Annotated in this window: 56 protein-coding genes (2 of these 56 only partly in view); 26 read left to right on the top strand and 30 right to left on the bottom strand. The window is 61.3% G+C overall.

Annotation, left to right across the window (positions count from 1 at the left end):
* From CO671_RS19400 to CO671_RS19360, 9 genes are all read right to left on the bottom strand, one after another.
* On the bottom strand, nt 1–857 hold the 5' portion of the coding sequence (locus CO671_RS19400) for a thiamine pyrophosphate-dependent enzyme (RefSeq protein WP_097607264.1). The gene continues 799 nt to the left of window position 1, outside the view; 857 of the gene's 1656 nt are visible here — the first part of the coding sequence; it begins with the start codon at nt 855–857; the stop codon falls past the left edge of the window.
* A gap of 38 nt (nt 858–895) precedes the next feature.
* Nucleotides 896–1720, bottom strand: coding sequence for an MBL fold metallo-hydrolase (locus CO671_RS19395; RefSeq protein WP_097607263.1), 825 nt, complete (start codon nt 1718–1720; stop codon nt 896–898).
* A 114-nt stretch (nt 1721–1834) separates the two neighbouring features.
* On the bottom strand, nt 1835–2863 hold the full coding sequence (locus tag CO671_RS19390) for a TIM barrel protein (RefSeq protein WP_170965011.1): 1029 nt from the start codon (nt 2861–2863) through the stop codon (nt 1835–1837).
* Nucleotides 2864–2991: 128 nt separating this feature from the next.
* Entirely contained in the window at nt 2992–3930 is a 939-nt protein-coding gene (gene iolE / locus CO671_RS19385; RefSeq protein WP_097607262.1) for a myo-inosose-2 dehydratase, read from the bottom strand.
* Nucleotides 3931–3969: 39 nt separating this feature from the next.
* On the bottom strand, nt 3970–4458 hold the full coding sequence (locus tag CO671_RS19380; protein WP_097607261.1) for a hypothetical protein: 489 nt from the start codon (nt 4456–4458) through the stop codon (nt 3970–3972).
* Nucleotides 4455–5570, bottom strand: a complete 1116-nt coding sequence (locus CO671_RS19375) for a ferritin-like protein (protein WP_097607260.1) — start codon at nt 5568–5570, stop codon at nt 4455–4457. Before CO671_RS19375 ends, CO671_RS19380 begins: the two co-directional genes overlap by 4 nt.
* An 87-nt stretch (nt 5571–5657) precedes the next feature.
* On the bottom strand, nt 5658–7529 hold the full coding sequence (locus CO671_RS19370) for a GMC family oxidoreductase (RefSeq protein WP_097607259.1): 1872 nt from the start codon (nt 7527–7529) through the stop codon (nt 5658–5660).
* Nucleotides 7530–7623: 94 nt separating this feature from the next.
* Entirely contained in the window at nt 7624–9054 is a 1431-nt protein-coding gene (locus CO671_RS19365) for a glycoside hydrolase family 15 protein (protein ID WP_097607258.1), read from the bottom strand.
* Nucleotides 9055–9316: 262 nt separating this feature from the next.
* Nucleotides 9317–9661: a helix-turn-helix domain-containing protein gene (locus CO671_RS19360; protein WP_020919472.1), complete on the bottom strand. Its 345-nt coding sequence runs from the start codon at nt 9659–9661 to the stop codon at nt 9317–9319.
* Between the two features lie 182 nt (nt 9662–9843).
* On the opposite strand from CO671_RS19360, the gene CO671_RS19355 reads away from it, so the two are divergent.
* Both CO671_RS19355 and CO671_RS19350 read left to right on the top strand, forming a co-directional pair.
* Complete coding sequence (locus CO671_RS19355) at nt 9844–10482, top strand: acyl-homoserine-lactone synthase (protein ID WP_010033377.1); 639 nt, start codon at nt 9844–9846, stop codon at nt 10480–10482.
* 162 nt (nt 10483–10644) lie between these two features.
* On the top strand, nt 10645–11370 hold the full coding sequence (locus CO671_RS19350; RefSeq protein ID WP_010033374.1) for a LuxR family transcriptional regulator: 726 nt from the start codon (nt 10645–10647) through the stop codon (nt 11368–11370).
* Nucleotides 11371–11386: 16 nt separating this feature from the next.
* On the opposite strand, the gene CO671_RS19345 is transcribed toward CO671_RS19350, so the two are convergent.
* Nucleotides 11387–11851 (bottom strand): Lrp/AsnC family transcriptional regulator, encoded by a 465-nt coding sequence (locus CO671_RS19345; RefSeq protein ID WP_010033371.1) that lies wholly within the window; start codon nt 11849–11851, stop codon nt 11387–11389.
* A 125-nt stretch (nt 11852–11976) separates the two neighbouring features.
* On the opposite strand from CO671_RS19345, the gene alr reads away from it, so the two are divergent.
* The 3 genes from alr (at nt 11977) to CO671_RS19330 (ending at nt 15501) form a co-directional block, all read left to right on the top strand.
* Nucleotides 11977–13110 carry an alanine racemase gene (gene alr, locus CO671_RS19340; protein ID WP_097607257.1) on the top strand — a complete coding sequence of 378 codons (1134 nt, stop codon included), beginning with the start codon at nt 11977–11979 and terminating at the stop codon, nt 13108–13110.
* 30 nt (nt 13111–13140) lie between these two features.
* A complete protein-coding gene (locus CO671_RS19335; protein ID WP_097607256.1) occupies nt 13141–14397 on the top strand; it encodes a D-amino acid dehydrogenase in 1257 nt (418 codons plus the stop codon).
* 84 nt (nt 14398–14481) lie between these two features.
* A complete protein-coding gene (locus CO671_RS19330) occupies nt 14482–15501 on the top strand; it encodes an AraC family transcriptional regulator (RefSeq protein ID WP_097607255.1) in 1020 nt (339 codons plus the stop codon).
* Nucleotides 15502–15617: 116 nt separating this feature from the next.
* Here CO671_RS19330 and CO671_RS19325 read toward each other — a convergent pair whose 3' ends face one another.
* The 3 genes from CO671_RS19325 to CO671_RS19315 all read right to left on the bottom strand — a co-directional run bounded on the left by CO671_RS19325 (nt 15618) and on the right by CO671_RS19315 (nt 19812).
* Entirely contained in the window at nt 15618–17288 is a 1671-nt protein-coding gene (locus CO671_RS19325) for a globin-coupled sensor protein (protein ID WP_097607254.1), read from the bottom strand.
* 301 nt (nt 17289–17589) lie between these two features.
* Nucleotides 17590–18309, bottom strand: coding sequence for a LuxR family transcriptional regulator (locus tag CO671_RS19320; protein ID WP_097607253.1), 720 nt, complete (start codon nt 18307–18309; stop codon nt 17590–17592).
* 168 nt (nt 18310–18477) lie between these two features.
* Nucleotides 18478–19812, bottom strand: coding sequence for an aspartate aminotransferase family protein (locus CO671_RS19315; RefSeq protein ID WP_097607252.1), 1335 nt, complete (start codon nt 19810–19812; stop codon nt 18478–18480).
* 142 nt (nt 19813–19954) lie between these two features.
* Between CO671_RS19315 and CO671_RS19310 the strand changes: the two genes are divergently transcribed.
* Nucleotides 19955–20503 carry a cupin domain-containing protein gene (locus CO671_RS19310; RefSeq protein WP_097607251.1) on the top strand — a complete coding sequence of 183 codons (549 nt, stop codon included), beginning with the start codon at nt 19955–19957 and terminating at the stop codon, nt 20501–20503.
* Between the two features lie 89 nt (nt 20504–20592).
* Here the strand turns inward: CO671_RS19310 and CO671_RS19305 are convergent, their stop codons facing one another.
* The 4 genes from CO671_RS19305 to CO671_RS19290 all read right to left on the bottom strand — a co-directional run bounded on the left by CO671_RS19305 (nt 20593) and on the right by CO671_RS19290 (nt 24028).
* Entirely contained in the window at nt 20593–21780 is a 1188-nt protein-coding gene (locus CO671_RS19305) for a hypothetical protein (RefSeq protein WP_097607250.1), read from the bottom strand.
* A gap of 286 nt (nt 21781–22066) precedes the next feature.
* Nucleotides 22067–22513 (bottom strand): DUF5086 family protein, encoded by a 447-nt coding sequence (locus CO671_RS19300; RefSeq protein ID WP_097607249.1) that lies wholly within the window; start codon nt 22511–22513, stop codon nt 22067–22069.
* A gap of 5 nt (nt 22514–22518) precedes the next feature.
* Entirely contained in the window at nt 22519–23304 is a 786-nt protein-coding gene (locus tag CO671_RS19295) for a pyrroline-5-carboxylate reductase (RefSeq protein ID WP_097607248.1), read from the bottom strand.
* Between the two features lie 4 nt (nt 23305–23308).
* Nucleotides 23309–24028: a GntR family transcriptional regulator gene (locus tag CO671_RS19290; protein ID WP_010031835.1), complete on the bottom strand. Its 720-nt coding sequence runs from the start codon at nt 24026–24028 to the stop codon at nt 23309–23311.
* Between the two features lie 200 nt (nt 24029–24228).
* On the opposite strand from CO671_RS19290, the gene CO671_RS19285 reads away from it, so the two are divergent.
* The 11 genes from CO671_RS19285 (at nt 24229) to CO671_RS19235 (ending at nt 34383) form a co-directional block, all read left to right on the top strand.
* Complete coding sequence (locus tag CO671_RS19285) at nt 24229–25059, top strand: transporter substrate-binding domain-containing protein (protein WP_097607247.1); 831 nt, start codon at nt 24229–24231, stop codon at nt 25057–25059.
* Between the two features lie 64 nt (nt 25060–25123).
* Nucleotides 25124–25906 carry an amino acid ABC transporter ATP-binding protein gene (locus CO671_RS19280; RefSeq protein ID WP_097581121.1) on the top strand — a complete coding sequence of 261 codons (783 nt, stop codon included), beginning with the start codon at nt 25124–25126 and terminating at the stop codon, nt 25904–25906.
* Between the two features lie 9 nt (nt 25907–25915).
* Nucleotides 25916–26578, top strand: a complete 663-nt coding sequence (locus tag CO671_RS19275; RefSeq protein WP_097581120.1) for an amino acid ABC transporter permease — start codon at nt 25916–25918, stop codon at nt 26576–26578.
* A 9-nt stretch (nt 26579–26587) separates the two neighbouring features.
* Nucleotides 26588–27256, top strand: a complete 669-nt coding sequence (locus CO671_RS19270; protein WP_170965009.1) for an amino acid ABC transporter permease — start codon at nt 26588–26590, stop codon at nt 27254–27256.
* Between the two features lie 31 nt (nt 27257–27287).
* A complete protein-coding gene (locus CO671_RS19265; RefSeq protein ID WP_097607246.1) occupies nt 27288–28166 on the top strand; it encodes a dihydrodipicolinate synthase family protein in 879 nt (292 codons plus the stop codon).
* A gap of 58 nt (nt 28167–28224) precedes the next feature.
* Nucleotides 28225–29463: an FAD-dependent oxidoreductase gene (locus CO671_RS19260; RefSeq protein ID WP_097607245.1), complete on the top strand. Its 1239-nt coding sequence runs from the start codon at nt 28225–28227 to the stop codon at nt 29461–29463.
* A 34-nt stretch (nt 29464–29497) separates the two neighbouring features.
* A complete protein-coding gene (locus CO671_RS19255) occupies nt 29498–30988 on the top strand; it encodes an aldehyde dehydrogenase family protein (RefSeq protein ID WP_097607244.1) in 1491 nt (496 codons plus the stop codon).
* The gene (locus CO671_RS19250; RefSeq protein WP_097607243.1) at nt 30985–32019 is read left to right on the top strand and encodes a proline racemase family protein; all 1035 of its coding nucleotides are present in this window, start codon (nt 30985–30987) and stop codon (nt 32017–32019) included. Before CO671_RS19255 ends, CO671_RS19250 begins: the two co-directional genes overlap by 4 nt.
* Nucleotides 32020–32028: 9 nt before the next feature.
* The gene (locus CO671_RS19245; protein WP_097607242.1) at nt 32029–32793 is read left to right on the top strand and encodes an SDR family oxidoreductase; all 765 of its coding nucleotides are present in this window, start codon (nt 32029–32031) and stop codon (nt 32791–32793) included.
* Between the two features lie 71 nt (nt 32794–32864).
* Nucleotides 32865–33620, top strand: a complete 756-nt coding sequence (locus CO671_RS19240; RefSeq protein WP_097607241.1) for an SDR family oxidoreductase — start codon at nt 32865–32867, stop codon at nt 33618–33620.
* A gap of 85 nt (nt 33621–33705) precedes the next feature.
* Entirely contained in the window at nt 33706–34383 is a 678-nt protein-coding gene (locus CO671_RS19235) for a GntR family transcriptional regulator (RefSeq protein WP_097607240.1), read from the top strand.
* A gap of 28 nt (nt 34384–34411) precedes the next feature.
* On the opposite strand, the gene CO671_RS19230 is transcribed toward CO671_RS19235, so the two are convergent.
* On the bottom strand, nt 34412–35413 hold the full coding sequence (locus CO671_RS19230; protein WP_097607239.1) for an Ldh family oxidoreductase: 1002 nt from the start codon (nt 35411–35413) through the stop codon (nt 34412–34414).
* 288 nt (nt 35414–35701) lie between these two features.
* Between CO671_RS19230 and CO671_RS19225 the strand changes: the two genes are divergently transcribed.
* Both CO671_RS19225 and CO671_RS19220 read left to right on the top strand, forming a co-directional pair.
* A complete protein-coding gene (locus CO671_RS19225) occupies nt 35702–36754 on the top strand; it encodes a proline racemase family protein (RefSeq protein WP_097607238.1) in 1053 nt (350 codons plus the stop codon).
* A 109-nt stretch (nt 36755–36863) separates the two neighbouring features.
* Complete coding sequence (locus tag CO671_RS19220) at nt 36864–37703, top strand: hypothetical protein (protein ID WP_097607237.1); 840 nt, start codon at nt 36864–36866, stop codon at nt 37701–37703.
* A 12-nt stretch (nt 37704–37715) separates the two neighbouring features.
* On the opposite strand, the gene CO671_RS19215 is transcribed toward CO671_RS19220, so the two are convergent.
* From CO671_RS19215 to CO671_RS19185, 8 genes are all read right to left on the bottom strand, one after another.
* On the bottom strand, nt 37716–38483 hold the full coding sequence (locus tag CO671_RS19215; RefSeq protein ID WP_210201916.1) for a hypothetical protein: 768 nt from the start codon (nt 38481–38483) through the stop codon (nt 37716–37718).
* Nucleotides 38429–38746: a hypothetical protein gene (locus CO671_RS34010; protein WP_210201915.1), complete on the bottom strand. Its 318-nt coding sequence runs from the start codon at nt 38744–38746 to the stop codon at nt 38429–38431. Before CO671_RS34010 ends, CO671_RS19215 begins: the two co-directional genes overlap by 55 nt.
* A gap of 3 nt (nt 38747–38749) precedes the next feature.
* Nucleotides 38750–38884, bottom strand: a complete 135-nt coding sequence (locus tag CO671_RS34515; protein WP_280953342.1) for a hypothetical protein — start codon at nt 38882–38884, stop codon at nt 38750–38752.
* 85 nt (nt 38885–38969) lie between these two features.
* Complete coding sequence (locus CO671_RS19205; protein ID WP_097607236.1) at nt 38970–39554, bottom strand: TadE/TadG family type IV pilus assembly protein; 585 nt, start codon at nt 39552–39554, stop codon at nt 38970–38972.
* Between the two features lies 1 nt (nt 39555).
* Nucleotides 39556–40086 (bottom strand): TadE/TadG family type IV pilus assembly protein, encoded by a 531-nt coding sequence (locus CO671_RS19200; RefSeq protein WP_010030766.1) that lies wholly within the window; start codon nt 40084–40086, stop codon nt 39556–39558.
* Entirely contained in the window at nt 40083–41426 is a 1344-nt protein-coding gene (locus CO671_RS19195; protein ID WP_097607235.1) for a TadE/TadG family type IV pilus assembly protein, read from the bottom strand. Before CO671_RS19195 ends, CO671_RS19200 begins: the two co-directional genes overlap by 4 nt.
* A gap of 211 nt (nt 41427–41637) precedes the next feature.
* Nucleotides 41638–42888 carry an ABC transporter substrate-binding protein gene (locus CO671_RS19190; RefSeq protein ID WP_097607234.1) on the bottom strand — a complete coding sequence of 417 codons (1251 nt, stop codon included), beginning with the start codon at nt 42886–42888 and terminating at the stop codon, nt 41638–41640.
* A 42-nt stretch (nt 42889–42930) separates the two neighbouring features.
* Nucleotides 42931–45009, bottom strand: coding sequence for an EAL domain-containing protein (locus tag CO671_RS19185; protein ID WP_097607233.1), 2079 nt, complete (start codon nt 45007–45009; stop codon nt 42931–42933).
* Between the two features lie 899 nt (nt 45010–45908).
* Here CO671_RS19185 and CO671_RS19180 point away from each other — a divergent pair.
* Complete coding sequence (locus tag CO671_RS19180) at nt 45909–48461, top strand: bifunctional diguanylate cyclase/phosphodiesterase (RefSeq protein ID WP_097607232.1); 2553 nt, start codon at nt 45909–45911, stop codon at nt 48459–48461.
* Nucleotides 48462–48508: 47 nt separating this feature from the next.
* Here CO671_RS19180 and CO671_RS19175 read toward each other — a convergent pair whose 3' ends face one another.
* Complete coding sequence (locus CO671_RS19175) at nt 48509–49465, bottom strand: LysR family transcriptional regulator (RefSeq protein WP_097607231.1); 957 nt, start codon at nt 49463–49465, stop codon at nt 48509–48511.
* Nucleotides 49466–49590: 125 nt separating this feature from the next.
* Between CO671_RS19175 and CO671_RS19170 the strand changes: the two genes are divergently transcribed.
* Nucleotides 49591–50022, top strand: a complete 432-nt coding sequence (locus tag CO671_RS19170) for a DoxX family protein (protein ID WP_097607230.1) — start codon at nt 49591–49593, stop codon at nt 50020–50022.
* Nucleotides 50023–50371: 349 nt separating this feature from the next.
* Nucleotides 50372–50566, top strand: coding sequence for a hypothetical protein (locus tag CO671_RS33785; RefSeq protein WP_170965008.1), 195 nt, complete (start codon nt 50372–50374; stop codon nt 50564–50566).
* 43 nt (nt 50567–50609) lie between these two features.
* Here the strand turns inward: CO671_RS33785 and CO671_RS19155 are convergent, their stop codons facing one another.
* The 3 genes from CO671_RS19155 to CO671_RS19145 are packed head-to-tail and all read right to left on the bottom strand — an operon-like array spanning nt 50610 to nt 53456.
* Nucleotides 50610–51428 (bottom strand): ABC transporter ATP-binding protein, encoded by an 819-nt coding sequence (locus CO671_RS19155; protein WP_097607228.1) that lies wholly within the window; start codon nt 51426–51428, stop codon nt 50610–50612.
* Nucleotides 51421–52452 carry an iron ABC transporter permease gene (locus CO671_RS19150; RefSeq protein ID WP_097607227.1) on the bottom strand — a complete coding sequence of 344 codons (1032 nt, stop codon included), beginning with the start codon at nt 52450–52452 and terminating at the stop codon, nt 51421–51423. The genes CO671_RS19155 and CO671_RS19150 overlap by 8 nt, the downstream gene beginning before the upstream one ends.
* Nucleotides 52449–53456, bottom strand: coding sequence for an iron ABC transporter permease (locus CO671_RS19145; protein WP_245423778.1), 1008 nt, complete (start codon nt 53454–53456; stop codon nt 52449–52451). The genes CO671_RS19150 and CO671_RS19145 overlap by 4 nt, the downstream gene beginning before the upstream one ends.
* Before the next feature lie 94 nt (nt 53457–53550).
* Here CO671_RS19145 and CO671_RS19140 point away from each other — a divergent pair, with 94 nt between their 5' ends.
* The 4 genes from CO671_RS19140 to CO671_RS19125 form a co-directional block, all read left to right on the top strand.
* Nucleotides 53551–54471: an iron-siderophore ABC transporter substrate-binding protein gene (locus CO671_RS19140; RefSeq protein ID WP_245425002.1), complete on the top strand. Its 921-nt coding sequence runs from the start codon at nt 53551–53553 to the stop codon at nt 54469–54471.
* A gap of 420 nt (nt 54472–54891) precedes the next feature.
* Complete coding sequence (locus CO671_RS19135) at nt 54892–56085, top strand: ABC transporter substrate-binding protein (protein ID WP_097607224.1); 1194 nt, start codon at nt 54892–54894, stop codon at nt 56083–56085.
* Nucleotides 56086–56106: 21 nt separating this feature from the next.
* On the top strand, nt 56107–56979 hold the full coding sequence (locus CO671_RS19130) for a branched-chain amino acid ABC transporter permease (RefSeq protein WP_097607223.1): 873 nt from the start codon (nt 56107–56109) through the stop codon (nt 56977–56979).
* A 40-nt stretch (nt 56980–57019) separates the two neighbouring features.
* Nucleotides 57020–57092, top strand: the beginning of a protein-coding gene (locus CO671_RS19125; RefSeq protein WP_097607222.1) for a branched-chain amino acid ABC transporter permease. 914 nt of this gene lie beyond the right edge of the window; 73 of the gene's 987 nt are visible here — the first part of the coding sequence; its start codon is at nt 57020–57022; the stop codon falls past the right edge of the window.

Here is a 57092-nt window from a genome sequence, read left to right as displayed (position 1 = left end):
AGCGCCAATACGAAGTCGGAGTCTTCGACCAACGACTGGACATAAGGTGACGACGATTTGCCGTCAAACACGCCGGCAAATTGGACATCGTCTTCCGACAGGATGGCCTTGCTCAAAAGCTCGGTCACGTAGGGGATTTTGAGGTCCCGAATGAGCCGCTCCGCCTGGTCGTGAAGGCCAAACCGGTCGATCTCGACGCCGATCCAGAGCAGAGGTTTGGCGGCATTCTGCAATCGTTCGCTGATTTGCGCGATCGACTGATTGAGACTGTCCTCGTCGGATATATCAGGCGCCGCCTTTAATGCATTCGACGGACGCGTGCATTGCAGGTCGACCATATCCTCCAGCAACTCGATATAAACAGGACGTCTTTCCGTGATGCACTGCGTCAGCGCATAATCTATGAGCATTGGCGCAAGATGAGGGCTGTCGATGCGGACGGCAGCGGCGGTTATGTATTCGAACACCTGACGATCCGTTTCCCGTCCGCTGATGAAGTGATGCGAACTGTAGCCGGTTTGTTCGAATGTGAGCGTTTTCTGGATGCTTGGCGTACCGTTGATCAGAACGACCGGCACCTTCTCGACATAAGATCCGGCGATCGCATTTGTTGCGCAAAGCGAGCCTGCGGAATAGGTGACGCACAGCGCGCCAATTCCCTTCACTCTCGCATAGCCGTCGGCCGCATAACCGGCATTCAGTTCATTCACCTCTTCGATGACCTGAATACCGCTTTTTTCGACATAGCTGTTCACCCATTCGATCGAATAATCGCCCGCCACGGAAAACAGGTGCCCCAGGCCCAGTTCGCGAAGTCTGTCGACCAGATATTGCCCAACCGTGTATGTATCGCCCATGTTCCAACGGCTCCCCTGTTGACGAGAATTGACGAATCTTAGAACTCGCTCGCGTTATCGAATAAGCGCGGTATGTATATGTCGAATATTCCGGGGCATTTTCGTTCGGGAAATCTTTCCAGCAGGAAGCGCGTGAAAGCATCATTGGTGAGTCCGTTGCCTGCGGCCTCCATGGCGACGGACAAATACTCTATATTTTTGGCAACCTCGTTTTTGTCAGCGGGAAAGCCGTGACCGGGAAGGAACAGGTCATAGTCGGACAGCAGCATGCCCTGCAAAATCCCGATCCAATGCTCCATGTATTTCGTCAGATAAAGGTGCGTTCCGCTGTAGATCAGGTCTTGCGCAATAAAAACGCCCACATCAGGAAGACCTATGGTGAGGAGAAAATCGATCTCCGTATCAACGACTTCCTCAAATACGTATTTGACTCCGTCGATGATCTCGTGGCCGGCGCGGACGGTATGTTCGGGAATGACCAAGCTGGTCGGAGCGAGGTTGCCCAGTTTCCAATGGTCATTCAGGGAATCCTGCCCATGCTGCCTCAGGAACTCCTTTGTTTCCGACAATGCATGAATCGGAATGTCGCTGAATGCGGCTCCCAGGCCGAACCAATGGTCGGGGTGCCTGTGCGACAGGTAAATCCGGTCGATCTTCTTGCCGAGACTGTCGGCATAGGCCCTGAATTGCAGCGCATAGGGAACGAGGAATTGCCCATCGACAAGAACAAGCTTGTTCCTGCTTTCGATGATGTGCGTTGCATTGGCGATATTGTCATCCGTGAAAGCTGAAATGAACGTATGAATACGGACATCGCCTGCTCGCCTGACGATTTTAATGGGTTCCGGCAATTGCGTCACCATCGGTATCTCCCTGTTTAAAGGTCGTTTGCTGAGGTTTGACGTTCACCTGGGGATGGCGGAGATATGGTTCCCCAGCATTCCCGGGCTGTTTCCAACATGTGCGCCGGAGCGCCATCACGGATGAGATCGACGGCCGTGGGACGCGATCTCTTCCTCCAATGTCCTCAGGGCGGCGAGCGCAACGTCGTAGGCGCTGTCGACATCAGCCTCCGGCGCATCCTCGCCGGGCCGCCAGAAGCGTCTGCGCGTCATTCTCATCGAGCTCTCGAAAGGGGGAATCGCGTTGAAGACTTCGACGAGATAAGGGCCGGAATAGACCGGCTCGATTTCGTCCAGCATGATCTCCCAGGGAATCCAGCTATCTCTAACAGCGCCCCGGTCCGGCGCTGAGATATGAACGTAATTCAGCCGGCTTTGCTGTACTGCCCGGGCGACATTTTTCCTGAAGATTGCCGGCCCCTGGCTTTCCATCACGACCTGGGCTGTATCGATCGTGACGCCACAGACCGGAATGTCGGCGCTTTCGAGAAAATCCAGCGCTTCCGAGACCATGGTCGGCCCGGGCGTTTCCCAATTCTTGACGGGTTCGATGGCGAGCTTCACCCGCTTCTCGGCAGAATATTGCGCCAATTCCCGGAAGATGGAAGCCGCCGCCGCGTATCGTGGCTTCATCCAATCCTGAAGCGCGTCGCTCCATATCCCTTCACCGTCATCCGTCAACGGAAAGATGCCATAGGGGTAGAGGAACGGCCCCGACATGATCGTATTCTCCCCGCCCAGCACCGAGGTGATGTCGACGCGGGATTTGAGATAGGACAGAGCCTGCTTGCGCTGTTCCTCGTAGGGCGAGGTCGGATCGAAGGTCCGCGTGGTCCCCACATTGGTTGTGAACTTCACATCCCGGAAGCCGGCCTGATCGAAGGCTCGTCTGAGGCTGATATAGCTTTCGACCTCAGCATGATGACCGACATGGGCCGATCCTGGGGCGATATGCACATCGAAGCCGGTGTAGCCAATCTCGGTAAGAGCTTTCAGATGTCTGACGAGAACCTGGGTATAGGCCGCGTCATTCGGCCTCAAGTCCGCTGTAAACATAAAGAAGCTGAAATATATATCTCGCCTGCGTGCCTCTTCCATCTTCATCACTCCAGCTGTGGCTATCCAGGAATGCGTGGTTCAGGATGATGTCTCGCCCGGCATTGTGATGAGGCGAGATCCGTCCCCGCCTCCTTCACATTGCCATCGGGCTGAAACAAACGGTCCGCGCCGGGCTACCATCCAAGCAGCTTGCGCAGATATTCGCGGCCCATTTTTGCGTATTGCAGCGGATTGGCCTTGGCCGGGTCCTGCTCTGCCTCGATGCAGATCCAGCCGGCGAAATCCGCCTCGGCCAACGCATCGAGGATTTCCGGAAAGGTCTCTATGGAGCCGTCGCCCGGCACGGTGAAGATCCCCGCCTCGATCCCTTGCTGGAAGGACAATTCTCCGGTGTGAATCTTCGTAACCACCTCGGCGCGAATGTCTTTCAGGTGAACATGCTTGATGCGGTGGGCGTATTTTCTCGCCAGCGCCAGCGGATCGACACCGGCGGCCGCCTGGTGCGCGGTATCGAGAAGCATGTTGACCAGGCGAGGATCCGTCTCGTCCATGAGCCGGTGGATCGCTTCCGTCTTCATCACCCCGGTTCCGAGATGCGGGTGATAGCAGAGCCGGCGGTTGCGGGCCCTGGCTTTCTCTCCGGCCGCATGCAGGCCTTCGATCAGCTGTTTCCACTGGTCCTCGGAGAATTCGGGGCAATTGGGAAACAGGGCGACCGGAAGCGGATTGACCGCCCCGCCAAACTCGGCGACGACAAGATCGGCCCTGCGCGGATCGTCGCTGCCGCCTTCCATGGCTTCGAGGAAGTCGAGCTGAGCATCGACGTCTTCAAGCGTATGACGATTCATCGCCTTGATGGTGAAGTAGGTGCTCACCCAAGGCTCGGAAATCCGCAAGCCCCTGAGTTCGAGGACAGGGCGCAAGATTTTCGGATCCGTCGGATATTTATGGCCGACGCCGCACCCGACATAGCCGGCGAGCGCCATTTCACTCAGAGCCTGCTCATAGGGGATGCCGATGTCGATGTTGATGAAATCGTCATTCCACCAGAGCGTGGGGATGACACCGAGCCAGACCTTGTCGGGCGTCAGTCGATGCAGATGTGTCGTCATGGCAATGATCCAGTTCTGTGAAGACAAACGGAAGCGGCGTCAGGTCAGGTTGTGGAATCGAGAGCCGGAGAAAGCCGGAATTTTCGGCGGAGAGGCCCAGGAGCCGAAACCAGGCCCCTTGGCGCCTGCAGGGTGGGCTCCGATCGCCTTCCAGAGCAGACCCTCGATATAGGCGTCGGGAGAAACGACGAAGGTGGTATTCGCAGGCCTGGGGCCAAAGCGCTCCGTCCAGGCGGTGGGCAACTCGAACCAGGTGCCGGAATACCAGAGCTTGATTAGCGCGCGGGCCACGTCTCCCAGCAATTCATTGCCGAGAATGGTCGTGCGCACGGCGTGGATACGGGCCTCACTTTCCGGCGGTGGCAGGGCGGTGAAAGCGGCCAGCAGCGCGTCGGTGATCTCGCTGCCGACCACCGTGTCGAGCGTCGCGAGATAGCGTTCTGCCAGGCCGGTTCCCAGAAGATCGAAGTAGGAGAAGGCCGTCAATTCGACGGAAAGACCCAGAAATGGCTCGAAACGGCTGCTCATGCGTTCACCTCCGCCTGCCGGGTGATGACTGGCTGTTTGATGCCGCCGGGGATCTCATAGGTGGGGCTGCCGTTCTTACCGGGATGCCCCGGTAGCGGATTGCGGATGAGTTCGAGGATCATGTTGCGGAATTCGAACATCATCGGAACGGCTTCCAGCAGCAGGTTTGGCTGGCCGTTATAGGCACGCGTCAAAAGCTGGAGAAATTCGCCATAGCGTGTGTTGAAGGCGATCGCCGCCTCACGCAGTTCCGAACCTTCGAGTATATCTTTTACTTTCAGGTTCTCTTTTATGGGATAGGCGCCCTCCCAATCGACCTGCAAGTGCGGACCTGTGGGCTGGCCGGGCTGGTCGCCCTTCTGGTAGTAGCGGCCTTTGACCAGCTCCTCGAAACGATAGTAATGGGCCAGTTCGTGGTCGTCGTCGTAGATACCGCCGCCGTCGCCCTCGCCCTGTTCGATGATGAGCTCGATGGCTTCCTGGGCGCTTTTCAGATCGGTCACGGGAAACAGTTCGCCGCCGCCGGAGTAATAATATTCCGAGGTGATCTGGCGCGACCTGTCGCCGGTAAAGATGGTTGTGCCCGCCCCATGCGCTTCGGCTTCCAGATATTTGATGCCTTCCGCAATGGCCGAGTAAAACTCGCCGATACTGTAGAAATGGAGGTCCTCATGCCTCGGATGGCTGGCAAGCGCGGTGATATCGGCGGGAGTTTTGCGGTACATCAGGCCCTTGCCGACGAGATGTTCAGGACGCTGGGCCGGCCGCTCGATTTTCAGGAAAGTCGCCAGCGCCTCACGGCCGAATGCCTGGATGCCGACCTTGAAATCGGTCTCGCCGTCCGGCAGGGCGGCCGGATAGCTGGCTACGAAATCCGGCCTGACAAGATCCGGCTTGCCGCCGATGGCATTGAGAATATTGGCCGCGATCGTCAGATGCAGCATTTCTTCCACGACGATCACGCGCAGAATCTGGGTCGCATCCTGGTTGACGCCGGGCTTGATCGAGTAAAGCGCCGTCAGATACGGCGGAATCGTCGCATGTTCGAGCTGCATCGCCCGGTAGAGAAACTCTTTCAGCTCATCGAGCGTCTTGATACTGTAGGAATCCATGCTCATGCTCCATGAAAGATAAGTTGGGTGCACCGGCCGGCTTCGTGTCGCATCGGTTCCTTCCGCGCAGCGGATGCCGGTCTTCGTTCAATGCAGAGACTTCAGAATGTCGCGACCGCTTCGGAAGCACATGGCGGCCAGCGTCAAGGTGACATTGGCCGTGCCGATCGTCGGCATGCTGCCGCCGCCCACGAGATAGAGGTTTTCGTGGTCCCAGCTGCGCTGGTTCTTGTCCACGACGGAATTGGTCTTCGTCGTTCCCATGATATGGGTGCCGGCGAGATGATTGCCGCCGCGGATCGCATAGCCATGTCCCTCATAGGCCACATAGCCGAAATCGCTGGGGTCGTAGCGGGTATGGTCCTGCGCGCCCAGGCGGGTAAAGACGGTGCGCGCAAACTGGCGGCCATAGGCGGCGCCCTTCATGGTATATTCCGGAACCGTGAAGGACAGGATGGGCCGCATGTTGCCCAGAGCATCGGTATATTGCGGATCCACCGTAATGCGGTTGCTGTCGACGGGCATGACCTCGATCATGAACGCCAGCAGCAACTGCCGCGAAATCTGGTCGACCATGCCGCGCCGAAGATCCGCGCCGTAGAGGTTGCGATCATCCACCAGTTCCAGAAGGTCGGAGGTCGGCGCACCCGTGGCCCAACCCCAGCCGTCGTTATGGATATCGATGGCGAAGGCGGCCTGCTTTTCCCGGAAGGGGCCGTCCCGCAGGTCGACGATACCGCCCGTCGAGCTGGTCCCGCGCATCGTGCCGCAGATCTCAGGCATCAGCGCCCAGTTCAGCAGATAGGCGTGGTCCATCAGATTGCGTCCGACAAGACCGCTGGTGCTGCGCAGGCCGGAGGCCAGCATAAGACGCGCGGTTTCGATGGCGCCTGCCGCAAGCACGAAAACCTTGCCCTTGACGGTGATGGTCTCGTGAGCCGGTGAGGCCGGGTCCTTGTAAATCTTGACCTCGAGAGAGCGGACTTTCCCGCTATCCGGATCGACGTTGACCTTCGATGCGACCGCCTGCGGCAGCAGTTCGACAAGCCGCTCGCCGCTTTTCCCGTTTGCCGCGAACGCCTTGGCAAGCGTTTTGCCGGAGTGGTAGCGCGCTTGCACGGGACAGAGCGGTACGCAGTTGGTGTTGCCCTGGCACCGGCCGCCCTCTTCGACCTGATGCGTATCAACGGCGCCGATTGGACGGTAGCCCTTCCCACCGTCATAGGCCGGGTTGGGTATGCTGTTACGACCCTGCGGATAAGGCCTGACCTTCAGGGGATAGGTCTTGTCGTAAAGTTCGACACTGGTGCCTTCGATGCCCTTGTTGACCTGCTGATCCAGATAGGAAAGCGGCAGGCCGTGCATGGGAAAGACATAGTCGTCCGGGAAGGTCTGCCCGAGATATTGCTGATCTTCGACATTCGCCGATACGCCGATTTCCCGCTCGGCCAGGCGGTAATCCTCCTCGACTTCCTCAAAGCTCAGCGGCCAGTCCAGCCCGTGGCCGAAAATGGTGCGCGTCTTGAAATCGGAGCGAAGCAGGCGGGGCGTTTTCGCCTCCCAGTGCATGGTCGTTCCGCCGAAAATACGGGTATATACCGTATCACTGACATAAGGGCCGGATTGAACGATATAGGTCGAGCTATCGGTTTCCCCCGCCTGCAGCTTGCGAAGCTGCGGACTGCGGGGAATGGCCGCGTTCGCATTCAGCGGAAAGGGCGACTGGTTGTCCTTGGAGGCTGCCGAATAGAAAGTCGTCAGCAGATTGTTATAGCCTGCCAGAGTGACATTGGAACCGGTTCCGGCTTCAAGGATAAGGACACGTTTGCCCGCTTCCGCAGCCTGCTTGGCAATGATTGCTCCGGAAATGCCGCTGCCGACGATCACGATATCGTAATCGCCAGACTCTGCGACGGTCTTGGCATCGGCTCTTATCGCCGATTCGAGGGGAAAAAGCACTTTGGTCCTCCATTAATCCGGGAAGCTGCACCAGCTTTGCGAACCATGCCGTTCTGGACTCGATCGAGATTTCAGGCCCTGCGGCCTTCAATCGTCATGATTTCGGGCCGCGAGAGTTTCGGGGTTTGGACTTGGCGGCCGGGGCGGCGGCGCGGGCTCTGACTGCCGAGAGAAAGGAGGCATAGCTCCAGGTCAGATTCCGGACGCTTTTCTCGTAGCCAACGGTTCCATCGAACTGTTCGCTCAGCTCATAGTGATCGCTGTGATAGACGATGGCGCGCAGCATGGCGTCGGACGAAGCCCGCAAGACAGCCGACGCGTCGGCGGCGCTGCTGGATGCGCCAAGTCCCAGTTCCGCGAAGAAGGATTCGGAGAACTGATCGAGGGGGATAGCGCCGCTGGAATCGATGGCATTGGCAAGCCGATATTGAAACTCGGCGAAGTTGGCGGTGCACAGAGCCCAGGGATGCCCGCCGGCAACCGGCGCCGCCACATCGCCATCGTAATGGTCGCCTGGATAGCGCCCGAAGAGTGGTCCGAGCCCGTTGGCCGCGTCGGCGCCATTGACCGGGTAATAGTTCGAAGACGAAGGATCGGCCCACTGGCGCCGCAGGATGGCCGCCGTTGCCAGAAGCTTGGTATCGGTCGGCTCGATGCCGCCATAGCAGACCGAAGAGACGATATCGATGTTCGCGTCGTAACCGGCTTGCTCCGCCGCGGCATCCAGAATGCTCACATAGAGCTGCCCGTTCCAGTGGCTGGCCAGCTGGCTTTCCAGCCAGGAGATGGCATCGGCCACCCCGGCAGGCACGGCAATGCCGATCGTGTTTGTGGAAATTTCCCGGAAAAAGCGCAGCTGTACCGCTCTTGCGAAAAACGAATAGCCCTCATATTCCTCCCAGAGATTTGTGGTCTTGTTCTGGTAAACTTCGAGAAGATAAGAGAGGTTGGTCTGGACCAGTTGTTTGGCGATCGTCTGCGTGGCGCCATCCAGCTGATCGAACAGGGTCAGGATCGCAATCGACTGAATGGCCGGCCCGTCATTCTGCTCCGACCACGGACGAACCTCGCCGGTGATGGTGAAGCAGGCGTGGCCAAGTGTGACGGTCGCGGAATTCTTCGCATTCGCCTGGCAGAGCGCGGCGAAGTTCACGTAGTCGACAAGGCTCGGCAAAACTCCGCCCGGAACAGGCAGCAAGCCGGCAAGCGCGATCTCGATGGCCGTAATCGCCCCGTCGCGGACCCAGTTGAAAACATAGTCCTGGTCGACACCAGGCGTGTTCGCTGGATAGGAGGGTGCGGCGATGACGCAGCCGGGGGCAGAGAAGACGCCGGGCGATGTGGGATCCTCGATGACATAGCCATCGCTGGTGATGTTGCGCATCATCAGAAGAGAAAAATAGCGCGACAAAGCGACCAGATCGGTCTGCGCGAAGGCAGGCCTCGGTTTGACTGTCGGCGCATTGGCGCCGATATGGGCCGGGTTCGCACCCGTCATTGACTGACTCCACAGCGCAACTGTCATCGACTGACTCCAAAATCGGTTGAGACTTGCCGGGACCAGATCGAGAAAATATTCCGGACCCGGATGGGAGAAATATTGCGGCCGAATGGGCGTTGAGAGTGAACACAAGGTCTCTGCGGCGAGGGGCAGGGTGGCTGGCCGCCCGCCGCCCCGCCCTCGCCGCCGCTGAACCTTTAACTAGAAAGATCGTCGAGGATCTGCTTTTTATCAACCTAAACGTGTTGATCTCAGGTCAAAAAATCCCGGAGAATTGCGCTTGGCGTTACGGGTGCTCCGGCGGGATGGATTCGACCAGCCCGACGAGATTGGAGCGTGTTGCCGCAGACCGGTTGCGCAACGCCAGTACCATTTGCAATTCCGTGGCGGAGATCGCGCTGTTCCTATGCCAGTCCATCGTGCCGCGCCCGAGCAGCAGCCAGTCGAGGGAGACATCCAGCAGGTCGGCGAGCGCGCAGGCGCTTTCCAGCGAGGTATGACCGCCATTCTGCCAGCGTGAGACGGCGGCGACGGACACGTCCAGTTCGGCCGCCAGGGCGTGAACTTTCCGGAACTTGCCGCGGGATATCGCCTCTCGAATACGTCTGCCGCGTGCCATGTCGTGGGTCATCAACAATCCTCCCCGTTGTTGCGTTAAAATTGGCAATTACCAAGAGCTTTCGATCGACGAACATCAGAAACTTCTTATGGAAGGGGACGGCAAAGCCAAGCACCGGTCAACCTGGTGAAATATCCAGATTGCGCCCGCTCGGCCTCCTGTTGTGAAACGTCAGAACATCAGGAGGGACGGATATGTTGCGGATACTCACCAAAGACATGCTCGAGACCGATCGACGTGCTTTCGATGAAATGTTTCGGGCTCGTGCCGCCGTTTTTCGCGATCGGCTGGGATGGCAGGTCGATGTCCGGGATCAATGGGAGAGGGACCGATACGACGAGGCCGAAGATCCCGTTTATCTCGTCACGCAGCGACCTTCCGGCACGCTGACCGGTTCGTTGCGCCTGCTGCCGACCACGGGAGCGACGATGCTCAAAAGCGAGTTCCGGCATTTCTTCGATCAGCCTATCGACGTCGATAGCCCGACGACCTGGGAATGTACCCGCTTTTGCCTTCATCCGCATGCCGGACACATGGAGCAATCGCGCGCAGTCGCCACGGAGCTGCTCTCAGGGCTTTGCGATCTTGCGCTCGACACCGGTATCGAGAGCATTGTCGGCGTCTATGACGTCGCGATGGTCGCCGTATACCGCAGGATCGGCTGGAGGCCGACGCCGCTTGCCCGATCCCGGCCCGAGATCGGCAAGCTGTATGTCGGACTATGGGATGTGACGGCGGAGAATTGTCGAACACTTCGGGCCAACCTGTCCCGATTTCTGGAGCAAGCCTCTCCCTATCCTGCCGGAGCCCTTGTCGATGGCGGCATGCGGTAAGCGCAGTCACTGTCCCGCCGCCCGGCATGGGATAGGGTCTCGTCGGTCTTTAATCTGTTCTTCACGTCGCGCCATGGTTGCCAAAAAATATGCTGTTCTCGGTAGTCGCGAAATGTTACCATTACGAGCAGTCATGAAATCACGCAACCACGAGTCCATCTCATGCTGAGCAGTTCTCGTTTTTTCTACTGTCTGGACCGGATCTCCGCATCGCCGACATTGCAGGATCTGGAAACGACGCTGGACGAAGTCCGCCACATCTATGCGATATCGCACATGGTTCTGCATGTGACCCGCTCCTCGGGGATGGCGGACAGCAATCCATTGCTGATGCTGACCTACCCGCCCGAGTGGGTGAAGCAATATCGTGACCGGGACTACTTCAGTATCGATCCCGTCGTGCGTCTCGGCCGGCGCGGCTTCCTGCCCGTGGAATGGTCCGCATCAAAATGGGATTCAGGCCGAGCCTATGGCTTCTTCAAGGAGGCGATGGCCTTCGGTGTCGGCCGGCAAGGCGTTACCCTGCCGGTGCGGGGACCTCAGGGGGAGCGATCGCTGTTTACCGTGACCTCCAATCATCCCGACGCCTACTGGCGGCAGTTCCGCATGGACAGCATGCGCGACCTCCAGTTTCTCGCCCACCATCTCCATGACAGGGTCATGGTGCTGTCGGGCATGAGGGAGATTGCGGATTTTCCGCAATTGTCGCGCCGTGAACTGCAATGTCTTGAAATGACGGCCAGCGGCCTAATGGCAAAGCAGATCTGTGCCCGCCTGTCCATTTCGGTGAGTGCGGTGCAACTCTATCTCGCCTCGGCACGCCGGAAGCTGACTGTCGCCACGACGAGCGAAGCGGTTGCCAAGGCCACGGCGCTTGAATTGATATGAGCGTGGGGATCGCGGTTCAGCGCCTGCCTCGGGTGCGCGTCGCCAGAACGTTGCGGATCGAGAAGCTGGAATGGATCCTGAGAACGCCGGGCAAGGTCGACAGGATCTCCTTGTGGATCCGTTCGAACTCGCCGGCACTGGCAACCTCGACGCGCAGCAGGTAGTCGGAGCCGCCCGTCATCAAAAAACATTCGCGGATCTCGGGATGCCGGCGGACCGCCGCCTCGAAGCGGTCGAGATGGTCCTCCGTCTGCCGCTCGAGGGTAATGTTGATGATCACGGCGATCATCTCATCGGCATTGCCGGTGTCCACCAGCGCCGTATAGCCACGGATCACGCCTGATTTTTCCATGATCTTGATGCGTCTGAGACAGGCCGACGGCGAAAGGCCGATCTCGGCGGCGAGCTTGGCGTTGCTCATACGCGCGTCAAGACGCAACAGCCTGAGGATATTGCGGTCGACCGTGTCGAGGGCGGGCATGACGGTATCCTTCACATCTTGGCTGATTATGCGAATAATATCCAATACGTGCAATAATCAACGACAAAATCATCGGCAATTTCGCTCATTATTTCATAAGCTGCTGATATCGAGATGGGGTGGACATGGATAGCGATATTTTGGTTTCCCGCGCACGCACCGCGACGATCACGCAGGGAGCCACGGGCTATCTGACGATCGATCTTGCAGCACTCGGCCGCAATTATTCGAAGCTTGCATCGATGCTGGCGCCGGTGCGCGCGGGAGCCGTCGTCAAGGCCGACGCTTATGGCCTCGGTGCCGAACGGGTCGCCCAAACGCTCTATGATCAAGGCTGCAGGCATTTCTTCGTCGCCCAGTTCGTCGAGGCCGTGAGGCTGCGGCCGGCCCTTGCCGAGAGTGCCCAAATATTCGTGCTGAATGGCTTGCAGCCCGGCAATGAGGTCGCCTGCGCCGAAAGCGGCATCGTTCCGGTTCTCAATTCGCTCGCGCAGTGGCGGCAGTGGTCGGCGACCGCGCGCCGGCTGAAGCGCTGCCTTCCGGCCGTTCTGCAATTTGATACCGGCATGTCGCGGCTCGGCTTTCCCGAGGAGGAGCGACCCGAATTGGCCGCGGCCCTTCGCGACGGCGCCAATGTCGAAATCCTGTTCATCATGAGCCACCTGGCCTGCGCCGACGACCTGGAGAGCAGCCAGAACGGCGAACAGTTTGCCGAGATGGCGCGCATTGCCGATGAATTTCCGGGCTTCGACATCTCCTTCGCCAATTCCGGCGGTGTCTTTCTCGGCGATGCCTATCATGGCGTGCTCGCCCGCCCGGGCATCGCCCTTTATGGCGGCGCACCGAACGCCGGCGGCACGAACCCGATGGAACCGGTCGTCAGGCTGGACGTCGCCGTCGTGCAGACGCGCACCGTACCTTCCGGCGCCAAGATCGGTTATGGCGGCGCGCATGTGACGCGCAGCGAAACCCGCCTTGCCACCATCGCCGCCGGCTACGCCGACGGCCTGCCGCGCAGTCTCGGCGACTGCGGCGCCGTTTATCACAAGGGCATCCGTCTGCCGATCGTGGGGCGCGTGTCGATGGACAGCGCGACCGTCGATATCACGGCCTTGCCCGAAGGGGCGCTGAGCCTCGGCAGCCTTGTCGAAGTGCTTGGCCCCAACCAGACGCTTGAAGACGTGGCTGGCGACGCCGGAACGATATCTTACGAAATACTAACCGGTCTGGGCGATCGTTACGACAGGCACTATTGCTGAGAGCCGGCCGGCTTTGTTCTTGAGGAAATCATGAAAGTCATCGTTCTGGGTGCCGGTATCGTCGGCGTCACATCCGCCTATCAGCTGGCCAAATCAGGTCATGAGGTTACCGTCGTCGACCGGCAATCGGGGCCGGCGCTGGAGACGAGCTTTGCCAATGCCGGCGAGGTCTCCTTCGGTTATTGCTCGCCCTGGGCAGCCCCCGGCATTCCTGCCAAGGCCATGAAATGGCTGTTCATGAAACATGCGCCGCTCATCCTGCGCCCGAAATTCGACATGGCCATGCTCGCCTGGATGACGAGGATGCTGTCCAACTGCACCTCCGAGCGTTACGCAATCAACAAGAGCCGCATGCTGCGCCTTGCCGATTACAGCCGCATCGCGCTCGCCGAGCTTCGCACGGAGACCGGCATTGCCTACGACGAACGCATGCAGGGGACCCTTCAGCTGTTCCGCACGCCGCAGCAGCTCGAGGCCTCGGCCAAGGACGTCAAGGCGCTGGCCGCCGACGGCATCCCCTATGAGGTGCTGGACCAGGACGGCTGCATTCGTGTCGAGCCGGCGCTGAGGCACGTGCGCGACAAGATCGTCGGCGGCCTTCTGACGCCGAAGGACGAGACCGGCGACTGTTTCAAATTCACCAATGCGCTGGCCGCCAAAGCCGAGGCGCTCGGCGTCCGCTTCGCCTATGGCACGACGATCAAGGCCCTGGACGTCGAAGCCGGCCGGGTGCGCGGGATCATCACCGATCGCGAGCGCGAACGGATGAGCGCGGACGCGGTGGTGGTTGCGCTCGGCAGCTATTCGCCGCTGCTGCTCAAGCCGTTCGGCATTAGCCTGCCGGTCTATCCGGTCAAGGGCTATTCGCTCACCATCCCGATCACCGACACGTCGCGCGCGCCGGAATCGACCGTCATGGACGAAACCTACAAGATCGCCATCACCCGGCTCGGCGACCGCATCCGCGTCGGCGGCATGGCCGAAATATCAGGCTATACCAACGATCTCGGCCTCGCCCGCCGCGGCACGCTGGAACATTCCGTCACCGATCTCTTTCCCGGCGGCGATGTGTCCAAGGCTTCCTTCTGGTCGGGTCTGCGCCCGATGACTCCGGATGGCACGCCGGTCATCGGTCCGACGAAGATCGTCGGCCTCTTCCTCAATACCGGTCACGGCACGCTCGGCTGGACCATGAGCACCGGCTCGGCAAGGCTGATCAGCGACCTCGTCGGCGCCCGCACGCCTGAGATCGACGCGCGGGATCTTGCGATCAGTCGCTACGCCTGAAATCCAAACGAGAGAACGCAAAAAGAGAAGCGTTTATCTACGGGAATCGATTATTACTCGCAGGAATTCAACTCGAGGTCGTGAATGTCCGTTAATTCCGAGGTACATGCCGCTGGCGGCTTCCTCCACCATCCGGCGGCGCAGAGCCCGATCTTTTCGGAAACGGCATACAGCGGAACGGACCCGGATGCCCTCTCGGAAATATTGTCGACCTCGACCTCTCCGATCAAGGCTGCGGCGCAAGCCAATGCCTCCATCGCATATCGCTGCAATTTCGTCTCGGCGGGAGATCTGGCCATAGCCGATTGCGCCTATGAGGGCGCGATCTCGCTCAGGCGGGAGGCGCCGAACAGCAAGGTGATCATATTCCTGCCGGTGGAGGGAGATGCGGTCTTCGGTGACGGGCAGGAGCCGATCCATTCAGTTCCCGGTCGCGGCGCCATTCTGGGAGCAGGTCGCGCCACCGGCGCCCGCCTGCTCGGCCGTCGCCGCCATCTCGGCTTGTTCGTCGATCAGGCGAGGATCAACGGGCACCTCACACATATGTTCGAACGAACGATCACCGGTGACGCCGATTTTCATCCCCATATCGATCTGACGACCGGCCCGGGGCTGTTGTTGCAACATCTCGTTACGAACCTGCATCGCGGACTTGGCGGGGGCGGGCTGTTGCAGGAGTCGCCGCTGGCCGTCAGCGCGCTCTGCGACGCGACGATCTATCTGCTTCTCGAGAACTTTCCGCATCGCTATTCGAACGAGCTGGCGCTTCCTGCACCGGCGCCGGCTCCACGCCATGTAAAATGGGCCATCGATTTCATGCACGCGCACATCGCCGAACCGATCTCGCTCAGCGAGATTGCGACGGCAGCCAAGGTCAGCATTCGGACTTTGCAGCAGGGTTTCCGGCAGTTCAGGAATACCACTCCGATCGGCTACCTCCACGAAATCCGGATGGTCGCTGCCCATCGCGACCTGCTCGAATCCGGTGCGAAGCAGGCCGTCGCCGATATCGCGCTCAGATGGGGATTTACCCATCTCGGGCGTTTTGCCGCCGAATACAAGAAGCGTTTCGGTGAGCTGCCGTCGCAGACGCTGAGGGGTTGATCGAGGCGAGGCGCCCATGACCAGCCGCGTGTCCGGCGGTGGTCATGGGCATCATGTGTTTCGCGTCAGCTGCGTGGGTTCTTCAGCGTGCTACGGCCGGGGACCGGCCGGCAGCGTCAGAATTCCTCCCATTCGCTGCTCGCGATGGCGGTGTTGCCATGGCTCGGATAGGCGGCGCCGAGTTTCGCCCGCAATGCGCGCGCCGGTGATTCAGCCGTTGCGGACCCGGTTCCCTGCCTGGCCGGACGTATCTGGGACGCTGCGGATTTTCCGATGTTGAACGCGCTGAGCATCTGAGCGATATGGCCGACCTCGCGAACCAGGCCGTGGCTGGCGGCGGTGGATTGTTCGACCATGGCGGCGTTTTGCTGGGTACCCTGATCCATGGCATTGACGGCGGTGTTGATCTCGTGGAGCGCCGTTGCCTGCTCGCTCGACGCCCTGACGATGGCGCCGATGTGCCGGTCGATCTCCTGGACCTCGTCGACGATCACCGTCAGCGTCTCGCCGGTCTGCCCAACCAGGGAAACGCCGGCTCTTACCTGCTCGCCCGAATTGTTGATCAGCCCCTTGATCTCTTTCGCCGCCTTGGCAGACCGTTGCGCCAGTTCACGAACCTCCTGGGCGACGACGGCGAAGCCCTTTCCTGCCTCTCCCGCGCGGGCGGCCTCGACGCCGGCATTCAGCGCGAGAAGATTGGTCTGGAAGGCGATCTCATCGATGACGCCGATAATATTGGAGATTTCCCGCGACGAACTGTCGATTGCCCCCATTGCGGCGACCGCCTGCTGGACGATCTGCCCCGATTTTTCGGCGCCGATGCGGGCCTTGGCAACCAGCTGGCCGGCCTCTTCGGCGCGCCGGCTGGAGTCTTTCACGGTGGTGGTGATCTCTTCGAGTGCCGCGGCCGTTTCCTCGATCGACGCGGCCTGCTGCTCGGTGCGCTTGGCGAGATCGTCGGCAGCGGAACGGATTTCCTGCGATCCGGCATTAATCTGGGAGGCCGCTCCGCTGATCTGTTCGATGGTCGTCGACAGCTGTTTCAGCGCATTGTTAAAATCGTCGCGCAAGGCGTGATAGGCCGCCGGCAGATCGTCGTCGATCCGATAGCTGACGTCCTTGGCGGCAATGGCCGCCATGGCCTTGCCGAAGGTGGAGCAGACGAGCTGCCGTTCCGCCTCGATCGCGTCCGCCTGTGCCTTCTGCTTGGCGACTTCGGCCTCGTCGATATAGACGGAAATGGCGAGATCCATGTCCAGCATGACGGCTTTGACGAGGCTCGCCAGCGCCTTGCCGAAATCGGCCGGCTTCATCGTCTTTTTCGAGAACACCCCGCCCTTCGGGAAGATCTCCTCGACGGCGCTGTTGATCAGATGGTCGAGAATGATGGCGTAGCCGCCGATATACCATTGCGGTTCCAGCCCGATGCGGGCGTGAACGGTTCCGATCGTCTTGACCTTGGCGACGTAATCCTCGTTGAAATTGCCGTCGGCGATATTGACCCAATGGCCCGCCTGCGCGCCCTTTGCCCGCGCGATGTTCTCCTCCGTCGAAAAGAAACGGCTGACTTCCGGGCTCTTACGAAGCTGCGCGTAGAATTTGTCCAGCCCGTGCGGCAGCTCGCGTTCGATCAGCGTCTTCAGGGCGCGGATGCCGGCGCGCCCCTGTTGGTCGAGCTGCATGAAATCGAGACGGCGTTCGACGCTGCGGCTTTTGGTTTTGGCGGCTCCGCTGTCGTAACCGTGGGCGGGATTGCTGCTGGCATGCATATGGGAATGACTCGACATTCTTGACCTCAAGACTGGAAACCGTGATTGGGCACGTGCCTCAATCACATCGAAGCCCGCCGTCATGTCGGAACTCGGCGTCCACCCGCCTGATCGATGACCCCAAATTTGGGATAGTTGGTTTATTTGCGGTTAACCAAGCCGGCTCATGAAATGGATTTCGTCAAATTTTTCGGTATCTGGATACGCTCTGCGATTTTTTGAACGAAGCAGCCTTGAGCAACCCGCTGCCGCGTACCTCAAAACAGCAACAGGCGGCCCCGATTCTCCGAGCCATGTCATGATTCGGGAGTGCCCAGTCTCAGCTTATGAGCTGACGGCGGATCGCTTCGGCGATCGCATGGGCGCGATTGGCCGCCCCGAGCTTCTTCGTCGCACTCTTCAGATAGCTGTTGATGGTCTCGGTGCGGTAGTCGGACGCATCGGCGATCTCCTCGCTCGTCAGCCCTTTTCCCGCGAGTTCAAGGCAGCGCAGTTCGCCGCTGGTCAGGCGAAGGGCGCCGGCCGCAAAACGGTCCATCAGCGGTTTGGTGATTGCCCGATGCAAAGGTTCGGAAAAGAAGACAAGCAATTCCAGCTCGCTTGCCTTGAACGGTTTTTCTCGGGTGAAGCAGACGCCGCCATAGACAACGCCATGCCTGGACAGCGGGATCTGCACCCGTTGCCCAATACCATAGGATCGCAACAGATACCGCAAGCGTTGTGACGGGGCCATGATCGCGAAGGCTTCTTCTTCCGTCAGCGGTGTCGTTCTGTGAAGAGACTGAACGACAAGCGGGTCAGACAGACCGAGTTTTTCGCCAAAGTAGCTGTCGATATAGGCGGGCGGCATATCCGTATCGATGGAGCAGCCCCGTCCGATCCGATATCCCTCGAGATCCAGCCCGCCGATAGCGATGTAGCGGAAATCGACGGCCTTTCTCAGTTGTTCCAGCAGTTCGCTGTTGCGCAATTGCCGATGGGACGGAACCTCGGAGAGGTTTCTGAAGCGGCAAAGGCTTTCAATTGATACGCACCCCATCGGTCCCCCGACTCGCTGTTGCGTTAACGTTTAACCCAGATTTTGGGGTGCGACGGGTTAATAAATGTTTACGTCTCGACCTCGTGCATTGCGGAGCATGGGTTCTTATCGCTCCGGCGCATGCCGGAGCTGTTGCTTTCCGTCGTAAGGTTTCGAACGGCGCGCGGTTTAAGCCGCGCGTTTCAGGGAATCGGCAAGCGTCGAGACCAGCGTGTCGATCTGGTCCTTCTCGATGATCAGCGGTGGAGACAGGGCGATAATGTCGCCGGTCACGCGGATCAGCAGTCCCTTGTTGAAGCAGTCGACGAAGATGTCGTAGGCCCGTGTTCCGGGAGCGCCGTCACGCGGCGCCAATTCGACCGCGCCGACCAGTCCGAGGTTGCGGATGTCGGTGACGTGCGCGAGGCCTTTCAGAGAGTGGAGGGCGTCTTGCCAATAGTCGGCCAGCTCGGCTGCGCGCGTCAGCAGGCTTTCCTCCTCGTAAATTTCGAGGGTTGCGAGCCCGGCGGCGCAGGCGACGGGGTGGCCGGAATAGGTATAGCCGTGGAAGAGCTCGATCGCATTTTCCGGTCCGACCATCAGCCCGTCATAGACCTTGCGGCTGGCAAAGACCGCGCCCATGGGAACGGCGCCGTTGGTGAGGCCCTTCGCCGTGGTGACGAGATCGGGCGCGACGCCGAAGTAATCCACGGCGAAAGGCGTGCCGAGACGGCCGAAGCCGGTGATGACCTCATCAAAGATCAGCAGGATGCCGTACTTGTCGGCAGTGGCGCGCAGCTTTTCCAGATAACCCTTCGGCGGCAGGACAACACCGGCCGATCCCGACATCGGCTCGACGATGACGGCTGCGATGGTTTCGGCGCCGTGCAGTTGCACGAGGCGCTCGAGATCATCCGCCAGTTCGACGCCATGGGCGGGCAGCCCCTTCGAAAACGCGTTGCGCTCGATATCGAGCGTATGGCGCATGTGATCGGCCGGGATCTGCGGGAAGACGCGCCGATTGTTGACGAGACCGCCGACGGAAATGCCGCCGAAGCCGACGCCGTGATAGCCTTTTTCGCGGCCGATGATCCGGGTGCGCGTGCCCTGGCCGATCGCGCGCTGGTAGGCGATGGCGATCTTCAGAGCCGTGTCGACCGATTCCGAGCCCGAGCCGGTGAAAAAGACCCGGTCGAGCTTGGCGTCAGCCCCGCCCGGTGCGTTGGCGGCGAGTTTTGCGGCGAAGTCGAAGGCGATCGGATGCCCCATCTGGAAGGTCGGCGCATAGTCGAGCGTGGCAAGCTGCCGCTCGACCGCCTGGGCGATCTTCCTGCGGCCGTGACCGGCGTTGCAGCACCAGAGCCCGGCCGTGCCGTCCAGCACCCGGTTTCCATCGACGTCGGTGTAATACATCCCTTCGGCAGCGGCCAGCAGGCGCGGCGCGGCCTTGAATTGCCGGTTGGCGGTGAACGGCATCCAGAAATTTTCGAGTACGGGCGCGTTCGTCTTGCTGATCTGGTCCATCCTGGCCTCCTTTGAAATCGCCTGGAGAATGGCAATTTCTATCCTTCAAACAAGTCCTTTTCTATGCCGATGCAAGTTATTGAAATTGAACAGTGAAGAAGATAGATTTTGGGGTATTCTGGACAACGCAAACGGATCCATCATGTCAGTCGACATCGGCAGCCGCCTTCGCCACCTGCGCATCGCCCACAAGCTTTCCCAGCGTGAGCTCGCCAAACGCACCGGTGTGCCGAACTCGACGATCTCGCTGATCGAATCGAACGCCTCCAACCCTTCGGTCGGAGCGCTGAAGCGAATTCTCGACGGCATTCCGATCGGGCTGGCGGAATTCTTCGCCTTCGAACCGGAGCGTCCGAAAAAGGCCTTCTACGCCGCCGAGGAGCTGGTGGAGATCGGCAAGGGCGCCATTTCCTACAAGCAAGTCGGTGAAACCCTGTTCGGGCGCAGCCTGCAGATACTGAAGGAATGCTACCAGCCGGGTGCCGACACCGGAAAAATTCCCCTTGTTCACGAAGGGGAGGAGGGCGGGATCGTGCTCTCGGGAAGACTCGAGGTCACGGTCGACGACGAGCGGCGTATCCTTGGGCCGGGGGACGCTTATTATTTCGAAAGTCGGCGCCCGCATCGGTTCCGCTGCGTCGGACCGGTGCCCTGCGAGGTTATCAGCGCCTGCACGCCGCCGACGTTTTAACGCAATTTCAGAAAATGCGCGCAGTGGTTTCGGAAAGATGATCCCGAAGGCGGATCGGTAAGGACCCGCCTCCGGCAGTTGATCTCGATTTAGTCGTTCGCCGATACCTTGACGCCGAGCACCGTAGGAATGGTGTTCGGCGCACCCATGGCAGCACCGACAATCATCGGCACGGGAACGGGCTTTTCCGGCGCGGCACTGATCGTCAGGCTCTTCGGCCCGTCGAGATAGGTGTTGAGAGCCGCCGATATCTGGTTTTGCAGTTCCGGCATGTTGAGTTGCGCCATCATCATCGGAACCAGCGCCTTCAGCGATTGTGCCAGTTCGTCGCCCGTGACGCCCTGCTTGGCGCCGGCATAGTCGAGCGCCTTTTTGGTGATCGAGGCGTCGTCGAAGCGGATCGAGGCGCTGTTGAACGTCAGCTGCTGCATCAGCCCCATCATCGCAAGTCCGGCGGCCTGGTTGGCCTCTTCCTTGTTCGGATTGGCTTCGGCTGTCTTGACCGCCTCCTGCAGCGACTTGATGAAGCCGAGCGTATAACCGGAGAAATCGACGGCGAAGTTCAGCCGGCCGACATTCTTGAAATCGAAAGCATATTCGTCGAGGACAACCTTGCCGCTTTCGACTTCCCAGCTTCCCTTCATCGTCATGGTGCCGTCGAGCGTCGTCAGTCCGAGCTTCTCGATGGCCTCCTTCGCAGCCGCGTCCTCGACTTGCGACAGGTCGGCCTTGAAGCCGGCGACGTTGGCGTCGTAGGCAAAGCCGCCGTCCTGGCGCCCCATGTTTGCCTCGACGCCTTCGATCGCAAGCACATCCTTGCCCTTGATGTTGAGCGCGATCGGCCCGGTGCTGGCGGTTTCATAGAGGAGGATATCGTCCAGCGTCTCGCCGGTCGCATTGGCGGGAATCGTCAGGCCGGTGAACAGAATCTCCTTGGCGGAAAAGCGTCCTCCCTCCTGGCTGACGTCGACATCCGGGAAGGAAAGGGTCTTGGCGTAATAGGCGCCGCCTTCTTTTTCTTCGACGCCCTCGAACGTAAGGTCGCCGATCTTCAGCGTGTCGCCGGGCAGGCTCGCAAATCCCACCTGGACGCCTGTTGCCGTCACCGTGTCGCCGTCGACTTCGGCTTTCTCGAAGGTGATGACCGTGCCGCCGGCATTGGTTGCGGCGCTGAGTTTCTTCATCATATCCGCGCCGTCGAGGGCGAGCGCCGGGCCGGCCAGCGTCAGGAACGCGGTGCTTGCCATCATCAGGTGGAAATTGCGCATAGGCTTCATGGAGATGTCCTTGTGTTGAAAGTAGATGCGGGGAAATTCATGGAATATGCCCCGCCGCGCTCTGCTCGCAGAGCGGCCGGGACGTCACGGTTCGTCAGATCAGCTAATTGGGGGTGACGCGATCGGGATCGGCCGGAGCCGGCAGGCCGGAGACATTCGGCCACCCCGCCGCCGGGGGCCGGGCGAGGATATTTTCTCTAGCAAAAGTAGTTTTCTGACTCATCGCCAGAGCTAAATTGCATTTCTTCGATTTTTGCAACCGCGAATTTTCGTTGGTGGAGCGGAATCAGTCACGCTTGCCGGCGATGCCGACGCATTCGAGGATGGTCGTGCGGCAAACACCCGCCTCCCGCTGCGGGCGAGGCTGCACGCGCCAGTTCTGGTAGGCGATCCGGAATTCGATATCCTTGTAAAAATAGCTCCTGGCTTTTTGTCGCGAGCGGCTCCTGTTCAACGCATCGGCCGTGACCACGACATGGGTGGCAAGCCGTTTGAATTGCCACGGCGGCGCGCGTCGCTCCTTCTCGATCACCTCGACGTGGTAATAGGGATCGTCTTCCCCGGGATCGGGAGCCATGTGGACGGTGGCCCAACGGACGGTCCGAGGTGAGACGGAGAGAATGATGGCGGAAATGGTCGGTCGCGCCACCGCTTCGGCGCGCGCCAAAATCGTCTGGTTCAAAATCGCGGCGACTGTGAAAAGGACGGTCAGGGATTTTCGCTTAGGGTGCATGCGCTTCAGCTGCTGCGGCCCTCGATACGGGCGAGCACGCCGTCGAGCGCTGCGGTCAGCGCGGCAAGGCCGCCCTTCTTGTCGACGTCGGAAAGAACCTGCTCGTTCAATCCGCCCTTGGTGGCGAATTCGCGGCTTAGCGCGCTGAACGGCTCTGTGCCTGGGCTGTTGGCCTTCTGCGCTAGGCTTGCGAAAAGCGGCGCGATGTAGGCATTTGCTTTCGGCCGTTCGAGGCCGCTTTTTTCCAGCCAGACGGCTGTGGTTTCCATGATGCCGAAATAGGTCGACATCATTGCGCTCGCCGCCGCGAGCAGATCATATTCCTTTTTCGACTGGCACTGGACGGCGGTTCCGAGCGTGTCGAACAGCGCCGCGACGGCGGCATCGGGCGGGAGGATGGCGGTGACGCCTTGCCGCTGCGCGACGAAGGGCAGGGGGATAGCCTGGACGAGGTGCACGTCGGCACCGATCCAATCGAGAAGAGCCTGGCGTTCGGTTGCTGCGACGAGGCTGACGACCACCTGGCCGGTTCTGAACGAAAGCGCCCGTACGACCTCCTCGGCGATCTGCGGCCGGATCGCCAGGAACACCATGTCGCTGCGATCGACGACAGTCTGGTTGTCCCCGGCAATCCTGACGGCGGTGAACTCCTGGGCCAATGTCGCGGCAATGTGCGCGCTCCGCGGCGATACGTGGATCTCGGAGGCGTAGGCCGGTGCGGACAGAAGCCCGCGAACCATCGCTTCGGTGATCGCGCCGGTGCCGACGAATCCAATGCTGTTGACCATCACGTCGTTACTCCGCAGCCCGCAACGGTCCCAGCGCGACATCCGTCGTGTAGTTCTCGCGCATGAAGTTGATGAAATTATCCTGGAACTGGCGCGTATGGGCGTGGGCGAGCTCGTCGGCCAGATCCACGTTCTTCTCCCTGATGGCGTCGAGCATCAGCGTGTGCTCGTCGGTCAGCAGATAGCCTTCGTGCGTCCGCTCCAGATATTCGAAATGCAGGTGCAGCATGCGCTGGCCCTGCGACAAAAGCTTCTCGTAGAATGAGGCCAGATACTGATTTTTTCCGGCATGGGCGATTGCCATGTGGAATTCCTTGTTGGCTTCCGACATGGCGAGATGATTGCCTGTCTTGACCGCAGCCTCAAACGACTTCAGCCGTTTGGCGATGATCTTCAGATCGGCTTCCGTCCTCAGTGCCGCGGCAAGCCGCGTATTCATCCGCTGGGCGATGTCGAGCGCCTCGACATATTTCGGAAAGGTCGCCACTTCGATCGGCGCGACGATCGTGCTGCGGTTGGAAAGCGTCACCACCAGCTCGTCGGCGCCGAGCCGGATCAGCGCTTCGCGCACCGGCGAACGCGACATGTCGAAACGTTCGGCCAGCGTCATCTCGTCGAGAAGCTGACCGGGCGGCAGGGCGAGCGACAGAATCTCGTTGCGCAGCGTTTCATAGACGCTTTTCCAGCCGGTCCCGCGGATGCGTTTCACTTCCGATTCTTCAGACACTTAAGTCCCTTTCTCTCGACGCCGGGTCCATTGGGCCAGAAAAACAGCGTGTCGGCAATGTAATTTTTCCGCTTGACTTTGTCGACACGCTGTTGACATATTCTTGCCAGTCGACACGCAGCCGACAAGAAAACAACAGAAACGGCCAGAGCCGACGAGTGGAACCGCGCGCTTCGCGCACAACAAAAGAGGAATGCCCAATGCTTTCTTTGATAACGTCCGCCCTGCGGGCGATGCCCGCGCTCGCCCTGATGGCAGGTCTTTCCGCAACCGCCGCCCAAGCCCAGACCGCCGAGGGATATTGGCAGGGCGTGCAGAAGGCCGGCGCCTTGCGTTGTGGCGCGGCTGTCGCGCCGCCCTATGTCATGCGCGATCCGGCGACGGGCGAGTACACCGGCTTCTTCGCCGATCTCTGCAAGGAATTTGCCGACGTCCTCAAGGTGAAGCCTGAATTTGTCGATACGACCTGGGACAATATCGTCGCCGGTCTGCAGGCGGGCAAATGGGATCTGTCGCTCGCGCTCAACCGGACGCCGGCGCGCGCCATGGCCGTGCAGTTCTCGATCCCGGCGATGGAGTACCAGATCTCGCTCGCCTACAATAAAAACAATCCGAAGATCGCGGCCGGCGCCGCTTCGGTGGCCGATATCGACAAGGCGGGCGTAACTCTTGCGGTCATGTCAGGCACGGCCCAGGACAAGGCCATTTCCGCAGCGGTCAAGAACGCCACGATCATGCGCCTGCCCGGCAACGACGAGACCCGCCTGGCGGTCACCTCGAAGCGCGCCGACATCCTGGTCGACGCCTCCGACACCAACCAGCTCTTCACCCAGTCGAACCCGGATTGGGCGGTTGCGCTCAACCCGACGCCGGCCCTTGCCAAGCAGGGTGTCGCTTTCGGCCTGCCGCATCAGCTTTCGGCCGCCGACGTCGAAGTGATCAATATCTTCCTCGAAGAGAGGGTCGCCACCGGCCATGTCGACGAGCTGATCCGCAAAGCCGTCGACGAAGTCCTCAAGGGCGCGAAGTAACCTCGCCGGGGCCGGTGCGAGGATCCCCCCGGCCCTTTCAAGCTTCGATCATCGGAGATTGGCCATGACCACGTCCTTCAGCCTTCCCCTCGTGAAAATGCAGGCGCTCCACAAAAGCTATGGCGGCGGCGCAATCCAGGTGCTGAAAGGCATCGACATCGAAATGAAGCCCGGCGAACGCGTCGTCGTCATCGGTCCGAGCGGCGGCGGCAAAAGCACGCTGCTTCGGGTGATGATGGGCTTGGAGCAGATCGACAGCGGCTCGATCAGTTTTGATGGCAAGGCCTATATTTCTTCCGACGGCGCTGCCAGGAAGACCCAGATCGACACCAATGTCCGCCGCTCGATCGGCATGGTCTTTCAGCACTATACGCTGTTTCCACATCTGAGCGTCATTCAGAACCTGATCCTCGCGCCCTGCAAAGTGCGCGGAGAAAGCAAGTCGAAGGCGACCGCCCGCGCCCAGGCTCTGCTCGAGCGCTTCGGGCTCGGCGCCAAGGCCAATGCCTATCCGGCACAGCTTTCCGGCGGCCAGAAGCAGCGCGTCGCCATCGCCCGCGCATTGATGCTCGATCCGAAGCTGATGCTGTTCGACGAGGTCACCTCGGCGCTCGACCCGGAGCTCGTCAGCGAGGTCGAACAGGTGATCCTGCAGCTCGCCGCCCAGGACATGCCGATGATGATCGTCACCCACGACATGTGGTTCGCCAAGAACATCGCGTCGCGCGTCATCTTCTGTGCCGGCGGCGTGGTCGTCGAGGACGGCCCGCCCGAGCAGGTGCTCGGCGCTCCGCGCGAGGAACGCACCAAGGAATTCATCGACCGCGTCTTCCACATCAAGCAGTAGGGGGCACAGATGAACTACACGTTCGATTTCAACGCGGTCTCCATCGCCCCGCTTCTGCAGGGGCTGTGGGTTTCGCTGCAGCTGACGGCGGCTGCGAACGTCATCGGCATCGTTCTAGGCTTCGGATTGGCCCTGCTGATCATGAGCCCGATCAAGATCGTGCGGCTGCCGTTCATGCTGTTCGTCGAATTCTTCCGCTGCACGCCTGCTATCGTCCAGATCGTCTGGATCTTCTACTGCGTGCCGATGCTGTTCGACGTCTTCCTCGATCCGATGACGATGGGCATCATGGCCCTCGGGCTCAATCTGATGGCGTTCAATGCCGAGGCCTATCGGGCCTCGATCCAGGCAGTGCCGCGCGAGCAGCTCGACGCCGGCATCGCGCTCGGTCTCAATCCGCTGCAGCGGGTGCTCTACATCGTCTTCCCGACGGCGTTCCGCGCTTCCATTCCGGTGCTTCTGACCAACGGCATCGTCATCTTCCAGCAGAGCGCGCTGGTCGCGATCGTGGCGATCCAGGACCTGATGTACCAGGGCAAGACGCTGGCGACGGAAACCTATCGCCCGATCGAGACCTTCACGGTTGTCGCTCTCATTTATTTCGCCGTGTCCTTCCCGATAACCCAGATCGTCGGCCTGCTCGAACGCCGCCGCCAGATCCTCGTCAGCTAGGAGGCCAGCATGATGACGCTCGACTTCTCGATCCTGCTGCGCTTCGAAAACGCGCTGCTGCTCGGCCTGTGGATGACGATCAAGCTGACGATCATCTGCATCGTGCTCGGATGCTCCCTCGGCTTCCTCGTCGGCCTTGCCCGCACGTCCCGCAACATCGTCCTTCGCGCCGTCGCGGGCGTCTACGTCGAATTCTTCCGCGGCACGCCGGTGCTCATCCAGCTCTTCTGGATTTTCTTCTGCCTGCCGCTGATCCTCGGCGTCGAGCTCTCGAACCTGACCTCGGGCGTCATTGCGCTGACGCTCTACATGGGAGCGATCACCAGCGAAACCTTCCGCGCCAGCCTCAAATCCATCGGCCGGGAGCAGCTTGATGCCTGCGTCGCCCTCGGCCTGCCGCAGAGGGTTCAGGTCGTCAACGTCGTGCTGCCGCAGGCGGTGCTGCGGGCCATCCCGACGCTGCTGTCGAACTGCGTCAGCCTGTTCAAGGAAAGCGCGCTCGTCTCCGCCGTCGGCATGGCGGACCTGATGTTCGTCGGCCAGAACATTTCCAACAATACCGCCCGTCCCGTCGAAGTGCTGACGGTCGTCGCCCTGATCTATTTCGTCATCGCCTTCCCGCTCACGCGGGCGGTCTCCCTCATCGAGGGACGCATCCTCAAGAAGCTCGCAATCTGAAAACCGTCGTTCCCAGGACAGGAGACATCCCATGAAACTTTCCGGCGTCATGCCCGCCCTCATCACACCCTTCGACGCGAACAACAAGATCGACTTCAAGGCGTTCGAGAAGCTTCTGACGCATCTGCGCGAGGCAGGCGTCACCGGCTGGGTGCCGAACGGCTCGACCGGCGAATATTTCAGCCAGTCCAGGGAAGAGCGCCGTGACGTGCTGCAGTTCGTCAAGGAGTTTGCCAGGCCCGGCGAAATCCTGATCGCCGGCACCAATGCGCCCGCGACCCGCGAGGTGATCGAGCAGACGGCGCTCGCCAGAGATATCGGCTATGACACCGTTCTGCTGGCACCGCCCTTTTATACCCGTCCGACCCAGGCGGAACTAATCAGGCACTATGAAACCGTGCTCGGGGCCGTCGATGTGAACCTCGTCCTCTATTCCTATCCGGCTAAGGATGGTTCAGACATCAGCTTCGAGCTGATGGATCATTTTGCCGATAATTCGCGGGTGATCGGCATCAAGGAAAGCTCGGGCGTATTGCAGCGCGCCATCGACATCGCCAGCCGCTATGAGGGCAAGATCCAGCTCGTCAGCGGCTCGGACGATATCGCGCTCGACTTCATGTTCTGGGGCGCGGAAAGCTGGATCTGCGGCCCCTCCAACTGCATGGCCAAGGCCTGCTGCGATCTCGACCGAACCTACAAGGCGGGAGAGCTGGGCAAGGCCCGCGAGATGATGAAAACCCTCTATCGGGCGATGAACATCCTGGAGAGCGGGAAGTTCGTGCAGAAGATCAAGTATGGCTGCGAGCTTCAGGGCTTGCCCGTGGGCACGTGCCGCGCGCCGCTCGGCGAGCTGACCTCGGAGGAAAAGGCCGAGTTCAGGGCGGCGATGGAGCCGATCCTCAACTGGTAGCAGGAACAGGCCGGGGCGGCCGAACCGCCCCGGGATCTCTGAATTTACGAGGTTCGCCGTGTCATCCATCGTGATCGTCGGCGCCGGCATTATCGGCGCCACCATCGCCTATGAACTCCAGCGCCGGGGGAACAACGTCACCCTGCTCGACAGGGCGGCCCCCGGCATGGGCGTCTCCTACGGTAATATGGCGAGCATCGCCGTCACCGAATTCATGCCGGCCTCGCGCCCCGGCATCTGGGCGCAGATGCCGAAATGGCTGCTCGACCCGGAAGGGCCGGTGCGCATCCGGCCCGGCTACCTGCCGAAACTCGTGCCGTGGTTCCTGAGATTCCTGGCTGCCAGCCGCCCCTCAAAATTGAGGGAATTGGAGGCGGCCGGTGCCGTGCTCTGCCGGCGCGTCTACCAAGACCTGGATGCGCTGCTGAAGGAGACCGGGCTGACGCATATGCTGACGGCCGAGGGGTGCCTGAGCCTTTATACCGACGAAGCCGAGTTCAGGGCCGATCGCGAGCATATCGACATCCTGGAGCGCTTCGGCTTCCGGCACGAAATTCTCGGCGGCAATGCCATCCGGGATCTCGAGCCGGCCTTGACCACGAAGATCGGCAAGGCCGTGCTCCTTCCCGACAATCGGTCGATCACCGATCCGCACAAGCTCGTCCTCGCTCTTGCCGAAAAGTTCCAGGCGCTCGGCGGCAGGATGATTCAAGGCGATGTCGCCGGTTTCGAGCAAAGCGAGGCCGGCGTCTCGGCCCTCCGCCTGGCGGATGGGCGCAGTGTCGCGGCCGATAAGGTGGTGCTTGCGGCCGGCGCCTTCACCGCGAGGCTTTCCGCCCTGCTGCTGGAGCCTATCCCGCTCGAAACCGAACGCGGCTACCACACGCAGATCATGGAACCCGGCATTTCGATGCGCCATTCGATCATCTGGCCGGCGCGCGCCTTCATGGTGACGCCGACGGCAGGCGGCATCCGTGTCGGCGGGACGGTCGAAATGGCCGGCCTCGACGCGCCGCCGGATTATCGGCGCGCAAAGATCCTGGTGAAGCGCGCTCGAGAAGCGTTGCCGGAGCTGAAGGCCGAAGGCGCGACGGAATGGATGGGGCACCGCCCGGCACTGCCCGACACCGTACCGGTCATGGGGCCATCCGCCAAGCGCCGCAACGTCTGGTACGCGACGGGTCATGGGCATCTCGGTCTGACTTATGCCGCCACGACCGGCCGCTTGATGGCCGACCTCGTTACGGGCGTCCAGCCGCCCGTGGACATGAAACCTTATCGCGTCGACCGCTTCTAAGCGCGGCGCTGACGCAAGGCAAAAGGGAGTGAACATGCGAAGCGAACTCTACATTGATGGACAGTGGGTGAAGCCGGTCAAGGGCGGCACCTGCACGGTGACGAACCCGGCAACGGAAGAGGTGATCCAGACGATCGGCGCCGCAACGGCCGAAGATGTCGACCTTGCCGTCAAGGCAGCGCGCCGCGCCTTCGACAAGGACGGCTGGCCGAAGTTGACGGGCGCTCAGCGCGCCCGATATCTCCGGGCCATCGCCGATGGCATCCGCGCCCGCCAGGCCGAGATCGCCCGCCTCGAAGTCCTCGACAACGGCAAGCCGTTCCCCGAGGCCGATTGGGACGTCGCCGACGCCGCCGGCTGCTTCGATTTCTACGCGGGTCTCGCCGAACAGCTCGACAACAATCCCGAGGAGACGATCGCGCTTCCCGATCAGCGCTTTACCTCCAAGGCGGTGCGCGAGCCGCTCGGTGTCGCCGGCGCGATTATCCCCTGGAACTATCCGCTGTTGATGGCGGCATGGAAGGTCGCCCCGGCACTGGCCGCCGGCTGCACGGTGGTGCTGAAGCCCGCCGAGCTGACATCGCTGACGGCGCTTGAACTGGCGGCGGTTGCCGACGAAGCCGGGTTGCCGCCCGGCGTACTCAATATTTTGACCGGTGCCGGCTCGGTCGCCGGCCAGGCGATCATCGATCATAAACAAGTCGACAAGCTCGCTTTTACCGGCTCGGGGCCGGTCGGCTCGAAGATCATGGCGGCGGCCGCCCGCGACATCAAGCGGGTCAGCCTCGAACTCGGCGGCAAGTCGCCTTTCGTCGTCTTCGAGGACGCCGATATCGACAAGGCCGTCGAATGGATCATGTTCGGCATCTTCTGGAATCAAGGCCAGGTCTGCTCGGCGACATCGCGGGTCCTCGTGCAGGACGCCATCTACGAGCGGCTGCTCGCGCGGCTGATCGAGGAAACGAAGAAGATCAAGATCGGCAACGGCCTGGACGAGGGCGTTCTCCTGGGGCCGCTGGTTTCCAAGCGCCAGCACGAGCAGGTCGTCGCGGCGATCGAGGCGGCGCGGCAGGCGGGTGCGACGGTCGCCTGCGGCGGAGCCCGCCCGGAAGGATTCGACAAGGGCTATTATCTCCAGCCGACCGTTCTGACCGAGGTTCCGCTCGACAGCGCCGCCTGGGTGGAGGAGATCTTTGGGCCTGTCGTCTGCATCCGGCCGTTCAAGACCGAAGAAGAGGCGATCGAACTCGCCAATGATTCCCGCTTCGGCCTCGCCGCCGCCGTCATGTCGAAAGACGACATCCGGGCCGAGCGCGTCGCGGCCGCCTTCCGCGCCGGAATCGTCTGGATCAATTGCTCGCAGCCGACCTTCACCGAGGCGCCCTGGGGCGGCTACAAGGAATCCGGCATCGGCCGCGAGCTTGGCCGCTGGGGCCTCGACAACTATCTCGAGACCAAGCAGATCACCCGCTTCGTCAGCGAGGATCCCTGGGGCTGGTACATCAAGCCGGAGGCGGCCGAATGAACTGGAACCGCAGCCTCGACCTGCTGCAGGTCCACTGCCAGGGCGAGATCGGCAAGGTCATCATGGCGGGAGCGCCCGAAATACCGGGCGCGACCATGCTCGACAAGATGAACCACATCAACACGGTCGACGACAGTCTGCGCCGCTTCGTCACCTTCGAGCCGCGCGCCAGCGTCGCCATGTCGGTGAACCTGCTGGTCGAGCCGACCCGCGCCGATGCCGACGCCGGCTTCATCGTGCTGCAGGCCGACCGCGCCCACCCGATGTCCGGCAGCAACTGCATTTGCGTGGTCACCGCCCTTCTCGAAAGCGGCCGGGTGCCGATGTCGGAGCCGGAGACGATCGTCCGCCTCGATACGCCCGCCGGCCTGATCGTCGCGCGCGCTGCCTGTCGCGACGGCCGCTGCCTGTCGGTCAGCCTCGACAATGTGCCGAGTTTTGCCGAAGCGCTGGACAGGGAGGTGGAGACGCCGAAGTGGGGCCGCATCAAGGTCGATGTCGCCTTCGGTGGCGTCTATTATGCACTGGTCGATGTCGACCAGCTCGGCCTCGATATCGCGCCGGCCAATGCCCGGCTGCTGGCGGAGGCCGGCATCGAGCTCAAGTCGCTTTTTGCCGGGCAGGTCTCGGTCGCCCATCCCGTTTTAACCGGCGTCAACGAGATCGCCTATGTCATGTTCCGCGGCCGCGAGGCTGACGGGACGGTCAGGACCTGTACGACGCTGCAGCCCGGCCGCGTCGACCGCTCGCCCTGCGGCACCGGCAGCTCGGCCAATCTGGCGACCCTTTATGCTCGCGGCGAGGTCGCCGTCGGAGACTCGAGGACGTCGCGGTCGATCATTGGCGGCGAGTTCTTGGCGGAGGCGATCGGCGAAACCGAGGTGGGCGGCCGCCGCGCCGTGTTGCCGAGAATAACCGGCCGGGCCTATGTCTATGGTCGCGAGCAGCTGCGCATGTCCGACGACGATCCCTTCGCCGCCGGCTTTGCGCTCTCTGACACATGGGGGCCGCAGGTCGGCCTGCTCGGATAGGAGCCTGCAATGTCTCACCTTCAACCACTCATCGGCCAGACTGTCCTCGTTACCGGGGCATCCGGCGGAATCGGTGCAGCCATCGTCGAGCGCCTTTCGGCCGAAGGCGCGCGACCGGTCATCCACTACGGCCGCGACAGGCAGCGCGCGGAAGCCCTGCTCGGCAAACTCGGCGGAAACGGCGTGATCGTTCAGGCTGATTTGTCCAGTCCGGACGGCGCCTTTGCGCTTTGGCGCGACGCGCTTTCGGCGGCGGGACGGATCCATGCCGTCGTCAACAATGCCGGGGTCCGCAACGAGATTTCGATCGACGCCGATCCGGCCGATTGGCAAGCGGCCTGGCAGAAGGAGTTTCAGGTGAACTTCTTTGCGGCGGCGGATCTCTGCAAAGAGGCGCTCGTGCATTTCAAACAACTTGGCGGCGGGCGGATCGTCAATATGGCCAGCCGCGCCGGTCAGCGCGGTTACGCGGCCGACGCCATGCCTTATGGGGCGACGAAGGCGGCGCTGGTCAATCTCACCAAGTCGATCGCGAGGAGCTTCGGCCGCGACGGTGTGGTCGCCGTCTCCGTCGCGCCGGGATGGGTGCGAACCGATATGGCCGAGGATTTTGTGGCAAGGCACGGCAAGGATGCTGCCGTCGGCGATATCCCGATCGGTGAGATGGCCGAGCCGGCCGAGATCGCCGAACTGGTGGCCTTCCTGCTTCGCCCGTCGCAGGCATCGGTCAACGGCGCGACATTCGACGTCAATGGCGGCAGCTACATCAGGTAGAGGAATTCCAGCGGTAGCGGGCAGCGATATTGCATCCGCAATCGCGTCAGGACAAAGGGAAGAGGTTCGTTATGAAGAGATTTTTGGGCAAGGTCGCCGTCGTGACGGGCGGCGGAGGCGGCATCGGATCGGCCATCTGCAAGCGGCTGGCCGATGAGGGCGCCTTGGTGGTGGTGACGGACGCGAACGCCGGGGCGGCGGGTGACGTCGCCGCCGGCATAGAGGCCGTCGGCGGATCTGCAATTGCGATCGCGGCCGACATCTCGCGCAAGCCCGACTGCGTCGACCTCATCGAGAAAGCCTTTGCGATCAAGGGACGGCTCGACGTGCTGGTCAACAATGCCGGCATCAACCGGCGCGGAAATCTGCTGTCGCTGTCGGACGAGGATTGGAGCACGAGCTTCGCCGTCAACCTGGATTCGATGTTTCATCTCTGCCGGGCGGCGCTGCCGTATATGATCGCCGGCGGCGGCGGCGCGATCGTCAACACTGCCTCTCAGTGGGGGCTCTATCCCGCGCCGAACCACATCGCCTACAATACGACGAAAGCGGCCGTCGCCGCCTTCACCCAGAACCTTGCCCGCGACTATGCGCCCGACAAGGTTCGCGTCAATGCGGTCTGCCCGGGCGAAATCCACACGCCGATGCTGGAAGCGGGCGTCACCCGCTCCGGCCGCACGATCGCCGATCTCGACAAGCTCGTTCCCTATGGCCGTATCGGCAGACCGGAGGAGGTGGCGGCCCTCGTTGCCTTCCTCGCATCGGACGAGGCGGCCTTCATGTGCGGCTCGCTGGTGGAAATCACCGGGGCGCAAGCCGTGGCTTGAAAGCGCCGATCGGCCTTGAGCAGCGGGATCGTCTACGATATCCCAATGGGGATATGCGTCGTGTACGAAACGAGGAGCTCGGGGAATGCCTTTCAACACCGCTCAGGTGACAAATCTCGGGAAGGCCCCAACCGCCTCGGATGTCATCCTGAAGTTCATCCGCGATTCCATCGCGGACGGCTCGCTGGATGAAGGCGAGCCGATCCGCCAGGACGATGTCGCCCGCCTGTTCAATGTCAGCAAGATCCCCGTGCGGGAAGCGCTCAAGCGGCTGGAGGCGGAAGGCCTGGTGGAATTCCACCGAAACAAAGGCGCAGTCGTTACCAGCGTCTCGGAACCCGAGATCGCTCAGATCTTCGAGGTTCGAGCGATTCTGGAATCGAACGCCATCAAGCTCTCGATCCCTCACATGACGGAAGAGACCTTCGAAACGGCTCTGGCCTATTGCGAGGCCTTCGCCAAGGAAACGGATGTGGCGCGCTGGTCGGAATTGAACTGGCGGTTTCACAGCTGTCTTTACGAGGATGCGCAACGACCGTTCCTAGTCAACACGATCCGTTCCGTCCACGACCGGCTGGAACGCTATCTCCGGGTGCAATTGACGCTGTCGCACGGCAAGCAGACGGCGGACCGCGAACATCGGGAGATCATCGAAGCGTGCCGGGCGCGTGACGAAGAAAAGGCGGCCGGTCTCGTCTATGCTCACATCATGAGCGCCTGCCAATCCCTCCTCGAACATCTTCCGGCAAAAAAGCCTCGCTGAGCGGCACTCTGAAATCGATGCCGGTCCGTCAGGCGTCTGCGATCTGCTTGATGGTCTCGAAGACCGCGCGCGGCACTTTCAGGCTCTGAGACGGCGATTTTGGATATTCGATCCCATCGACGCCAGGTATGAACACGCCGTGTTGCTGGAGCCGGGCTGCCTGGCGATGCGCGCGCTCGACGAGGCCATCGTCGGGGCGTCCGGGCATCATTGCGATGACGGTCAATCCCACCGCCGGGCTGGCGCTTCCCGATCTGAAAGATGGAGTGTCCAGTGACCAGGGGCCTCCGGACAGTCCGGCCGACAGCATTTCCACCATCAGCGCCACGTTGGCGCCCTTGCGCCCGCCGAAGGGAAGGAGGGCTCCGGCCAGTGCTCTTGCGGCATCCCGTGTGTCCATGCCCGTTTCGTCGACCGCCCATCCCTCCGGAATGCTGCGCCCCTCGGCTGCAGCTGCGACGATGTTGACATAGGCCGTGGCGCTCGATGCCTGGTCGATGATCAGCGGCAGCGAGCCTTCTCCGAGCGGAAAGCCGAAGGCCATCGGGTTCGTGCTGTAGACGGCGGGGCCGCCCGCTTTGGCGACCACCATGGCATTTGCATTGGTCGCGGCGATGCCGGCAAGCCCTTCGCCGGCAAGCCGGCGAACATAATAGCCCAGCTCTCCCGCGGTGTAGCTGTTCGTCTGCGTGAAGACGGCGACCCCGAAAGTGCGCGCCGCTTCGGCCAGATCGTCGAACGCCAGATCGAAGCCCAGCTGCGCGATGCCACGATCGGCGTCGGCGACGAAGAAGGCGGGAAACGGGCGCTCGCAGCTGGGGGTTGGGTCGCAATTGATGCGGCCCTCGCGAAAACTGTCGAGATAATCCACCATGTGCGGAAATCCGAGGGTGGCAGGTCCAAAGAGCGCGGCGGACAAGGTGGCGTCCACCAGAGAGCGGGCGGTGGATTGCGCTGCCCCGGCTGCCTGGCAGGCCCGTATTGCCAAGGTCTCGGCTTCAGCCTGATCGAGCACGACCTCATCCGACATCTGAAATCTCCCTTCCTGTGTTTCCTTGCCGCTGATGTTTTGAAGACATCTGGCGCGGCCCGGTTTCTCGGCCGGTCGATGTTCCGGCCCATGGAATTCCTTAGCAACAGCGCCGAGACGCCGAAAGGAAAAATGTACATTGGTGTCAACAAGCGTGACTTTGATGGTTGACAGCTCCGTGACTTCGGATAAGAGATATCGTATACGATATTACAAGGCAATGGCCGACCTGCAGGCCGCCGGTCTAATGAAACGGCAATCTCGCAACGACACGATGGAGGAGAAATTATGGGTTTCAAAAGAACGATCCACGCAGTCGATACCCACGCGGGCACGCCGATGCGGGTGGTCACGGGCGGCATTCCGCATATTCCCGGCAATTCCGTCTATGAGAAGATGAAATGGCTGGAGAGCAACGATGACCAGCTGCGCAAGCTGATGCTGCGCGAGCCGCGCGGTTATCCCGCCCATTGCTGCAACATCATCGTACCCCCCTCTCACCCGGAAGCCGATGCCGGCTACATCATCCTGGAGCAGGTCGAATATCCGATGATGTCCGGCGGCAATACCATCTCGGTGGTGACGGTGCTTTTGGAAATGGGCATGCTTCCGATGAGGGAGCCGGTCACCGAGCTGGTGCTCGAGGCGCCCGCCGGCCTGATCCGCGTCAAGGCCGAATGCAAGAACGGCAAGGTCAAGAACGTGACCTTCAAGAACGTCCCGGCATTTGCCGCCCATCTCGATGCCGTCATCGATGTGCCGCATCTCGGAAAGGTGACCGTCGATGTCGGCTGGGGCGGCATGTTCTATGTCATCGCCGATGTCAGGCAGTTCAAAGGCCTCGAGCTGATCCCGGCACATGGGCGGGAGATCGCGCGCGTTTCGGCGATGATCCGGCAGGCGGCCATCGAACAATTGCCGGTTGCCCATCCGCATTACCCCGGCGTCGGCATCACGATCTCGCAGCTGTCGGGGCCGACGGACGATCCGAACGCCGATTGGAAGAACACGGTGACGATGGCGACAGGCGATCTTTCCTGGGACGATCCTGCCACCTGGACGGGTGCGCTCGATCGCTGCCCCTGTGGCACCGGCACTTGCGCCAAGATGGCCGTTCTGCATGCGAAGGGCGAATTGCCGCTCCATCAGGACTTCCGGCATCAAGGGATTCTCGGCAATATCTATACCGGCAGGCTGGTCGAGGAGGCCCGGATCGGCGACAAATCCGCCGTTGTTCCGACGCTGACCGGCACCAGCTGGATCTCGGGCCTGAATACCCTCGTCCTCGACAATGACGATCCCTTCACCGAAGGGTTCACCCTAGGCGACATCTGGGCCTGAAGAAAAGGCGCACGACGCATCGGCTGCGGCGACGATCCCGCTTTCGTTTCGGACGTCATATGTTTACAAGCGGAGGCTGTAAACATATGACCGAACGGAGGCATCGATCTTGCATATCCTGCGTCGCTCGCTCTTGGGGTCCTTGTGGGCCATGATCGGCTGGAAACCGGCTTTCGCCGGGGAAGCGAGTCCGGAATCGGCGATCCGGGAGGAGGCGTCCTCGGTGACGCCCCGGCATGTTCTGTGTTTCCTCGGGAAGGATCGCGACCTCAGCCGCTTGTCCGAGGCAGCAGCCCAAGCGATTCGGGACTTCGCCGATGGATTCAGCGTCGACGAGGAATATTCGCAGGCAGAACCGGATGATCGCATGAGCCGATCGTTCGATGTCTGCTGGGATCGGGTCGAGGCCGATGTGTGGAACGAGGCGGATGAGAAAGCCGTCGCCGATCATCAATCCGTCCTCTACGTGCTCGGGCCGAGCATGGCGCAGGCGGAGACGGTAAAGGTGTCGATGACGGCGCTGCGCCTCGTCGAGCGACTGATCGCGGCGGGAGCGGTGGCCGTCAAAGGCGAAAGCGCCGGCATCGCCCATGGCCTCGATCGATGGAGAGCGCTGATCGGCCAAGGTGCGGAGGCGGTGAAAGCGGCAGATCCGCTCGCCCAGCAGCGCATCGGCCGGCTCGCTTTCGCCAAGCGGCCGCTCTCGGCGCGGGGATATCTGGAAAGCGTCGGCTTCCATCTCGTCGGCCTGCCGGAAGTCTACGTCGCGGAGACCGCCGGCAGTGAAAGGAAGGTCGTTGCCATTATGGATGCGGTTGCCGACGAGATTGCCGAGCAGGGGCTCGATCCGACGCTCAAGGCGCGCGGGGCCAGGCTCTCGTTCGATTCCACCTATGAAGTGGACGAGTTCAAGTTCAATCCCTACGGCATCGTCAAGCTCGCCGGGTGAGCCTCGTTCCACTCAGTAAAGGCTGTAGTGATAGTCGTAGCTGCGCAGCCAGAGCTGGGGCTTCTTCGGCCCGTCGAAATTGAGCTGCAACAGATTGCGCGGATGAGCGGTGTCGACGACCAGCTCGTCGTCGGTCTCGGGGTAAGAGGCCTGCGACAGGGTGAAGCGCTGGAACGCGTTGGTGAGTGCAGCCTCGGCGTTTCTGGGGCGATAGTCGTCATCCAGCAGCAATTCGGGCTCGCCGATATGCTCCTGATGCAGCCAGTACCATACGCCCTCATCGGACGTCGCGGGCTGTGCGCCCGGATTGCCCTTGTCGCCCCAGCTGTTCGGCGGTTCCTGTGGGCTGACGCCGACGGGATCCCATGCAAGCGCGCCCAGCCCGTCGCCGACTTCGACAAATACCGCGACACTTCTGTCATAGCGAGCCCGGACGGTCTCGGGCAGCAGCACGTCCAACGGGTATTTGCCGCCGCTGGCGGTATAACCCCAGTCCTTGAGCAGCAATTCGCTTACCGTCCCGAGATCCTGCGGCGGCCGAAAAAAGGAGACGTCGATCTGTATGTCGGCGCCGCCGAGCAGTTGGCGCAGCGGCGCGGGCAGATGGACATTCAGACGCTTTTCCAGTTGCTGGAAAGCTGCCTCCGCCGTCGTGCCGGGGGGTAGCCGAGGCATGTCCACGTCCACCAGTCCGGATAGTTCGGCAAAAGTGCGCACACGTTCGATCAGCGGTCGCGAAGCGTCATAGAGCGGAGCGGAAATCGGGGCCATGTCGCGCACGGTCCACGTCTTCGAAAACGATCCGGTTCGACCCTCGGCGTCTCCATCGCCTTGCCGTCTATCATGATCTCGGCGGTCACCTCTTCGCCGACGCCGATCCAGGGATGGATGCCGGCCTTACCTTTCCGGCCTTCCGCCTGCTGGCGGGCGCCGTGTGGCGGCTGGTTCGCCGCCGACGCCGGCCGCATCGCGCTCAATAGCGCCGACAGCAGTCCGGCCCAGAGTCCTGCCAGAAAGGATCGTCGCTGCAGCGTCTCGCTCATCATTCAATCGTTCTGCTGTTCCAATGTTTCAGCAAGCTCTTCGTAGTGGCGGGCAGATCCCGCGTTCTTCTCGGCGGCATATTTGGCGCTCACCATCCGCGCTGCCCCGGCCTTGTCGCCGTCCCGCCGGCGCAGCATTCCTTCTCCCGATCCGCCGAGCGGCCGAAGCAATGCATCATTGTCTGCCCGGCGACAATGGTCTGAATGGCGGGCAGCCTGCGGCTCAATTGTATTTGATCGTGTCGCTGACCCTGGGACGCGTGAAGAAATGGTGGTCGAAGCTGTAGCCGTCCATTCCCGTGAAGTTTGAAAAGAATGTCGAGACGGGCGTCGTCAAACGATATTGCACGCGGGTCAGCACCACCTGCACCCCGGTCTCCTGTATCTTTTTCGGTATGTCGATGGCGCTTGCCGTGCCGGAAGCAAGCGCCGTGGTGTTGAACGCGGCCGACCAGTTGACGGTTGCCTTGCCGCTGTTGTCGACATCGTTGACCGTGACCATAATGGTCAGCCCGGTGGTTTCATAGGGCTGCAGGATGAAGCTTGCGCCGGAGAGAAGCTTAGCGACGTCGGTCTTCGTCCAGGTGCTCTGCTGGGCGATCATGTCGCTCGTGCTGGAAGCGATCTCGTCTATCTTGCGGCTGACGGTCAGAGCATGGCCGAGATCGACGGTGCCGAACAGCAGCACGATGAGGATCGGCAGCACCAATGCGAATTCCACGCCGGAAGCGGCCGAGCGGTCGCGGGCGAGCCGGCGGATACGGGACCTGATGAAGCTGATAAGGGGGAGGTTTCGTTTCATCATCATGTCAGAAGGGCTCGTTGCGGAACAGAGCGGACGATCCGAGGAGATAGCTGCCGTCCGAGAGCTTGGCGCTCGACAGGCTGAAGAAGTTGACGGTGGCTCCCCAGGGCAGGAATGCCTGCACCAGAATGTAGTCGCTGCCCTTGCCGATATCGTAGGTCTCGGTGACGGTGAGCTTGCCGCTGTTGTCGATAGGATCGGCGCTGGTGGCGGAGGACAGGTCGGAAAGCACGCTGACCTTGACGACGAGACCGCTGGAGCAGCTGAATGCCAGAAGCATGTCGTCGCAGATCTTGCTCTTGAATCCGGCCAGCGTGATCTTGGACGAGGCGACCTCGCCGGTCCGGATCATCCGGGAGATCTTGTGAACCGAGGCGTCCAGCGCGGAGTTGACGAAGAACATCAGCGACACTTCGATGATGCCGAATATCATGATGAAGAGCGGCAGGGCCAGGATCGCAAACTCGATCGCGGCCACCCCCTTGCGATCGCCGAGCAGGCGGCGAAACGGCGCAAAGCGTTTTCTTGCGGTCATTGGGTCAACCGGACGGAAGAGAGATACTGGGTGAAGAGCGTCGACAGGCCTTCCGTGATCTCGGACGACGACGATGCCGAAATGAACAGGCTCTTCGACGATGCGCAGCCGGCAAGGGCATAGGGGATGTAATCCCGCCGCGTAATGCTGCTCGAAACGCCGCTGTCCATGGTGCCGCCCCAGGTGCTCTTCCAGTTGGCGCTGGCCATGGTCGAGCCGACGGTGGCGTTATAGCCCCAGTCCGAGGTGATCGGCAGATATTCGGTGTAGAGCACCGCCATCGTGTTGGATTGGTTCTTCAGATAGCCGCACCACTCGGGATTAAGCGGCGCCACCTTGTTCCAATAGGCCCCGTACGTCGGCTTCCCGTTCTTGTCCCATGTCACCTTGTCGGTCACCCATTCACGCTGCGACTGCACGCCGTCCGTCAGCAGAAGAACCAGCTTGAGTGGCGAGCCCGAGGTGGTTCCATCCCCTCCAGCGCCGACCTTCTGCTTGAGCGTTGCAAGCGATACGTCGAAATAGGTGGCGGCCTTCGAGGTCGCGCTGGTGAGGCCGTAGCTCGCGTCCGCCAGGCGGGTACGCGCCGTATCCGTGCTCAGCGTCGGCGTCAGAACTTCGGTGAGCGTATCTCCCAGGCTGTAGAGTCCGACCTTGATCCGTTCGTGATTGGCGTCGGATTCGTCGATCATGTCGAGCACTTCGCGGACGGCGTCGCCGGCGACATCGGCACGCAGTTTTATCTTCTTTTCCGAGCTGTATTCATAGTTGTTGGCATATGTCTTCTTGCCGATCGTGTGCGCGTCGCCGATGTGGCAGGCGAACTGGCACCCGATGCCGGCATACATCGTCGCCTGGCCCGATGTCGTTGCCGCCAGCAGCATCGAGGGCGAGGTGTCGATGACGATATAGACGTTGAGATAGGAGGTGGCCGGTCCCTTGACGGCGCTCGCCACGCTGACGTCGACGGTCTCGATGTTGGCGATCTTCATGAAGGTGGTCGGGACGGTGCCGCTCGCCGTCGCCGTGATGTTGTGGTTGGCCGTATCGATCTCGATCTCACCCAACGTGTAGCTGTTGTCCACCTGTGCGTGGAACCAGTCGGAAACCTTCTTCTTGAGAGCGTCCGCGTCCTCGACATTGTCGATCTGTTTGACCGCGGCGATCAGGGCCGCATCAAGGTCGCTCTGCATTCTCTGTCGGACATTGTAGCTGCGGATGTAGTCGAAGCTCGCGCCGACCGCGACGAGCATCGGCACTAGGCTGAGGGCAACGACGATCGCGACATTGCCGGTTCTGTCGCTTCCGAGACCGCGAAGCGTGTGCAAGCATCGACCCATTGAAGATAAAAAAACTGACTTCAAAAAACCACCAACACGCCCACAATGAAAATCGTGATGGCAAGATGTTTCAACGAAGCTTAAGCCTTTGTTAAATCTTGTGAGTTCCAGCCGCCAGCGGACTGGCGGCGCGCCGTTTGCTGCGCTTATCGTACATCTCTGCGAATTATGGATACTCGTGCCGTGCTGCGGTGCCGGCCGTCCGCGGCCTTCAGCGCTGCATCAGCAGATCGTGCAAGCGCTTCTGAACCTCTTGCGCCGACATGTTCCTGTTGTTGAAGAAGTCGCCGACCACGGCGATCCAGCCTTCCGACATCTGGGTCGGCATGGCCTGGGACTGGGCGCTGACTTCGCCCTTATGCGCCTTGATCATCTCCAATCCAAGTTTGCCGCAGCGATCGAGTCCCGATGGATCGACATCGGTGCGGACGGGCAAAGAGCCCTTGATCCGGCTGAAGGCAACCTGGTTGTCCCGATCGAGCACCATGCGCGCGAAAGCCTGCTGCGCTTGCGCCGTGCCGTCCCGGTTGGTCAGCGGAAAGGCGAAGGCATCGATCACCATGAAATAGGCGATGGAGGTGCCGGGAACGAGGCTGCAGTCGAAATCCTTGTCGACGCTGTAGCCGCGCGCTGCAAGTTCGCCTTTGGCCCAGTCGCCCATGAACTGCATGCCGGCCTTGCCCTGGCCGACCGCCGCAGTCGCATCAGCCCATGTCTTGTTCTTCCGCTGTTCGATCGGCTCCACATAATCGGACAGGCGCAGCAGCATATCCAGCGCCTCGATCATGCGCGGGTCCTGCACCAGCTCTGCATCGCCGCTCATCAGCCGGGCATAACCTTCCGGCCCGAACTTGTGATAGACGATGTCGTTGAAGATGAGAGACACCTCCCATCGGGCGCCGCCGAGCGCGATCGCCCGGCGTCCCGTCGCCTGGATTTTGTCGGCCGCATCGAACAGCTCGTCCCAGGTCTGCGGCGTCTTTGCTCCCGCTTCGGCCAATGCCGCCGTGCTCGTCCACAGCCAGTTTTCGGCATGGATATTGGTCGGCGCAAAATAAACCTTTCCCTTGGAGGAGATCCGGTCGAACACCGTCGCGGGAATGACATCGCGCCAGTGATCCGCCTGGGCGACATCGTCAATGTCGAGCACGATGCCCATTTCCGGCAGTTCGCGTGATCCTTCGTTGGCATTCCACTGCATCACAGCCGGCGCATATCCGTTGGCGATGCGGTCGCTCACGACCCGCTGGACCGCGACCTTGTTCTCCGCCGGCATGTCAACCCATTGGTTGCCGGCCGCTGCCCAGGCCTTGCGGTAAACATCGAGCGCCGCCGCCTCGCTTTTCGATACCCAGAAATGCACGACGTCCACCGCCATGCCCTCTGCCGCGAAAGCCTCGGCCGCAGGAGCTGCCGCCGCCAGGGTCGTGGCAAGCCACGCCCGTATGATTGCCCGTCTCATTCCTTATCCTCTTTCGTCGATGTTTGTGCCGCGCCGTGCGGTTCAGGAGACCGTTTCAACCGGCAATTTGCGGGACCGCCCGGATATTCCGCGCACCGCCGGCCGACGAACCAATCGTTCGACCGCCACGAGAGCCGGTTCCGGCTTGCCGAACAGATAACCTTGGCCGATGTCGCAACCCGCATGCAGAAGGAAGTCGCGCTGGACCTCCTCCTCGATACCTTCCGCGACGCACCGTTTGCCGAGGTTGCGCGCCAGATCGATGATCGCCCTGACGATCTGTTCCGATCGAACATCCTTGCCGATTTCGGCAACGAAGCTGCGGTCGATCTTCAGTTCGTCGAAGGGGAAGTCACGCAGATGCACGAGCGACGCAAAGCCGGTGCCGAAATCGTCGAGCGAGACCGAGACTCCATGCTTGCGGAAGCGGGAGATGGTCTCGGCGATCTGGTTGGCGCCGCGATTGAGAAAGACGTCTTCGGTGATCTCGATGGAAAAATCGAGCCAGTCGAGCCGGTTCGCTCCGACCGCCGCAGCGATAAGATCGTAACCGTCATCGCCGACCAGCAGGGCTTCCGGCAGATTGATGGCGACCGATCCCACGGCGAGGCCTGCTGCCTGCCATGCTCTGAGATCACGGGCGACGGTGTTGACGATACAGCGCGTCATCCCCTGTATAAGGTGACCTTCCATCAGCGGCAGGAAGCGTCCCGGCGGCAGAATGCCGAGCTGGGGATGGCGCCAGCGCACCAATGCCTCGAAGCCGAGATGCCTGCCGGTCTGCAGGTTGACCTTCTGCTGGTAGTAGACGACGAACTCGTCACGATCGGCGGCGAAGGCGAGGGCGCTCGCAAGCCGGTTCTGCTCCAGACGCTGGGCGAAGGAGCTTTCGTCGAAGATGACGGCGGTATTGCGCTTGGCCTTTGCGGCATAAAGCGCCAGATCGGCAACGCGCATCAGGGTCGCCTCGTCTGCGGCATGGCCCGGCACGACCGCGCCGCCGAGGCTGGCCGAAACCGGCAGCAACCGGCCGTCGAACTGACATTCCGTCGCAATGGCGGCGACTGCGCGCCCGGCAATTCCTTCCAGCGTTGCCGCATCTGAAATGCCCGGAAGCAGAGCGGCGAACTCGTCGCCGCCAAGCCGCGCGACGATATCACCGGATCGGAACGTCTTCTGCAGCGCCCTCGCGACATGGCTCAGAACCGCGTCCCCCGCCGGATGCCCAAAACTGTCATTGGTGGCCTTGAAGTGATCGAGATCGACCAGCAGCATGGAAAAGCCTGCGCCCGTCCGCTCAAGGGATCCGAACAGCCCGTTCAGCGCCTCGTTGAACGACGATCGGTTGCCAAGGCCCGTCAGCGTATCCGTGTGCGCCAGATGCGTCAGCTTGATCTCGAAATCGAGGGTCCGGCGGTGTTCGGTGCGCAGTTTGACGAGGAGCGGTATGAAAAGGATGAGGGTCGCAAGGATGAGCGTTGCGGCGGTGAGGCTGAGCAGCACGGCACTGATCAGGCGCGTGTGATCGATGCTGACATCGCTCCGGTCATGCGCGCTCTCGATCAAGGCGCTGAACTGACGCATGAGCACGCTGTCCGACGAAACGGCAAAGTCGATCGGTCCCCAGAAGCTGTAACGTTCCCGTCGATCCTGCAGTTTTGCGGACACGACGCGTTCGGCCCTTTGAAGGAAGTCCTCCAACCGTCCGTCGAGTTCGAGCCGCAATTTCTCGGACGCGCTATCCCGTCCGTTCAGCCGTTCGAGAAGGTTCGCCTCGACCTGCGTATTCAGCCCGTTCAATTCTATGCTCATGGAGCGGATGTCGTCGATCGCCCTCTGAACGTCCTCGACCATCGGCCTGATAATATATTCAGGCATATTCGGGTCGGCCGAAGCGCGCATGATGGCGCGTGTCTGGGTGGCCAGCTGCTGGAAGCGGATGAATTGGCGTCCGATCAAATAGCTGATGTTCTGCTGCAGCGAATGGCGATCGAGAGCCACCTTGACCGTCTGGAAGGTTGCCCCGATCAGAACTGTCATGACGACGACGGCGAGGACGTAATGGCGCCCGATGGAGCGGATATATTTCGCGACGGAAGAATGGGACTCGCCGGATGGCATCACCGTATTTTCCAAATCCGAACCCCCACCATTCGCGCTTCGTCAGAACAAGACAGCCCGGCCGAGCGGCCTCCGGGACACTGCTTCACAATCATTTGCTAGAGATCGGCCATCATGGCCCGGCCCCGCGCGTCGGGTGCGGCGCGCCGGAGAATGGCGTTCACGTCGCTGACGTGCATGCCGAACCGATCTCGTGATCGACGTCCAACCGTCAACATCTCGTGGGAGGCTTTCAGCAAGCCGAGGCGGCGCGATCCGCGCTCAACTGTACCTGGCGGCGGGGATATTCAGGGTCGGCGCGATCGCGGCCCGTGCGCTGCATCTGGAATGACGGTCGTAGGCATGCGTACTATCAAACATTTCCACCTCTGAACGCGCTGTTGACAACGCGGATTTTTGGCTCGTCTCTGAACCCGTCTTCATGGCGGAGAAGTACAAGCAGCACCTCATTCGGTGACCCAGCTTGTCGTTTCCCTGGTTTAAGAAGCGTAAAAAAATGCAACGAAACCAGGTTCTTGCCACAAGCTCATATGAAACCGTCGTGATCTGGCCAGAGGGTTCGGATTCCGGATAGCCGCTCGTCTGTTTTCCGATCCAATCGCCCGGCCTTTCGGACGCAGCGTTTGAGGTCACGAGAATTATGAATATCCATAATGCGCCGACCCGATCCGCTTCGCGCGTCGAAAATTGCTGAACTGCCGAAGACCACAGCGATCTCTTAATTTTCTGACCGCAATATCCAATGCCAAGCCGACATGCTCGGTCGCAGCGGACCAGTGCCTTTGTGATCCGATCTTCAGGCCATAACTTTCCCCTCAAATGACTTGGGCGGCCTTTGCTAAAGATTCTCGACCGGGTGAATGAGACATCTGGTTGTTTCCCATGGTTGAGGGAGATCCATGATGACCTTGTCCCAGTCGCTTCAGCAGCCGGCCCTTCTTGCGCCGGGGCATGACCACGGGCGAACCGGAGAGCAGCATCAGGACGCGGCAGTCGATCGGGAAGCCCTGCTCGAAGCCTTGCTCGGCGCCTTTCCTCTTCCGGTTTTCTACAAGAACAGGCATGGGCGTTACCTCGGCTGCAACAGGGCCTTCGAGAACCTGCTTGGCCATGCGCGCGAGGAGATCATCGGGAAAACCGACGCCGATCTCAATCCGGAACATCAGGCGGAATGGCATTTGGCGCAAGACGAGGCTCTCCCGGAAAGGGGCGGAGCCCGCGATTGTGAGACCAAGATCACCACGGCGGGCGGGACGGTGCGCGATGTTGTCGTCAACAAGGTGGTGTTGTCGGGAAAAGATGGAGATGCCGCCGGCGTGATCGGCGCCATCGTCGACATTACCGAGCACAAGCAGGCGGAGCGGGATCTCAAAAAGGCGCTTGAGTTCGCCGAGGGGATCATCACCGCCATTCCCGACGTCCTCTTCGAGGTGGGTGAGGACGGCCGGTATCTTCAGGTCTGGACACGAAATCCGGAACTGCTGGCCCAGCAGAAGGAGATGTTGCTCGGCAGGACGGTTAACGACGTCCTTGCGCCCGATCAGGCCGCCATCGCAATGGAGGCGCTGCGCGAGGCCGGCAAAGAGGGCGTTGCCTACGGCCGATGCATATGCATCGGTTTGCCGAACGGTCAGATGCGGTGGTTCGAACTCTCCGTGGCCAGACGGCCGAGCGCCGATCCTGCTGCCGCGACCACGCTCCTGGCGTTCTCGCGCGACATTACCGAGCGGAAGCAGGCGGAAGACGCCATCAACCTCGTGCGAATGCAGTTGCTCAGCGTGCTTCAGACCATGCCCGATATGGTGTGGGTCAAGGACATGGACGGTGTCTATCTGCTGTGCAACCACGCCTTCGAGCGGCTGACCGGATTGGCGGAAGCCGACGTTGTCGGGAAAACGGATTTCGAGCTGTTCGACATCGAAAGGGCGCGGTTTTTTCGGGAATCGGACAAGGCGGCGGTCGAGGCCGGAGAATGCATCCTCAGCGATGAGGAATGGGTCATTTCCCGGGAGAACGGGCAATCTGTTCTTCTTGAAACACGCAAGGTGCCGGTCATGGATGCAGGGGGAGGCGCTGTCGGGGTTCTCGGTGTGGCGCGCGACGTTACCGAATTGAACGTCTCGCGCCAGAAAATCCACCAGATGGCCTTTTACGATCCCCTGACCTCGTTGCCGAACCGATCGCTGTTCAACGACCGGCTGCGGCAGATGATCACCTCAGCCGTGTCACGCGGTCAGCGGGCTGGCGTCGCGCTGATCGACATCGACCACTTCAAGGTGGTCAACGATACGATGGGGCATCCCGTCGGCGATGAACTGCTCTGCCAGGCGGCGACCCGCCTCAAGGCGAGTGTCCGCGACTACGACACCGTCGCCCGTCTCGGCGGCGATGAATTCGCGATCCTGCTGCCGGATATCCGCCAGGGCGACGACCTCGGCCGGATTGCCGGCACGATCCTCGAGAGGTTCAAGGAAGGCTTTCTGCTGGATGGCAAGGAAGTGTTCATCTCGTGCAGCGTCGGCATCGCGCTCTATCCCGATGACAGCGCCGACGTCAACGATCTCGTGAAATACGCCGACTCCGCGATGTATCTCGCCAAACGCTCGGGGCGAAACAGCTTTCGCTTCTATTCAAAGGATCTGACGGCGAGCGCCGAAGAGCGCATGCGGCTGGAATCCGATTTGCGCCGTGCCATCGAGCGTGGTGAACTGGAGCTGCACTACCAGCCCAAGGTGCTCCTGGACAGCGGCGTCATGATCGGATCCGAGGCCCTGTTGAGATGGCGTCACCCGGTGCTGGGCATGATTCCCCCCGTCCGCTTCATTCCGGTCGCCGAAGATACCGGGCTAATCGTGGAGCTCGGCCGATGGGTGCTGCGTGAGGCATGCCAGACGGCCGCCGAGCTGAATGCCGACGGCGGGATACCGCACAAGGTGGCAATCAACCTGTCGGTCAAGCAGTTCCAGTCCGCCGGATTGATAAAGTCGATCGCCGAGATTCTCGAGAACACAGGCTGCCGCGCGGAATGGCTCGAAATCGAAATCACGGAAAGCCTGCTTCTGGATCAGAAGGATGAAACGCTGCAGATGCTTTCCGAGCTTCGGAGCATGGGATTTTCGATCGCCATCGATGATTTCGGCACGGGCTATTCGGCGCTGAACTATCTGGCCCGTTTTCCCATCGACACGCTGAAGATCGACCGGTCTTTCATCAACAGCGCCGACAAGCGCAATGAGGAACTGGTGAAGGCGATCCTCTCCATCGCGCGCTGTCTCGGCCAGAGCGTAGTGGCGGAAGGCGTCGAAACCGCCGAGCAGGCAGCCTTCCTTGCCGCAAACGGATGCGGGACGGCGCAAGGTTTCCTCTACAGCAAAGCCCTGCCGAAGACGGAAATCATGGCTCTGTGGCTGGGCTCTTCGATGGGCGAGTCTGCCGCAAGCGAGATGCGCTAGAACAGGATGATTTCAGGTCCGGTCGGCCTAAAATCTGAATCCTGTCCTCAGCCGCCGATTTTGCTGGAGCCGTGTTCGACGTCTTGCTGACGTCCCCGACCTCGGACCGTGCCCGAAAGCCTCGCCCGAAGCTCCGCCACCAGCCATCTTGCCGCAGGTCCGGGCGGGTTTGCGACGTTGCGTATCACGTGGATCGGATATTCATCCTGATCGAAGGCAGGAAACTGGAGATGGACGAGACGGCCATCGGCAAGATCGTCCTTGACCAGATAGGCCGGAAGCCCGCCCCAGCCCAGTCCGCCGCGGATGAAAAGATGCTTCGTTGCATTGTCGCTGACCCGCCAGGTCTTGAGCGAAAATACGTTGAAATCCCGGCCCTTGGTCAGCCCCGAGGCGTCATAGACGACGAGCTGGGTTTCATCGCGCACGTCGGCAAGGTTTAGCGGTCGGCGCAGCATGCCGAGACTATGGTCGGCGGCGGCGACCGGGATCATCGCCGACTGGCCGATCCGCTCGAAAACGATCTGATCGTTCCTGGTTGCCATGGCGCCACCGAAGCCGACGGCGGCCTTTCCTGCCATGACCGCATCCATGACGATCCCGAGCGTGCCGACGGTCACGTTCAGTGAGACGGTCGGATAATGATTGCGGAAGGCGCGCAGCACGTCGACGACGATATCCGACGGCACGATGGCGCTCATCGCGACATTGAGTTCCGCCTCCAGTCCATCGCTCAAGGCCTGCACGCGTGCCCGCATCAGGTCGAGGTCGCCGAGCAGCCGGCGCGCATCCTCCAGCACGGATCGGCCGGCCTCCGTAAGCTGCGGCCGCTTGGTGCCGGAACGGCTGAAAAGCGCGACGCGCAGCTGTGCTTCGAGATTGGCGATCGTATAGCTGATGACCGACTGCGTGCGGTTCAGCGCGCGGGAGGCTGCCGAGAAACTGCCTTTCTCCACCACGGTCAGGAATACGTGAAGCTGATCCAAGGTCGGATGCGGCTGCATATCTCATCGATCCTGTCGATAAATTGTTTCGAAAATATACCGATTTTAACGATGGGTAGCCAGCTTTATCTGTGAAACTCGTTCAAGGTTGCCGTCGCAGCCAGCCATCGTTCAGGAGGTTCGAAATGTCCAATGCCACGACCGTTTCGCCGGCGCCGCCCGTGGGAAGATTGCTTCAGGTCGCGATATGGGCCGCGCAGGTGCTCGTCTTCGCCGCTTTCACCATCTTCGGCGGCATGAAATTCTTCATGCCGGTCGATCAATTGGCGGCGATGTGGGTCTGGCCGGGCCAGGTTCCCGCCTGGTTTCTACGGCTCATGGGCATCATCGATTTTGCCGGCGGCGCTGGCGTACTGCTGCCGGCCCTGACCCGCATCCAGCCGCGTCTGACCCTGCTTGCGGCGCTCGGCTGCGTGCTGCTGCAGATCGCTGCGATGATCTTTCATCTGTCGCGCGGCGAAGCGGCGGCCCTGCCGCTCAACGTCATCCTGCTCGGCCTTTCGGCCTTCATCCTCTGGGGCCGCGGCAGGAGGGCGCCTATAACGCCGCGCGGATAAAGAACGACCGCTTGCGAGTTCGCTTCGAAGCACGGCAAGCGGCCGGGATTTCCGCATTATGCCGGTTCTTAAACCGCAGAGACTGAACGGTTCTCAAAGTTGACGCCTGCCTTATCCGAATTTCGCAACGCTGTCCGATCGGCGCAGCAAAGCTTGGAGCTGAGCCGCTTGTAGCGGCAAAAGTAGGAGTTTGTTAAGGTTGACAAGGCGTTTACTGGGTGCAGGGACGAGCGCAACACATTGAAATGAAAAGCGAAGACGTCCCGGTCGATCGGCAATGAAACGACGCCGCATCCTGGAGACATGAGAGTTTCCATCCTCCCAGGCACAATGAAAATAATGAATGAGAATGGCTGAAATCATCCAGTTTCCAAATCCGGTCTCCGATATCACGACGAATGCTCATGACCTGCAGACCGCAGCCGGACCATCCGGCGGCTCCGACATTGATCAGATGCTTCAGGCACGCGCCCGCATCCAAAAGGTTCTGCACGAACTCGACAGATTGACCGGTGAGCTCAGCCAGTTGTCTATCGAGGGGTGACAGCGGAATGATTGGTCAGCGCGCTCCTTGCCGGCGAGGCCGCCTACTCGGATGACGTCTCGGCAAGACGCAGCGGGATGCAGAGCGGCCGGCCGTGAACAGGATCGGTTATGACCCTTGCCTGCACGCCGAAGACGTCGGAGACCATCGCCTCGGTGACCAGATCGGCGGGCGCCCCGGTGGCGACGATCTCGCCGCCTCTGAGAAAAACCAGCGTGTCGCCGTAGCGCGCCGCGAGATTGAGGTCATGCAGGACGAGGACGACCGTTCTGCCGAACTGCTGCTTGAGACGGTCGACCAGTTCGAGGCATTCGAGCTGATGGGCGAGGTCGAGATGGTTGACCGGCTCATCGAGGCAGATGATGTCGGTCTCCTGCGCCAGAACCATGGCGATCCAGGCGCGCTGCAACTGCCCGCCCGAGAGCGAGCCCAGCCTGCGGTCACGCAGATGCCCGACGCCGGTGCCTGCCATCGCCTGCTCGATCGCCTCCGCGTCGCCGGCGCTCCAGGGCTGCAGCAGCGTCTGGTGCGGATAGCGGCCAAGCCGGACGAGCTCCTGCACCGTCATGTCCTCAGGGGCTGAAGGACTCTGGGTCAAGAGTCCGATCTTCCTGGCGAGCGCCTTTTCCCCGAGGCTGTGAAGGCTCAGTTCCTCAAGGAGGATCTCGCCCTTGCTGGGCTTGTGCAGCCTGCGGATCGCTCTCAGCAGGGTGGATTTGCCGCAGCCGTTCGCGCCCGCCAGCACGGTGATCTTGCCCCTGGGGATGGCAAGTGACAGGGAATGCAGGACGTTGACCTTGCCATAATCCAGGCTCAGCCCTTCGATCGATATGACGTTTCCGGTGGTGGTCGCACTAGCCATGGCGCTGGTTTCTCATCAGGAGATAGAGGAAATACGGAGCGCCGATGACGGCCGGAACCGTTCCGGCAGGCACCTCCGTCGGCGAAAAGAGCAACCGGACGATAAGATCCGCACCGACCAGCATCGACGCTCCGATGAAGAAGCTGCCGATCAGGCCGAAATGGACGCCTCGCCCGATCAGCCGGCGCGCCAGATGCGGCGCCATCAGGCCGATGAAGCCGACGCCGCCGACGAAGGCGGCCGAAAGTGCGGTGATGGCCGCGGCAAGGACGAAGATTTGAATGCGGAAGCTCGGCAGGTTGAGGCCGACGCTTCTGGCCGACATCTCGTCGAGGTCGGCCGGCGGCAGCCTGCGGGCGACGATCAGCACGACGAGGGTCAGCGGGAGCATGCCGATCGCCGTGATCCGGATCTCGTTCCAATTGATCTCGTTGACTGCGCCGGCGATCCAGCGGGCGGCCTGTCCTGCCTGGTAGACCGGGCCGACAAGCATGGCGATGACGGTCAGCGATTTGAGCACCGCGGCAACGGCGGTGCCGAAGAGAAGCAGACGGATCGCCGACGCCGCCTGGCGGCCGGCAAAGGCGAAGACGACGAAGATCGCCGCAATCGATCCGGCAACCGCGGCGACGGGCTGATAGGCGACCGAGGTGACGAGCGCGTTCGACTCATTGGAGAGCGCCGCAAGGAAGCAGACGACCGCCAGCGCGGCGCCGTCGACGACGCCCAATATGCCGGGCGATGCGAGTTCGTTGCGGGTGACGCGCTGGAGAAGATATCCGGCGACCGCAAAGCCCCCGCCCGCCAGAGCAGCGATCACGACACGCGGCAGGCGGAACTGCAGGATGATGACGGTTTTGCCGCGGATCTCGGCGCCGAGAAGGACGTCCCAAACCTGGGCAAGCGGGATCCAGGTGGAGCCGAATGCCACGCCGGTCGAAGCGAGAGCGAGGAAGAGGAGGACGATCGCTGCGAGCGTCAGGGGAGTTCTGGAGGCTGCGTGCGACCGGACAGGCGAGGTCATGCCGCTCTCCGTTTAAGCAGGATGAGCAGCGTGATGCCGCCGACGGTGGAGGTGATCGCGCCGACCGGAGCCTCAGTGGGATAAATGATGAAACGCGCGAGAATATCGGCCGCAGTCGCGTAGATGGCGCCGATCAAAGCCGAGGTGACGATCAGGCGGCGATGGCTGAGGCCGACGAGCCATCGGGCGAGGTGCGGCACGACGAAACCGACGAAGCCGACCGGACCGGCCATGCAGACGCCAGCTCCCGTCAGCAGCGAGACAGTCAGGAAGCCGGCCCAGCGCACGACGGCGAGCGGCACGCCGAGATTTGCTGCTGTCGTATCGTCGGCCTGCAGGGCGTCGAGCGGCTGCGCGAGCATCCATGCGGCCGCCAGCCCGGCCAGGACCACGGGTGCGCCGCCGATCGCAAAGGCGATCGGCCGGTCGGCAAACGAGCCGGTCAGCCAGAAGAGCAGCTCCTTGAGCTGGGCTTCGTTGGTGGTCAGGATGATCTGGACGATCGAATATGCCAGACCGCCGACGGTCACGCCGACGAGCACGATGCGGATCGGCGAGAAGCCTCCCGAAGTGGCGGCGACGCCGAAGACGAGCAGGCTGGTCGCCAGTGCGCCCGAAATGGCCGCCACCGACATTCCGGCGATCGAGCCGATCCCCAGCCAGACGCTGGAGGCGACGACCGCGAGAGCTGCGCCGGCATTGATGCCGAGCGTGTCGGGGGAGGCGATGCGATTGCGCGCCAGCGTCTGAGTCAAGACGCCGGCGACACCGAGAGCGGCGCCGACGAGCGGCGCAAGAAGAGCCCGGGGGATGCGCAGCGTGGTGATGACGACGGCGCTTTCCGATCCGTCGAAAGCGAAGATGGCGTTCCAGATCGCAGCCGGCCCATATTGCCGATATCCCAGTGCCACGCTGGCTGCGACGACAAGGATGAGGATCGCCGGCAAGGCGATCGCCAGCAATGTCATCGGCCGCGAAGACGTGGAGAGGGGGATAGAGCGCACGAGTTTCAGCTTGACTTTAAGTGGACAATGTATCTCATCTTATGACCCAACCGATTGGTCGAAAAATCATTCAATTGTCAAGTTCGAGGCCTGCGTGCGTACGAAATCCATTCTGCTGGCGGCGTTCGCTGCCATTCTGTCCCTCATCGCCGTAACTGCGGCCGGCGCGCGCGAAGTAACCCATGCCATGGGCGTGACCGATGTGCCTGATGCGCCGAAGAGGATCGTCGTGCTGACGAACGAGGGAACGGAAGCGCTGTTGGCGATGGGCATCAAGCCGGTCGGCGCCGTGCGGTCCTGGCTCGGTAAACCCTGGTACGACCACATCGCCCAGCGGATGGAGGGCGTAACCGTCGTCGGCGACGAGTCGGCCATCAACCTCGAACTGATCGCCTCGCTCGAACCCGATCTCATCCTGGGCACAAAATTCCGGCAGGAGAAGATCTATTCGCAGCTTTCGGCCATCGCGCCCACGGTCCTTTCCGAACGAATTAGAAGCGACTGGAAAGGCAACATGAAGCTTTACGCGGCCGCCGTCGGGAAACTGCCGGAGGCGGAAGCGGCCTTCAAGGCCTATGACGACCGCGTCGCCGCGATCAGCAAGGCGCTGGGGGATAAAAAGGCCGAAAAGATCTCCCTCGTGCGCTTCATGCCGGGGCGAACGCGGATTCTGCTGAAGGATACTTTTGCCGGCAATGTTTTGAGCCAGATCGGCTTTGCGCGGCCGGCAAACCAGGATCGGATGGAATTCGCCGACGAGGTGACGAAGGAGCGCACGCCCGAATTCGAAGGCGATCGGCTCTTCTACCTGGTTTATGACACCGGTGACGGCAAGACGGCCGCCGCCGCGGCCGATTGGACGTCCGACCCGCTCTGGAACAATCTTGCTGTCGTCAAGGCCGGCAAGGTCGGCGCCGTCAGCGACGCCGTCTGGAATACGGCCGGCGGGATTCTCGCCGCCAACCTGATGCTCGACGATATCGAAAAGATATACGGGCTGCCTGCCTCGCGCTGAGGCCTCAGGCAATCCGGAACGATCTTGCGGCGCGCCTTGCACGGGCTCGCTTTTGAGCTTGCGTCAACAGACACACTTAGCTTCGGCAGTATGCATCTCCGCTGTGGTGCGGACGCGTGCAGACCTATATCGCAGGGGACCATGAAGCCGGTCCGAGACCGGATCGTTTTCCTGTGCACGGCGCTCGGTGATGTCGGGGATGCTGATTGTCGGGAGGTCATCGCTGAGCTTCGGAAGCCTTCCCCGCTATAAAGATTCGTTATGGCGGCAGAAGCGAGTTGTGTTGGCCATGCGGCAATGGATGAACCTACTCTGGCAGCGTCAGCAGAAGACTGGCGCAACAAGAACCGCGGCAAAGCGGCATTTGAGCACATGACGGCAGGGGCCGATCAGACGTGTCCAACAAACGGAGTGGGAACCATGAACAAGACTTTGACGCGCCGGGCATTTTGCATTTCCATGGCAATTCTTTCCTTGACCGCGCTCATGACCAGCGTCTCGCAACACGCTCTCGCCGCGGATGAAACGATCAGGCTCGGCCTGGTATCGCCGATGAGCGGGCCGAATGCCCGTTACGGCGCGTTTTCGCTGCACGGCGCCGAACTGGCCGTCAAAGAAATCAACGATGCCGGCGGTATCGACGGCCGCAAGATCGAAATCTTTTCCGCCGACAGCCAGGGAACGCCGGTCGAGGGCGTTTCGGCAACGCGGCGCCTGATCGATCAGGACAAGGTCAACTACATCATCGGCGACGTTTCGAGCTCGGTCACTCTGGCAATGCAGCCGGTCTCCGAAGATGCGGGCGTGCTTCTGCTGAACGCCGCATCGTCCAACCCGAAGATCACCTATGGCGCCGGCGTCGGCGGTTACAAGTGGACCTTCCGCAACTATCCCACAGACGAGAACCGGGCGCTGATCGTGGCGAAATATGCCGCCGAGCAGCGCGGCTTCACCAAATTCGCGGTTCTCTCGGTCGACAGCGACTACGGCCGTTCGGCAATCACCTTCACCAAGAAATACCTGCCCGACTTCAAGGGCGAGATCGTCAGCGAGGACTATTACAAGGAAGGCGAGGTCGACTTCCGCAGCGTGCTCGCCAAGATCCGTGACAATGGCGCCCAGGCGATCATCATGTACGGTCTTGCCGATACCACACCGATCATCGCCCGTCAGATGCTCGAACTCGGTCTTGCCGGCAAAGTGACCTTGATCGGCAATGGCGAGTTCAACACCGAAAAGACCATCAAATCAGCGCCGAAGGTCCTTGAAGGCGCGGTCGAAGCCGCGGCATGGCTGCCGGCTTTCGATTCCCCCGAGAGCAAGGCTTTCGTGGAGAAGTTCACGGCCGCCTACAACGAGGCGCCGAACAACCACGCCTATGTCCATTGGGACACGGTTCACCTTCTCGCCCAGGCGATCAAGGAAGCCGGCAGCCCAGACCAGGCCAAGGTGCGCGATGCGCTCTCCAAGATCAAATATAAGAGCGCCGTCGGAGAGGTGACCTTCGACGATCACAACCAGGCTCGCCTGCCGATGATCCTGCTGCAGATCGAGGATGGCAAGCCGAGCATCAAAGGTGCCTACGCGGCGGATATCCAGTATCCTGCGAACTGATCCACCGTCGGGGATAGGACCATGTTCTCAACAATCCTTGAGCAGATCATCAACGGCATCGTGACGGGCTCCGTCTACGCCATCGTTGCGGTCGGCATGACGATGATATTCGGGGTGCTGCGGGCCATCAATTTCGCCCACGGCGAATATTACATGCTGGGAACGTTCGGGGCATGGTTCGCCATCGACTATCTCGGACTGTCCTATGAGGCCTCGATCGTCGTCGGCGTGCTGTCGACGATCGTCATCGCCTATGTGGTCGGCAAATTCGTGATGCAGCGCATGGTCGGCGCTCCGGCCGAATCCGGAGTGCTCGCCACGCTCGGCATCGCGCTCGTCCTGCAGAATACCGTCATCCTGGTCTTCGGCGGCGGCTACAAGTTCTTCTCGGGCGGCTATATCGAACCCGTGTCGATCCTCGGCTTCAGCCTGGCCGAGCAGCGCATCATCATCCTCATCGTCTGCCTGATCGTGTTCATCGGCCTCGAACTGATGGTGACCTATACCAGGATGGGCAAATCCATGCGGGCGGTGTCGCAGAATGTCGAATGCTGCGAGGTTGTCGGCATCGATGTGCCGCAGGTCGTGCTGAGGACCTTCATTCTCGGCGCCGCACTTGCCGCCCTCTCCGGGGTGCTGACGGCGCCGGTCAATGTCAGCGTCTATGGCGGCATGGGTGAACTGATCACCTTCAAGACCCTGCCGATCATCATCATGGGCGGTCTCGGCAATGTGCGCGGTACCTTCTTCGCGGCAATGATCCTCGGCATCGCCGAGAGCCTGGTTGCCACGTATGTGGGACTGCAATTCCGCGACACCGTCGGCTTCGCCACGCTGATCCTGATGCTGATGTGGCGCCCGCATGGGCTGTTCTCGACGCAGGCGCGCTTCTGAGCGCGCTCCGCCGAACCTTTCTCGAATTTGAGGACTTGCTATGTCTCTCACGGAAGTCTCGCAATCACAGCAGCGCCGCGATCTTCGCCTGCCGCTCGGTTTACTGCTGCTGT

Source organism: Rhizobium sp. M10, assembly GCF_002531955.1.
Classification (GTDB): domain Bacteria; phylum Pseudomonadota; class Alphaproteobacteria; order Rhizobiales; family Rhizobiaceae; genus Rhizobium; species Rhizobium etli_C.
This window is presented reverse-complemented; position numbering and strand designations above follow the sequence as displayed.

Coding starts and splice junctions, on each gene's coding strand:
- CO671_RS19395 (WP_097607263.1), bottom strand. CDS start 1,720: ATGGTGACGCAATTGCCGGAACCCATTAAAATCGTCAGGCGAGCAGGC.
- CO671_RS19390 (WP_170965011.1), bottom strand. CDS start 2,863: ATGAAGATGGAAGAGGCACGCAGGCGAGATATATATTTCAGCTTCTTT.
- iolE (WP_097607262.1), bottom strand. CDS start 3,930: ATGACGACACATCTGCATCGACTGACGCCCGACAAGGTCTGGCTCGGT.
- CO671_RS19380 (WP_097607261.1), bottom strand. CDS start 4,458: ATGAGCAGCCGTTTCGAGCCATTTCTGGGTCTTTCCGTCGAATTGACG.
- CO671_RS19375 (WP_097607260.1), bottom strand. CDS start 5,570: ATGGATTCCTACAGTATCAAGACGCTCGATGAGCTGAAAGAGTTTCTC.
- CO671_RS19365 (WP_097607258.1), bottom strand. CDS start 9,054: ATGACAGTTGCGCTGTGGAGTCAGTCAATGACGGGTGCGAACCCGGCC.
- CO671_RS19360 (WP_020919472.1), bottom strand. CDS start 9,661: ATGACCCACGACATGGCACGCGGCAGACGTATTCGAGAGGCGATATCC.
- CO671_RS19355 (WP_010033377.1), top strand. CDS start 9,844: ATGTTGCGGATACTCACCAAAGACATGCTCGAGACCGATCGACGTGCT.
- CO671_RS19350 (WP_010033374.1), top strand. CDS start 10,645: ATGCTGAGCAGTTCTCGTTTTTTCTACTGTCTGGACCGGATCTCCGCA.
- CO671_RS19345 (WP_010033371.1), bottom strand. CDS start 11,851: ATGCCCGCCCTCGACACGGTCGACCGCAATATCCTCAGGCTGTTGCGT.
- alr (WP_097607257.1), top strand. CDS start 11,977: ATGGATAGCGATATTTTGGTTTCCCGCGCACGCACCGCGACGATCACG.
- CO671_RS19335 (WP_097607256.1), top strand. CDS start 13,141: ATGAAAGTCATCGTTCTGGGTGCCGGTATCGTCGGCGTCACATCCGCC.
- CO671_RS19330 (WP_097607255.1), top strand. CDS start 14,482: ATGTCCGTTAATTCCGAGGTACATGCCGCTGGCGGCTTCCTCCACCAT.
- CO671_RS19325 (WP_097607254.1), bottom strand. CDS start 17,288: ATGTCGAGTCATTCCCATATGCATGCCAGCAGCAATCCCGCCCACGGT.
- CO671_RS19320 (WP_097607253.1), bottom strand. CDS start 18,309: ATGGGGTGCGTATCAATTGAAAGCCTTTGCCGCTTCAGAAACCTCTCC.
- CO671_RS19315 (WP_097607252.1), bottom strand. CDS start 19,812: ATGGACCAGATCAGCAAGACGAACGCGCCCGTACTCGAAAATTTCTGG.
- CO671_RS19310 (WP_097607251.1), top strand. CDS start 19,955: ATGTCAGTCGACATCGGCAGCCGCCTTCGCCACCTGCGCATCGCCCAC.
- CO671_RS19305 (WP_097607250.1), bottom strand. CDS start 21,780: ATGAAGCCTATGCGCAATTTCCACCTGATGATGGCAAGCACCGCGTTC.
- CO671_RS19300 (WP_097607249.1), bottom strand. CDS start 22,513: ATGCACCCTAAGCGAAAATCCCTGACCGTCCTTTTCACAGTCGCCGCG.
- CO671_RS19285 (WP_097607247.1), top strand. CDS start 24,229: ATGCTTTCTTTGATAACGTCCGCCCTGCGGGCGATGCCCGCGCTCGCC.
- CO671_RS19280 (WP_097581121.1), top strand. CDS start 25,124: ATGACCACGTCCTTCAGCCTTCCCCTCGTGAAAATGCAGGCGCTCCAC.
- CO671_RS19275 (WP_097581120.1), top strand. CDS start 25,916: ATGAACTACACGTTCGATTTCAACGCGGTCTCCATCGCCCCGCTTCTG.
- CO671_RS19270 (WP_170965009.1), top strand. CDS start 26,588: ATGATGACGCTCGACTTCTCGATCCTGCTGCGCTTCGAAAACGCGCTG.
- CO671_RS19265 (WP_097607246.1), top strand. CDS start 27,288: ATGAAACTTTCCGGCGTCATGCCCGCCCTCATCACACCCTTCGACGCG.
- CO671_RS19255 (WP_097607244.1), top strand. CDS start 29,498: ATGCGAAGCGAACTCTACATTGATGGACAGTGGGTGAAGCCGGTCAAG.
- CO671_RS19250 (WP_097607243.1), top strand. CDS start 30,985: ATGAACTGGAACCGCAGCCTCGACCTGCTGCAGGTCCACTGCCAGGGC.
- CO671_RS19245 (WP_097607242.1), top strand. CDS start 32,029: ATGTCTCACCTTCAACCACTCATCGGCCAGACTGTCCTCGTTACCGGG.
- CO671_RS19240 (WP_097607241.1), top strand. CDS start 32,865: ATGAAGAGATTTTTGGGCAAGGTCGCCGTCGTGACGGGCGGCGGAGGC.
- CO671_RS19235 (WP_097607240.1), top strand. CDS start 33,706: ATGCCTTTCAACACCGCTCAGGTGACAAATCTCGGGAAGGCCCCAACC.
- CO671_RS19230 (WP_097607239.1), bottom strand. CDS start 35,413: ATGTCGGATGAGGTCGTGCTCGATCAGGCTGAAGCCGAGACCTTGGCA.
- CO671_RS19225 (WP_097607238.1), top strand. CDS start 35,702: ATGGGTTTCAAAAGAACGATCCACGCAGTCGATACCCACGCGGGCACG.
- CO671_RS34010 (WP_210201915.1), bottom strand. CDS start 38,746: ATGAGCGAGACGCTGCAGCGACGATCCTTTCTGGCAGGACTCTGGGCC.
- CO671_RS34515 (WP_280953342.1), bottom strand. CDS start 38,884: ATGCTGCGCCGGCGGGACGGCGACAAGGCCGGGGCAGCGCGGATGGTG.
- CO671_RS19205 (WP_097607236.1), bottom strand. CDS start 39,554: ATGATGATGAAACGAAACCTCCCCCTTATCAGCTTCATCAGGTCCCGT.
- CO671_RS19200 (WP_010030766.1), bottom strand. CDS start 40,086: ATGACCGCAAGAAAACGCTTTGCGCCGTTTCGCCGCCTGCTCGGCGAT.
- CO671_RS19195 (WP_097607235.1), bottom strand. CDS start 41,426: ATGGGTCGATGCTTGCACACGCTTCGCGGTCTCGGAAGCGACAGAACC.
- CO671_RS19190 (WP_097607234.1), bottom strand. CDS start 42,888: ATGAGACGGGCAATCATACGGGCGTGGCTTGCCACGACCCTGGCGGCG.
- CO671_RS19185 (WP_097607233.1), bottom strand. CDS start 45,009: ATGCCATCCGGCGAGTCCCATTCTTCCGTCGCGAAATATATCCGCTCC.
- CO671_RS19180 (WP_097607232.1), top strand. CDS start 45,909: ATGATGACCTTGTCCCAGTCGCTTCAGCAGCCGGCCCTTCTTGCGCCG.
- CO671_RS19175 (WP_097607231.1), bottom strand. CDS start 49,465: ATGCAGCCGCATCCGACCTTGGATCAGCTTCACGTATTCCTGACCGTG.
- CO671_RS19170 (WP_097607230.1), top strand. CDS start 49,591: ATGTCCAATGCCACGACCGTTTCGCCGGCGCCGCCCGTGGGAAGATTG.
- CO671_RS33785 (WP_170965008.1), top strand. CDS start 50,372: ATGGCTGAAATCATCCAGTTTCCAAATCCGGTCTCCGATATCACGACG.
- CO671_RS19155 (WP_097607228.1), bottom strand. CDS start 51,428: ATGGCTAGTGCGACCACCACCGGAAACGTCATATCGATCGAAGGGCTG.
- CO671_RS19150 (WP_097607227.1), bottom strand. CDS start 52,452: ATGACCTCGCCTGTCCGGTCGCACGCAGCCTCCAGAACTCCCCTGACG.
- CO671_RS19135 (WP_097607224.1), top strand. CDS start 54,892: ATGAACAAGACTTTGACGCGCCGGGCATTTTGCATTTCCATGGCAATT.
- CO671_RS19130 (WP_097607223.1), top strand. CDS start 56,107: ATGTTCTCAACAATCCTTGAGCAGATCATCAACGGCATCGTGACGGGC.